Source organism: Pseudomonas sp. NPDC089752, assembly GCF_044748725.1.
Classification (GTDB): Bacteria; Pseudomonadota; Gammaproteobacteria; order Pseudomonadales; family Pseudomonadaceae; genus Aquipseudomonas.
In genome coordinates, this window is sequence record NZ_JBIVGP010000006.1 from 228282 (window position 1) to 285952 (window position 57671).

At 62.6% G+C, this 57671-nt stretch carries 49 protein-coding genes (2 of these 49 cut by a window edge); 32 read left to right on the top strand and 17 right to left on the bottom strand.

The genetic code is table 11. From position 1 onward, the window contains the following. On the top strand, window positions 1–146 hold the 3' end of the coding sequence (locus ACIPZF_RS12375) for a chemotaxis protein CheV (protein ID WP_400799364.1). The gene continues 790 nt to the left of window position 1, outside the view; only the last 146 of its 936 coding nucleotides appear in the window; its start codon lies off the left edge, out of view; its stop codon occupies window positions 144–146. A gap of 56 nt (window positions 147–202) precedes the next feature. Further along, window positions 203–1006, top strand: a complete 804-nt coding sequence (locus ACIPZF_RS12380) for an MOSC domain-containing protein (RefSeq protein WP_400799367.1) — start codon at window positions 203–205, stop codon at window positions 1004–1006. A gap of 117 nt (window positions 1007–1123) precedes the next feature. Here the strand turns inward: ACIPZF_RS12380 and ACIPZF_RS12385 are convergent, their stop codons facing one another. Beyond that, the gene (locus tag ACIPZF_RS12385) at window positions 1124–3052 is read right to left on the bottom strand and encodes a transglycosylase SLT domain-containing protein (RefSeq protein WP_400799369.1); all 1929 of its coding nucleotides are present in this window, start codon (window positions 3050–3052) and stop codon (window positions 1124–1126) included. A gap of 221 nt (window positions 3053–3273) precedes the next feature. Between ACIPZF_RS12385 and ACIPZF_RS12390 the strand changes: the two genes are divergently transcribed. Further along, window positions 3274–5202 (top strand): ATP-binding cassette domain-containing protein, encoded by a 1929-nt coding sequence (locus ACIPZF_RS12390; RefSeq protein ID WP_400799372.1) that lies wholly within the window; start codon window positions 3274–3276, stop codon window positions 5200–5202. 111 nt (window positions 5203–5313) lie between these two features. Here ACIPZF_RS12390 and ACIPZF_RS12395 read toward each other — a convergent pair whose 3' ends face one another. Next, a complete protein-coding gene (locus ACIPZF_RS12395; protein ID WP_400799375.1) occupies window positions 5314–5754 on the bottom strand; it encodes a universal stress protein in 441 nt (146 codons plus the stop codon). A 109-nt stretch (window positions 5755–5863) separates the two neighbouring features. On the opposite strand from ACIPZF_RS12395, the gene ACIPZF_RS12400 reads away from it, so the two are divergent. The 7 genes from ACIPZF_RS12400 to ACIPZF_RS12430 all read left to right on the top strand — a co-directional run bounded on the left by ACIPZF_RS12400 (window position 5864) and on the right by ACIPZF_RS12430 (window position 14171). Continuing rightward, a complete protein-coding gene (locus ACIPZF_RS12400; protein WP_400799378.1) occupies window positions 5864–6301 on the top strand; it encodes a hypothetical protein in 438 nt (145 codons plus the stop codon). Between the two features lie 485 nt (window positions 6302–6786). After that, window positions 6787–8934, top strand: coding sequence for a fatty acid oxidation complex subunit alpha FadB (gene fadB / locus ACIPZF_RS12405; RefSeq protein WP_400799380.1), 2148 nt, complete (start codon window positions 6787–6789; stop codon window positions 8932–8934). A 31-nt stretch (window positions 8935–8965) separates the two neighbouring features. After that, window positions 8966–10141: an acetyl-CoA C-acyltransferase FadA gene (fadA, locus tag ACIPZF_RS12410; protein ID WP_400799383.1), complete on the top strand. Its 1176-nt coding sequence runs from the start codon at window positions 8966–8968 to the stop codon at window positions 10139–10141. Window positions 10142–10220: 79 nt separating this feature from the next. After that, window positions 10221–10472, top strand: coding sequence for a DUF1653 domain-containing protein (locus ACIPZF_RS12415; protein WP_039601789.1), 252 nt, complete (start codon window positions 10221–10223; stop codon window positions 10470–10472). Window positions 10473–10572: 100 nt separating this feature from the next. Beyond that, window positions 10573–13182 (top strand): type I DNA topoisomerase, encoded by a 2610-nt coding sequence (gene topA, locus ACIPZF_RS12420; RefSeq protein WP_400799386.1) that lies wholly within the window; start codon window positions 10573–10575, stop codon window positions 13180–13182. 189 nt (window positions 13183–13371) lie between these two features. After that, window positions 13372–13887 carry a DUF6586 family protein gene (locus ACIPZF_RS12425; RefSeq protein WP_400799389.1) on the top strand — a complete coding sequence of 172 codons (516 nt, stop codon included), beginning with the start codon at window positions 13372–13374 and terminating at the stop codon, window positions 13885–13887. 50 nt (window positions 13888–13937) lie between these two features. After that, window positions 13938–14171, top strand: a complete 234-nt coding sequence (locus ACIPZF_RS12430) for a hypothetical protein (protein WP_003248777.1) — start codon at window positions 13938–13940, stop codon at window positions 14169–14171. A 37-nt stretch (window positions 14172–14208) separates the two neighbouring features. On the opposite strand, the gene sulA is transcribed toward ACIPZF_RS12430, so the two are convergent. After that, window positions 14209–14685 (bottom strand): SOS-induced cell division inhibitor SulA, encoded by a 477-nt coding sequence (gene sulA, locus ACIPZF_RS12435; RefSeq protein WP_400799391.1) that lies wholly within the window; start codon window positions 14683–14685, stop codon window positions 14209–14211. 13 nt (window positions 14686–14698) lie between these two features. Then, window positions 14699–15307: a transcriptional repressor LexA gene (gene lexA, locus ACIPZF_RS12440; RefSeq protein ID WP_400799394.1), complete on the bottom strand. Its 609-nt coding sequence runs from the start codon at window positions 15305–15307 to the stop codon at window positions 14699–14701. A gap of 226 nt (window positions 15308–15533) precedes the next feature. On the opposite strand from lexA, the gene ACIPZF_RS12445 reads away from it, so the two are divergent. Beyond that, on the top strand, window positions 15534–16241 hold the full coding sequence (locus ACIPZF_RS12445; RefSeq protein ID WP_400799397.1) for a TetR/AcrR family transcriptional regulator: 708 nt from the start codon (window positions 15534–15536) through the stop codon (window positions 16239–16241). Window positions 16242–16484: 243 nt separating this feature from the next. Beyond that, a complete protein-coding gene (nagZ, locus tag ACIPZF_RS12450; protein ID WP_400799716.1) occupies window positions 16485–17483 on the top strand; it encodes a beta-N-acetylhexosaminidase in 999 nt (332 codons plus the stop codon). Window positions 17484–17588: 105 nt separating this feature from the next. Here the strand turns inward: nagZ and ACIPZF_RS12455 are convergent, their stop codons facing one another. Genes ACIPZF_RS12455 through mfd form a run of 3 tightly spaced genes read right to left on the bottom strand, consistent with a single transcriptional unit; the run spans window position 17589 to window position 24948 of the window. After that, a complete protein-coding gene (locus ACIPZF_RS12455) occupies window positions 17589–20915 on the bottom strand; it encodes an SNF2-related protein (RefSeq protein ID WP_400799399.1) in 3327 nt (1108 codons plus the stop codon). 1 nt (window position 20916) lies between these two features. Beyond that, on the bottom strand, window positions 20917–21489 hold the full coding sequence (locus ACIPZF_RS12460) for a CsiV family protein (protein WP_400799402.1): 573 nt from the start codon (window positions 21487–21489) through the stop codon (window positions 20917–20919). A 9-nt stretch (window positions 21490–21498) separates the two neighbouring features. Next, window positions 21499–24948: a transcription-repair coupling factor gene (gene mfd, locus ACIPZF_RS12465; protein ID WP_400799404.1), complete on the bottom strand. Its 3450-nt coding sequence runs from the start codon at window positions 24946–24948 to the stop codon at window positions 21499–21501. Between the two features lie 168 nt (window positions 24949–25116). On the opposite strand from mfd, the gene ACIPZF_RS12470 reads away from it, so the two are divergent. From ACIPZF_RS12470 to sthA, 3 genes are all read left to right on the top strand, one after another. After that, entirely contained in the window at window positions 25117–26580 is a 1464-nt protein-coding gene (locus ACIPZF_RS12470) for a glyceraldehyde-3-phosphate dehydrogenase (RefSeq protein ID WP_400799406.1), read from the top strand. A gap of 178 nt (window positions 26581–26758) precedes the next feature. Then, window positions 26759–27757 (top strand): FAD:protein FMN transferase, encoded by a 999-nt coding sequence (locus tag ACIPZF_RS12475; RefSeq protein ID WP_400799408.1) that lies wholly within the window; start codon window positions 26759–26761, stop codon window positions 27755–27757. Between the two features lie 200 nt (window positions 27758–27957). Beyond that, window positions 27958–29352 (top strand): Si-specific NAD(P)(+) transhydrogenase, encoded by a 1395-nt coding sequence (gene sthA, locus ACIPZF_RS12480; protein WP_400799410.1) that lies wholly within the window; start codon window positions 27958–27960, stop codon window positions 29350–29352. Between the two features lie 48 nt (window positions 29353–29400). On the opposite strand, the gene ACIPZF_RS12485 is transcribed toward sthA, so the two are convergent. Both ACIPZF_RS12485 and ACIPZF_RS12490 read right to left on the bottom strand, forming a co-directional pair. Then, complete coding sequence (locus tag ACIPZF_RS12485; protein ID WP_400799413.1) at window positions 29401–30117, bottom strand: glycerophosphodiester phosphodiesterase; 717 nt, start codon at window positions 30115–30117, stop codon at window positions 29401–29403. Between the two features lie 30 nt (window positions 30118–30147). After that, window positions 30148–30732: a PilZ domain-containing protein gene (locus ACIPZF_RS12490; RefSeq protein WP_400799416.1), complete on the bottom strand. Its 585-nt coding sequence runs from the start codon at window positions 30730–30732 to the stop codon at window positions 30148–30150. 93 nt (window positions 30733–30825) lie between these two features. Between ACIPZF_RS12490 and ACIPZF_RS12495 the strand changes: the two genes are divergently transcribed. The 3 genes from ACIPZF_RS12495 to ACIPZF_RS12505 all read left to right on the top strand — a co-directional run bounded on the left by ACIPZF_RS12495 (window position 30826) and on the right by ACIPZF_RS12505 (window position 34070). Next, window positions 30826–32076: a lipoprotein-releasing ABC transporter permease subunit gene (locus ACIPZF_RS12495; protein WP_400799419.1), complete on the top strand. Its 1251-nt coding sequence runs from the start codon at window positions 30826–30828 to the stop codon at window positions 32074–32076. Between the two features lie 7 nt (window positions 32077–32083). Further along, on the top strand, window positions 32084–32767 hold the full coding sequence (lolD, locus tag ACIPZF_RS12500) for a lipoprotein-releasing ABC transporter ATP-binding protein LolD (protein ID WP_176514519.1): 684 nt from the start codon (window positions 32084–32086) through the stop codon (window positions 32765–32767). Window positions 32768–32828: 61 nt separating this feature from the next. Next, the gene (locus tag ACIPZF_RS12505; protein ID WP_400799422.1) at window positions 32829–34070 is read left to right on the top strand and encodes a lipoprotein-releasing ABC transporter permease subunit; all 1242 of its coding nucleotides are present in this window, start codon (window positions 32829–32831) and stop codon (window positions 34068–34070) included. Between the two features lie 39 nt (window positions 34071–34109). On the opposite strand, the gene ACIPZF_RS12510 is transcribed toward ACIPZF_RS12505, so the two are convergent. Both ACIPZF_RS12510 and cinR read right to left on the bottom strand, forming a co-directional pair. After that, entirely contained in the window at window positions 34110–35450 is a 1341-nt protein-coding gene (locus tag ACIPZF_RS12510) for a heavy metal sensor histidine kinase (protein WP_400799425.1), read from the bottom strand. Then, window positions 35447–36127, bottom strand: coding sequence for a two-component system response regulator CinR (gene cinR, locus ACIPZF_RS12515; protein ID WP_400799428.1), 681 nt, complete (start codon window positions 36125–36127; stop codon window positions 35447–35449). Before cinR ends, ACIPZF_RS12510 begins: the two co-directional genes overlap by 4 nt. Before the next feature lie 153 nt (window positions 36128–36280). Between cinR and ACIPZF_RS12520 the strand changes: the two genes are divergently transcribed. Both ACIPZF_RS12520 and queF read left to right on the top strand, forming a co-directional pair. Then, window positions 36281–36775, top strand: coding sequence for a plastocyanin/azurin family copper-binding protein (locus ACIPZF_RS12520; RefSeq protein ID WP_400799431.1), 495 nt, complete (start codon window positions 36281–36283; stop codon window positions 36773–36775). A 68-nt stretch (window positions 36776–36843) separates the two neighbouring features. Then, a complete protein-coding gene (queF, locus tag ACIPZF_RS12525) occupies window positions 36844–37674 on the top strand; it encodes an NADPH-dependent 7-cyano-7-deazaguanine reductase QueF (protein WP_400799434.1) in 831 nt (276 codons plus the stop codon). Between the two features lie 37 nt (window positions 37675–37711). Here the strand turns inward: queF and ACIPZF_RS12530 are convergent, their stop codons facing one another. Together ACIPZF_RS12530 and ACIPZF_RS12535 are read right to left on the bottom strand one after the other, a co-directional pair. Next, window positions 37712–37975 carry a DUF4404 family protein gene (locus ACIPZF_RS12530; RefSeq protein WP_008099220.1) on the bottom strand — a complete coding sequence of 88 codons (264 nt, stop codon included), beginning with the start codon at window positions 37973–37975 and terminating at the stop codon, window positions 37712–37714. Window positions 37976–38097: 122 nt separating this feature from the next. After that, a complete protein-coding gene (locus ACIPZF_RS12535) occupies window positions 38098–38661 on the bottom strand; it encodes a phosphonoacetaldehyde phosphonohydrolase-related protein (protein WP_400799437.1) in 564 nt (187 codons plus the stop codon). Between the two features lie 190 nt (window positions 38662–38851). Between ACIPZF_RS12535 and ACIPZF_RS12540 the strand changes: the two genes are divergently transcribed. The 3 genes from ACIPZF_RS12540 (at window position 38852) to rssC (ending at window position 41493) form a co-directional block, all read left to right on the top strand. After that, window positions 38852–39559, top strand: coding sequence for a VacJ family lipoprotein (locus ACIPZF_RS12540; RefSeq protein ID WP_400799440.1), 708 nt, complete (start codon window positions 38852–38854; stop codon window positions 39557–39559). A gap of 270 nt (window positions 39560–39829) precedes the next feature. Beyond that, a complete protein-coding gene (gene rssB, locus ACIPZF_RS12545; RefSeq protein WP_400799718.1) occupies window positions 39830–41014 on the top strand; it encodes a two-component system response regulator RssB in 1185 nt (394 codons plus the stop codon). Then, window positions 41011–41493: an anti-sigma factor antagonist RssC gene (gene rssC / locus ACIPZF_RS12550; protein WP_400799442.1), complete on the top strand. Its 483-nt coding sequence runs from the start codon at window positions 41011–41013 to the stop codon at window positions 41491–41493. The genes rssB and rssC overlap by 4 nt, the downstream gene beginning before the upstream one ends. Window positions 41494–41583: 90 nt before the next feature. Here the strand turns inward: rssC and ACIPZF_RS12555 are convergent, their stop codons facing one another. The 3 genes from ACIPZF_RS12555 to dusA all read right to left on the bottom strand — a co-directional run bounded on the left by ACIPZF_RS12555 (window position 41584) and on the right by dusA (window position 45889). Further along, window positions 41584–43446: an alkaline phosphatase D family protein gene (locus tag ACIPZF_RS12555; protein ID WP_400799445.1), complete on the bottom strand. Its 1863-nt coding sequence runs from the start codon at window positions 43444–43446 to the stop codon at window positions 41584–41586. A 187-nt stretch (window positions 43447–43633) separates the two neighbouring features. Beyond that, window positions 43634–44560: a transaldolase gene (gene tal, locus ACIPZF_RS12560; protein ID WP_400799447.1), complete on the bottom strand. Its 927-nt coding sequence runs from the start codon at window positions 44558–44560 to the stop codon at window positions 43634–43636. A 318-nt stretch (window positions 44561–44878) separates the two neighbouring features. Next, window positions 44879–45889 carry a tRNA dihydrouridine(20/20a) synthase DusA gene (dusA, locus tag ACIPZF_RS12565; protein WP_400799450.1) on the bottom strand — a complete coding sequence of 337 codons (1011 nt, stop codon included), beginning with the start codon at window positions 45887–45889 and terminating at the stop codon, window positions 44879–44881. Between the two features lie 150 nt (window positions 45890–46039). On the opposite strand from dusA, the gene ACIPZF_RS12570 reads away from it, so the two are divergent. Next, window positions 46040–46660, top strand: coding sequence for a LysE family translocator (locus tag ACIPZF_RS12570; RefSeq protein ID WP_400799453.1), 621 nt, complete (start codon window positions 46040–46042; stop codon window positions 46658–46660). 4 nt (window positions 46661–46664) lie between these two features. On the opposite strand, the gene ACIPZF_RS12575 is transcribed toward ACIPZF_RS12570, so the two are convergent. Next, window positions 46665–47687 (bottom strand): LacI family DNA-binding transcriptional regulator, encoded by a 1023-nt coding sequence (locus tag ACIPZF_RS12575; RefSeq protein WP_400799456.1) that lies wholly within the window; start codon window positions 47685–47687, stop codon window positions 46665–46667. Window positions 47688–47935: 248 nt separating this feature from the next. On the opposite strand from ACIPZF_RS12575, the gene ACIPZF_RS12580 reads away from it, so the two are divergent. The 8 genes from ACIPZF_RS12580 to fdhF form a co-directional block, all read left to right on the top strand. Beyond that, window positions 47936–49285, top strand: a complete 1350-nt coding sequence (locus ACIPZF_RS12580) for a uracil-xanthine permease family protein (RefSeq protein ID WP_400799458.1) — start codon at window positions 47936–47938, stop codon at window positions 49283–49285. A 22-nt stretch (window positions 49286–49307) separates the two neighbouring features. Beyond that, window positions 49308–50705 carry an amidohydrolase family protein gene (locus ACIPZF_RS12585; RefSeq protein WP_400799461.1) on the top strand — a complete coding sequence of 466 codons (1398 nt, stop codon included), beginning with the start codon at window positions 49308–49310 and terminating at the stop codon, window positions 50703–50705. Window positions 50706–50726: 21 nt separating this feature from the next. After that, window positions 50727–51440: a sulfite exporter TauE/SafE family protein gene (locus tag ACIPZF_RS12590; RefSeq protein ID WP_400799462.1), complete on the top strand. Its 714-nt coding sequence runs from the start codon at window positions 50727–50729 to the stop codon at window positions 51438–51440. Window positions 51441–51486: 46 nt separating this feature from the next. Then, window positions 51487–52743 (top strand): OprD family porin, encoded by a 1257-nt coding sequence (locus ACIPZF_RS12595; RefSeq protein WP_400799464.1) that lies wholly within the window; start codon window positions 51487–51489, stop codon window positions 52741–52743. A gap of 367 nt (window positions 52744–53110) precedes the next feature. After that, window positions 53111–53368 carry a hypothetical protein gene (locus ACIPZF_RS12600; RefSeq protein ID WP_400799467.1) on the top strand — a complete coding sequence of 86 codons (258 nt, stop codon included), beginning with the start codon at window positions 53111–53113 and terminating at the stop codon, window positions 53366–53368. A gap of 413 nt (window positions 53369–53781) precedes the next feature. Continuing rightward, window positions 53782–54264: a formate dehydrogenase subunit gamma gene (locus ACIPZF_RS12605; RefSeq protein WP_400799470.1), complete on the top strand. Its 483-nt coding sequence runs from the start codon at window positions 53782–53784 to the stop codon at window positions 54262–54264. Beyond that, complete coding sequence (locus tag ACIPZF_RS12610) at window positions 54258–55817, top strand: formate dehydrogenase beta subunit (RefSeq protein ID WP_400799473.1); 1560 nt, start codon at window positions 54258–54260, stop codon at window positions 55815–55817. Before ACIPZF_RS12605 ends, ACIPZF_RS12610 begins: the two co-directional genes overlap by 7 nt. Beyond that, window positions 55814–57671 carry the 5' portion of a formate dehydrogenase subunit alpha gene (gene fdhF, locus ACIPZF_RS12615; protein WP_400799476.1) on the top strand. The gene runs 1013 nt beyond the window's last position, so only the first 1858 of its 2871 coding nucleotides appear in the window; it begins with the start codon at window positions 55814–55816; its stop codon lies beyond the right edge, outside the window. Before ACIPZF_RS12610 ends, fdhF begins: the two co-directional genes overlap by 4 nt.

Consider the following 57671-nt stretch of genomic DNA (forward strand, 5'->3'; position numbering starts at 1 on the left):
TGGTGCTGCACACCTCGTTGTCGGGGAGCTTCAACGAGTCGATGGTCAAAAAGGTCGGTTGTGACAATTTCCTTTCCAAGTTCCAGCCTGATCGCTTGGTCGATGTGGTCAAGCAACGCCTGCTGCAGGATGCAACCACTGCGTGATCCATGCGCCTGCCGGGTATAAGCTGGGTTTTTGGCATGGCACGAGGCAGGCAGGGATGTTTCTGAGTGAGTTGTATCGGTATCCGGTGAAGTCGGCACAGGCGCAGCGTCTGCAGGTTTCGCCGGTGGGACATTTGGGATTGCTCGGTGACCGACGCTGGATGGTGGTCGAGGCAGAGAATGGCCGCTTTCTTACCCAGCGCGCCTGGCCGCTGCTTGGCCAGCTGAAGGCGAGCGATGGCCCGGATGGCGGGTTGCTGCTGGAGGCTCCGGGCCTGGACCCGCTGTATGTGGCAATGCCCTCTGCCGATGCTGATCTGCGCGGCGTGACCATCTGGCGTGACACGCTGCGCGTGCCCGATGGCGGTGATGAGGCTGCAGCCTGGTTGACGCAAATGCTCGGTAAGCCGATGCGCCTGGTCTACTGCCCGGAGCAGCGGGCGCGCTACTTGCCGAGTGGTTATGGCTTGAACAGTGATCGGGCGGCGTTCCCTGATGGGTTTCCATTACTGCTGATCGGCCAGGGCTCGCTCGATGAGCTGAATAGGCGGATTGGCCGCCCGATGGAGATGCTGCGATTTCGCCCGAATCTGGTGGTGCAGGGGGCTGAGCCGTTTGCCGAGGATGACTGGAAGCGGATTCGCATTGGCGAGCTGGAATTTCGTGTGCTCAAGCCCAGCGTGCGGTGCATTTTAACCACGCTTGATCCTGTAACGGGAGAACGCAGCCCGGACCGTGAGCCGCTGACCACCCTCAAGACCTTCCGGGAAAAGGAAGGGGATGTTCTGTTTGGGCAGAACCTGGCGGTGGATGGTAGTGGGCGGGTTGAGGTGGGGATGGACGTGGAAGTGCTGGAATAGTTGTTGTTGGTGCTGGCCTCTTCGCAGGGCAAGCCCGCTCCCACAGTTTGCCACTGAATCTGAAACTAGTGAGCACCTGTGGGAGCGGGCTTGCCCCGCGAAGGGGGCGGAACTGATTCACATATCGTCGAAATACCGCTCATGCCAATCCACCAACGGCTGCGGTGAATTGAGCTTCTGCCCGTAGATCACCGAATACGACAGCACGTTCTGCACATACTGGCGCGTCTCGTCGAACGGGATCGATTCCACCCACACGTCGAAGCTCAAGTGCTTGGCGCCTTTGAGCCACTGGCGCACACGGCCGGGGCCGGCGTTATAGGCTGCAGAGGCCAGCACTCGGTTGCCGTTGAACTGGCTGTGCACCTGGCTCAGGTAGGCCGCGCCCAACTGAATGTTCTTGTCCGGGTTGAACACCTGCTGCGGTGACGCCAGCGGAATGCTGAATTTGCGCGCGGTTTCCTTGGCGGTCGCCGGCATCAGCTGCATCAGCCCGCTGGCGCCCACGCTGGAACGGGCATCCTCCATGAAGGCGCTTTCCTGGCGGGTGATGGCGAACACCCAGCTCGAATGCAGCCCGCGCACTTTGGCCTCACGCACCAGGGTGTCGCGGTGGGCCATCGGGAAGCGGATGTCCAGGTCGTCCCAGTACTGCGCCTGGCTGATGGTGCGAATGGCCGGGAAATACCAGCGCAGGTCATAGGCCAGGCGCGCCTGGGCGACCATTTCGTCGCGGTTGAAGTGGCGGCTGACGTGGTACCACTCACGGCGGCCTTCGACGATCTGGCCGCGGGCGTGGAACTCCAGGGCGCGCTGGACGCCTGGGGTGTTGCGCACTTTTTTGACCAGTTGCGGGCTCAGTACCAGCGGCCGATTGTTCAGCTGATACGGTGTCTGCGTTCGGTCAGCGGCAAGGAAGCCATAGAAGTCACGCTCGCGCGCGACGGTCTTGTACAGCAGGGGGATCTGCGGGTTGTTCGGCTGTGCAAGTTCCAGGCTGCGCGCCTGCCAGTATTTCCAGCGGTTGCTGCTGGCGAGGTCCTGCGGCAGGCGCTTGGTCAGCTCGTAGGCGTCTTCCCAGCGGCCCAGGCGCAGCAGCAGACGCAGGCGCCACTCGCTGACGGTGTTGTCACGCAGCTCCGGGTCGTAGCGGGTCATCAGGTCGAGGGCGCGGGGGTCGTAGCGGCGCGCCAGGGTCAGGCCGATCTCGCGGGCAATGGCTACCTTTTCGTCGCGGGAGAAATGCATGCGCTGGGCGTAGTCGTCGAGCAGCGTCATGGCGCGCTCCGGGTCCTGGCGAGCCAGGCGGCGCAGACCCAGGCTGACCACGTCGGACATGGCTTCATTGACCGGAGTGAATCGCGATGGCTGGTTCAGCAGCTCGGGCTTTTGCGCCACATCGACCAGCAGGCGGCCCTGCGGTGCCAGGGTAGTGAGCGAGCTGACCAGGTTGTTGGCCAGGGCATAATTACGCGCCTGGGCAGCCAGCTTTGCACGGTTCCAGCGCTTGGCCTCCGTCAGCTGGCCTTCGGCGGCCCACATGCCGAACAAGGTGTCGCAGGCGGCCGGTTGCGACTTGCCCACGTTCCAGAGTTTTTCGGCGCTGCCGAAGCCTTCGGCACGTTTGCCATGACTCAGCTGGTACTGGCCGTTGAGGCAGTCCAGTTCGGTGAAATTGAGTTTGGGGTCGTAATATTTGACGAAGGTATTCCACTCGCCACGCTCGGCCAGCCAGCGCAACCAGCGCAGCTTCATCCAGTTGGCCTGGGGCAGGTCGCCGTGCTTGGCCAGGAAGCCTTCGATTTCCTCGTTGCTGGCGCTTTTCAGGCGCGCGGTGAGTTCGTCGTAGGCCAGGTAGGGGGTGAGCGGGTAGTCGCGTAGGGCCTGGGAGTAACGCAGGTAAGGACCCTTGTCGCCCTTGGCCAGCGCGCGCTTGGCCTCGTCGTAGTACTGACGTTGCTGTGAAAGTTCGATGGCCTGCGCCGCACTGGCGGTGGCGGCGGTAAGCAGCAGGCAGGAGGCAATCTGTAACAGGCGGCTGCGCATGATACGTCCGGGCAGTTGAACCATGGGAAAGTGACGGCGAAGCCAGCACTGTTGGAAGCTATTGCGTTAGCTTAGCCGTTTGCCGGCTACGGGTGAAAGCACTGCGCTTGTATCAAGGCATTAACGCCGACCGGATGTCGCAATGCCCTGGCAACGCAGTCAACTTAATGCCGGAATGGCCCAACTCAGGTAGAATGCGCGCCCGCTTTCTGGAGACGAACATGACCCTGCTCAAATTCAGCGATGTGTCGCTCGCATTCGGCGCGATGCCGCTGCTGGACAAAGTGTCCTGGCAGATCGCCCGTGGCGAGCGGGTGTGCATCATCGGCCGCAACGGCACCGGTAAATCGAGCATGCTGCGCCTGGTCAAGGGCGAGCAGAAAGGCGATGACGGTGAAATCTGGCGCGCCCCCGGCCTCAAGATCGGCGAATTGCCGCAGGAGCTGCCGGTCGCTGATGAGCGGACGGTGTTCGACGTGGTGGCCGCAGGCCTGGATGGCGTTGGCGAGTTGCTGGCGCAGTTCCACCACCTCAGCCAGAACATCCAGGGCGACGACGACCTGGACAAGCTCATGCATGTGCAACACGAGCTCGAAGCCCGTGATGGCTGGCGCTTGCAGCAAGTGGTGGAAAGCACCCTGAGCCGTCTGCAGCTGCCGGCCGACAAGACCCTGGCCGAGCTGTCCGGTGGCTGGCGCCGCCGCGTGCTGCTGGCCCAGGCGCTGGTCTCGGAGCCCGACCTGCTGCTGTTGGACGAGCCGACCAACCACCTGGACATCGGTGCCATCGCCTGGCTCGAAGAGGCCTTGCGCGGCTTCAACGGCGCGGTGCTGTTCATCACCCACGACCGTTCCTTCCTGCAGAACCTGGCCACGCGCATCCTCGAACTGGACCGTGGCGGGCTGATCGACTGGAACGGCGACTACGCCAGCTTCCTGGTGCACAAGGAAGCGGCCCTGGCGGCCGAAGAGACCGCCAACGCGCTGTTCGACAAGCGCCTGGCCCAGGAAGAGGTGTGGATTCGCCAGGGCATCAAGGCCCGTCGTACCCGCAACGAAGGCCGCGTGCGTGCGCTCAAGGCCTTGCGCGTGGAGCGCAGCGAGCGCCGCGATCGCCAGGGCAAGGCCAACATTCAGATCGAGGCGGCGGAGAAGTCCGGCAAGCAGGTCATGGTGCTGGAAAACGTCAGCTTCCACCACGCCGAAGGGCCGATGCTGGTCAAGGATTTCTCCATGGTCCTGCAGCGTCAGGACCGTATTGGCCTGCTGGGTGCCAACGGTACCGGTAAAACCACGTTGCTCAAACTGATGCTCGGCGACCTGGAACCCACCTCGGGCAAGGTCGAGCGCGGCACCAAACTGGAAGTGGCCTACTTCGACCAGATGCGTCATCAGCTCGATCTGGAAAAGACGGTCATCGACAACCTGGCCGAAGGCCGTGATTTCATCGAAATCGACGGCCAGAACCGCCACGTGCTCAGCTACCTCGGCGATTTCCTGTTCAGCCCGCAGCGCGCCCGCACGCCGGTCAAGGCGCTGTCGGGTGGCGAGCGTGCGCGTTTGCTGCTGGCCAAATTGTTCAGCAAACCGGCCAACTTGCTGGTGCTGGACGAACCCACCAACGACCTGGACGTTGAAACCCTCGAGCTGTTGGAAGAAGTACTGTCCAACTACAAGGGCACCGTGCTGATGGTCAGCCACGACCGGGCCTTCCTCGATAACGTCGTCACCAGCACCTTGGTGTTCGAAGGCGAGGGCAAGGTGCGCGAGTATGTCGGCGGCTATGAGGACTGGATCCGTCAGGGCGGTTCGCCGCGGCTGTTGGGCGTGACCGAAAGCAAGGGCGGCAAGTCCGAGCTCAATAGCGCGGTGGTGGAGAAGCAGGAAGTGCAAGCTGCACCGGCGCCAGTGGCTGCCGCGGCCGATGCCTCGAAGAAGAAGCTCAGCTACAAGTTGCAGCGTGAGCTGGAGATGTTGCCGGGGCAGATCGACGCGGTCGAACAGCGCATGGCAGCGGCTCAGGAAGAGGTTGCAGCACCGGGCTTCTATCAGCGGCCGATCGAGGAAACCGCAGCGGTGCTGGCGAAGCTGGAGCAGATGCAGGGCGAGCTGGATGCCTTGGTAGAGCGCTGGGCCGAGCTGGAAGGTTGATCAGCTTTTAGTCTGCACTGGCCTCTTCGCGGGGCAAGCCCGCTCCCACAGGGACTGCATGAGTACCTGTGGGAGCGGGCTTGCCCCGCGAAGAGGCCGGAACAGGCTAAGTCATTCCTTCTTCTGCAACCGCACCGCCAGCACATCGCACGGCGCACCATGCAGCACGTCATTGGCGGTAGATCCCAGCAACAATGCCAGACCGTGCCGGCCATGGCTGCCAACCACGATCAGATCGCAGTTCTGGTCCTTGGCCAGCTGGTGAATCTCCTGACGTGGCTGGCCATAAACCAGGTGCGAATCGCCGCGATTGATATCCGGGTATTTGTTGAACAGGCGCTCCATGCGCTCCTTCGCCTGGTCGAACTGCTGCTGTTGCAGTTGCGACAGGTCCATCGGCACGTCACCGCCAAAGGCCATGGCCATGGGCTCGACGATGTGGACCAGCGATACCTTCGCGCCGCTCGCCAGGGCAATCGCCTTGGCACGCTTGATCACCGGGTCGCATTCTTCGGTCAGGTCGACAGCGACCAGAAGATGTTCATAGGACATGTGCAGTACTCCTGACAATCGCGATAGTAGAAGTATGGTCGCTTTCGGGCGGATCTTCCGTGAAACCGAGTAACCCGCTCATTTGCAACGCTTTATGGGATCTACAGATATGACGGTATTGCTGGTGGTGTCAATCCTTGCGCTGATTCTCAGCCCGTTCGCCTGGTTGCGCCAGTCGCGCAAGCAGGGTGAGCAGATGAGCCTGCGCCTGGAGGCGCGGCGCATGGGGCTGGCCATGCAGCTGGCGCCGCAGCAGTGGCCACACTGGCTGGAAAAAGAGCCGCCGAGCCCATGCCCGCAGTACCACCGCGGGCGCAGCCGTGGGCGTGAGGACAGCTGGTGTTACTGGCAGGTAAGCCCAGGCGTGTGGTGGAACCAGTGGCGTGAAGTGTGTGAGGAGCCGCGTCTGAACGAGGTGTTCTCGCGGCTGCCGGCGACCGTCTACAAGGTCGAGGCCGATACGCGGATGCTCGCCCTGTACTGGAGCGAGCGTGGCGATAAATCTGTGTTGCAGGATATTGCCCACGCGTTCGAAACCCTCGCGTAACGCCTCCATCAACGACAAAGCGGCAACTTGGCAGCACCCGACGGGTAGGTGCCAAGTTGCCGCTTTGTCGTTTCTGCCGCGCAGAAAAGGCCAGGCAGGCCGGGAATTTCTACAAGCCAGTGCAGTGTAGCCAGCGTGCAGCGCCCTGCATGAGAAAAATGCAGCATTGGGGATTATTTGTGGTCAATCGCTGACATGAATGATCAGCGATCACTGTCATCATGATTTGCACCCGGACGATACAAAGTGACCGGAAAGTCGCGTTTTAACCGTGCTTGAGAGCATTTGACAACGCCGATCTTTTCGGAGAATGTGTGCGTACCCAAATCAAACGGGCGTATGAATTGAGCGTTTGTATGTCACAACACTCGTTCATAGTTCCGACTAGCGCGCTGACGGGTGTGCCTGGGCAAGGGCAGCGAACGGCTGCTTTCCACCAGCGATCGGCGTGTACAGTTCAGCTTCCATATCGTGGAGATCAGTTGATGATTTACGAAGGTAAAGCCATCACGGTTAAGGCTCTTGAAAGCGGCATCGTCGAACTGAAGTTCGACCTCAAGGGTGAGTCCGTCAACAAGTTCAACCGCCTGACCCTGGACGAGCTGCGCCAGGCCGTCGACGCCATCAAGGCCGACGCCTCGGTGAAGGGTGTGATCGTTAGCAGTGGCAAGGACGTGTTCATCGTCGGCGCCGACATCACCGAGTTCGTCGACAACTTCAAGCTGCCTGAGGCCGAGCTGGTTGCCGGCAACCTGGAAGCCAACCGCATCTTCAATGCCTTCGAAGACCTCGAAGTGCCGACCGTGGCCGCTATCAACGGGATTGCCCTGGGCGGTGGCCTGGAAATGTGCCTGGCGGCCGACTACCGGGTCATGTCCAGCACCGCCAAGATCGGCCTGCCGGAAGTCAAGCTGGGTATCTACCCAGGCTTCGGCGGTACCGTGCGCCTGCCGCGCCTGATCGGTTCGGACAACGCCATCGAGTGGATCGCCGCTGGCAAGGAAAACCGTGCCGAAGACGCCCTGAAAGTAGGTGCCGTCGACGCGGTGGTTGCCCCTGAGCTGTTGCAGGCAGGTGCCCTCGACCTGATCAAGCGCGCCATCAGCGGCGAGCTGGATTACAAGGCCAAGCGTCAACCGAAGCTGGAAAAACTCAAGCTCAACGCCATCGAGCAGATGATGGCCTTCGAGACTGCCAAGGGCTTCGTCGCTGGCCAAGCTGGCCCGAACTACCCGGCGCCGGTCGAAGCGATCAAGAGCATCCAGAAGGCCGCTAACTTTGGCCGAGACAAGGCCCTGGAAGTCGAAGCCGCCGGCTTTGCCAAACTGGCCAAGACCTCGGTCGCCGAGAGCCTGATCGGCCTGTTCCTCAACGACCAGGAGCTCAAGCGCAAGGCCAAGGCCCACGACGAAATCGCTCGCGACGTGAAGCAGGCTGCCGTGCTCGGCGCCGGCATCATGGGCGGCGGTATCGCCTACCAGTCGGCGGTCAAGGGCACGCCGATCCTGATGAAGGACATCCGCGAGGACGCCATCCAGCTGGGCCTGAACGAGGCCTCCAAGCTGCTCGGCAATCGCGTCGAAAAAGGCCGCCTGACCCCGGCGAAAATGGCCGAGGCACTCAATGCCATTCGCCCGACCCTGTCCTACGGTGATTTCGCCAACGTCGACATCGTCGTCGAAGCCGTGGTCGAAAACCCGAAAGTCAAGCAGGCCGTGCTGGCAGAAGTGGAAGCCCAGGTGAAAGAGGACGCGATCCTCGCCTCCAACACCTCGACCATCTCCATCAATCTGCTGGCCAAGGCGCTCAAGCGCCCGGAAAACTTCGTCGGCATGCACTTCTTCAACCCGGTGCACATGATGCCGCTGGTGGAAGTCATCCGTGGCGAGAAGTCCAGTGAAGTGGCGGTTGCCACCACCGTGGCCTACGCCAAGAAGATGGGCAAGAACCCGATCGTGGTCAACGATTGCCCGGGCTTCCTGGTAAACCGCGTACTGTTCCCGTACTTCGGCGGGTTCGCCAAGCTGGTCAGCGCCGGTGTCGACTTCGTGCGCATCGACAAGGTCATGGAGAAGTTCGGCTGGCCGATGGGCCCGGCCTACCTGATGGACGTGGTCGGCATCGACACCGGCCATCACGGCCGCGACGTGATGGCCGACGGCTTCCCGGACCGTATGAAGGACGACCGTCGCTCCGCCGTCGACGCCCTGTACGAGGCCAACCGCCTGGGCCAGAAGAACGGCAAGGGCTTCTACGCCTATGAGACCGACAAGCGTGGCAAGCCGAAGAAAGTCTTCGATGCCACCGTGCTCGATGTGCTCAAGCCGGTCGTCTTCGAGCAGCGTGATGTTACCGATGAAGACATCATCAACTGGATGATGGTCCCGCTGTGCCTGGAGACCGTGCGCTGCCTGGAAGATGGCATCGTCGAAACCGCTGCCGAAGCCGACATGGGCCTGGTCTACGGCATTGGTTTCCCTCCGTTCCGCGGCGGTGCGCTGCGCTACATCGACTCGATCGGTGTGGCTGAATTCGTTGCCCTGGCCGACCAGTACGCCGACCTTGGGCCGCTGTACCACCCGACCGCGAAGCTGCGTGAAATGGCCAAGAACGGCCAGCGCTTCTTCAACTGAGTGGTCAACGAGCTAGAGCGAGAAATTTGATATGAGCCTGAATCCAAGAGACGTGGTGATTGTCGACTTCGGTCGCACCCCGATGGGCCGCTCCAAGGGTGGCATGCACCGCAACACCCGCGCCGAAGACATGTCGGCGCACCTGATCAGCAAACTGCTGGAGCGCAACGGCAAGGTCGACCCGAAAGAAGTCGAGGACGTGATCTGGGGCTGCGTCAACCAGACCCTGGAGCAGGGCTGGAACATCGCCCGCATGGCCTCGCTGATGACCCAGATCCCGCACACTTCGGCTGCCCAGACCGTCAGCCGCCTGTGCGGCTCGTCGATGAGCGCGCTGCACACCGCCGCCCAGGCGATCATGACCGGCAACGGTGATGTGTTCGTGGTCGGTGGTGTCGAGCACATGGGCCACGTCAGCATGATGCATGGCGTCGACCCCAACCCGCACCTGTCCTTGCACGCCGCCAAGGCTTCCGGGATGATGGGCCTGACTGCCGAGATGCTCGGCAAGATGCACGGCATCACCCGCGAGCAGCAAGACCTGTTCGGCCTGCGTTCGCACCAGCTCGCTCACAAGGCGACGGTCGAGGGCAAGTTCAAGGATGAGATCATCCCGATGCAGGGCTACGACGAGAACGGCTTCCTGAAGGTCTTCGACTTCGACGAGACCATTCGCCCGGAAACCACCCTCGAAGGCCTGGCATCGCTCAAGCCTGCGTTCAACCCCAAGGGCGGTACGGTGACGGCTGGCACCTCGTCGCAGATCACTGACGGTGCTTCGTGCATGATCGTCATGTCCGGTCAGCGTGCGATGGACCTCAGCATCCAGCCATTGGCGGTGATTCGCTCCATGGCCGTCGCGGGTGTCGACCCGGCAATCATGGGCTACGGCCCGGTGCCGTCGACTCAAAAAGCCCTCAAGCGCGCCGGTCTGACCATGGCCGACATCGACTTCATCGAGCTCAACGAAGCCTTTGCCGCACAGGCCCTGCCAGTGCTCAAAGATCTGAAAGTGCTCGACAAGATGGATGAGAAGGTTAACCTGCACGGCGGCGCCATCGCTCTGGGCCATCCGTTCGGTTGCTCTGGTGCACGGATTTCCGGCACCCTGCTCAACGTCATGAAGCAGAATGGCGGTACCCTGGGTGTCGCCACCATGTGCGTCGGCCTCGGCCAGGGCATCACCACGGTCTTCGAACGCGTCTGATCGCGTTGCAAGGCAGCAGCCGGGGCCCTGTGCCCCGGTTTTTGTTTTTTACAGATTTTGTTTCAAGAGGGAAGGCGACATGCAGATACAACCAGGCGTATACCGGCATTACAAAGGGCCTGAGTACCGTGTCTTCAGTGTCGCACGGCACTCCGAGAGCGAAGAGTGGATGGTCTTCTACCAATGCCTGTATGGTGATTACAGCTTCTGGGTTCGGCCGCTGTCGATGTTCCAGGAGTCCGTCGAGGTTGACGGCGAGCAGGTGCCACGCTTTGCTTTGGTCAAGGCCGAAGAGGGCTTGCCGGAACTGCTTGGCAAGGCGCACGAATGATCGACCGCGCTTGACCTCACTGTTTCGCCACTATATATAGCGGTGCCGCGTCCGGCACCTGACGCGTTTTTCATCTTCAGATTCAGGAATACTCCGATCCATGGGCAAATCGCTGGTCATTGTGGAATCCCCGGCCAAGGCCAAGACCATCAACAAGTACCTGGGCAACCAGTACGTGGTGAAGTCGAGTATCGGCCACATCCGTGACCTCCCCACCAGCGGTTCGGCCAGCGCCAGCAAAGAGCCGGCTGCCAAGCGGGGCAAGGCTGCGGGTGAGGCTCCGGCCCTTTCGCCGAAAGAAAAGTCCCGTCGCCAGCTGGTGGCGCGCATGGGCGTCGACCCCGAGCATGGCTGGAAGGCCAAGTACGAGATCCTGCCTGGCAAGGAAAAGGTGATCGAAGAGCTGCGCCGCCTGGCCAAGGATGCCGACACCATCTATCTCGCAACCGACTTGGACCGCGAGGGGGAAGCCATCGCCTGGCACCTGCGCGAGGCCATCGGCGGCGACGACACCCGCTACAAGCGCGTGGTGTTTAACGAAATCACCAAAAAAGCCATTCAGGATGCGTTTTCGCAGCCGGGCGAGCTGGATATCCACCGCGTCAACGCCCAGCAGGCGCGGCGCTTCCTCGACCGCGTGGTGGGCTACATGGTCTCGCCGCTGCTGTGGGCCAAGATCGCCCGCGGCCTGTCGGCCGGGCGCGTGCAGTCGGTGGCGGTGAAGCTGGTGGTCGAGCGTGAGCGCGAGATCCGCGCCTTCATTCCGGAAGAATACTGGGAAGTGCACGCCGACCTCGGCACCGCCAAGAATGCCAAAGTGCGTTTCGAAGTGGCGCGTGAGAAGGGCGAAGCCTTCAAACCGCTCAACGAAGCCCAGGCCATGGCCGCGCTGGAGAAGCTCAAAGCCTCCAGCTACAGCGTGCTCAAGCGTGAAGACCGCCCGACCAGCAGCAAGCCTTCGGCACCGTTCATCACTTCCACCCTGCAGCAGGCGGCGAGCAATCGCCTGGGCTTCGGGGTGAAGAAGACCATGATGATGGCCCAGCGTCTGTACGAAGCGGGTTACATCACTTACATGCGTACCGATTCCACCAACCTGTCGGCCGACGCTGTGGACATGGCGCGCAGCTACATCGAGCGCGAGTTCGGCAAGCAGTACCTGCCCGAAGCGCCCGTGGTGTATGGCAGCAAGGCGGGTGCCCAGGAGGCGCACGAAGCGATTCGTCCGTCCGACGTCAATACCCACCCGACCAAGCTCAACGGCATGGAGCGTGACGCCGAGCGCCTGTATGAGCTGATCTGGCGCCAGTTCCTTGCCTGCCAGATGCCGCCGGCCCAGTACCTGTCCACCAGCGTCACCGTGGCCGCAGGCGACTTCGAGCTGCGCGCCAAAGGCCGCATCCTCAAATTCGACGGTTACACCCGCGTGCTGCCTCAACAAAGCAAGCCAGGCGAAGACGACGTACTGCCGGAAATGGTCCAGGGTGAAGCACTCAAGCTGATCCAGATCGACCCGAGCCAGCACTTCACCAAGCCTCCGGCGCGCTTCACCGAAGCCAGCCTGGTCAAGGAAATGGAAAAGCGCGGCATCGGCCGACCGTCGACCTACGCGGCGATCATTTCCACCATCCAGGACCGCGGCTACGTCACGCTGCACAACCGCCGTTTCTATTCCGAGAAGATGGGCGACATCGTTACCGAACGCCTTTCGGAAAGCTTCGCCAACCTGATGGACTACGGGTTCACCGCCGGCATGGAGGAAAACCTCGACGACGTCGCCCAGGGCGAGCGTGACTGGAAAAACGTGCTGGACGAGTTCTACGGCGACTTCAGCAAGAAGCTGCAGACCGCCGAATCGGCCGAAGGCGGCATGCGCGCCAACCAGCCGACCATGACCAACATTCCGTGCAAGGAATGTGGCCGGCCGATGATGATCCGTACCGCCTCCACCGGTGTGTTCCTCGGTTGCTCGGGTTACAGCCTGCCGCCGAAAGAGCGTTGCAAGGCTACCGTCAACCTGGTGCCCGGCGATGAAATCGCCGCGGACGACGAGGGTGAATCGGAGTCGCGCGTGCTGCTGGGCAAGCACCGCTGCCCGATCTGCGCCACCGCCATGGACGCGTACCTGCTCGACGAGAAGCACAAGCTGCATATCTGCGGTAACAACCCGGACTGCGTCGGCTACGAGATCGAAGAGGGCAGCTACCGCATCAAGGGTTACGAAGGGCCTAGCCTGGAGTGCGACAAGTGCGGCAGCGAGATGCAGCTCAAGACCGGCCGCTTCGGCAAGTTCTTCGGCTGCACCAACCCGACGTGCAAGAACACGCGCAAACTGCTCAAGAGCGGTGAAGCGGCGCCACCGAAGATGGACAAGGTGGACATGCCCGAGCTCAAGTGCGAGAAGGTCGACGATACCTACGTGCTGCGTGATGGTGCTTCGGGGCTGTTCCTGGCTGCCAGCCAGTTCCCCAAGAATCGCGAGACCCGTGCGCCCCTGGTGCTGGAGATCGTGCCGCACAAGCATGAGATCGATCCTAAGTACCATTTCCTGTGCGAGGCGCCGCAGAAGGATCCAGAGGGTCGTCCTGCGGTGATCCGCTACAGTCGCAAGACCAAGGAGCAGTACGTGCAGTCCGAGGTCGATGGCAAGCCTACTGGTTGGAAGGCCTTCTACGACGGTGGTTCTTGGAAGGTTGAAGACAAGCGCTGATTTTCATTGACTTGATTGGGGCCGCTTCGCGCCCCTTCGCGGGGCAAGCCCGCTCCCACAGATACTGCGCCGCTCTCGAGCATCGCATTCAACCTGTGGGAGCGGGCTTGCCCCGCGAAGGGGCGCAAAGCGGCCCTAATCATTTATGATGCAGGTATTCGCCTTGCAGCCTATCGGAGGGCACTCAAAATGGCCCAGGAACTCTACACCCGCACCAACCAGAAACTTTTCTTTGCAGGCCTCGCCCTGGAATCCATGGCCAAGGCGACTGACAGCCAAGCCATGAACGCCCAGGGCCTGGTTCAGGCCGAGCGTGAAGCGGCGCTGTTCCATCTGTACGGTGCGTTGCTGGGGTTGTGCCATGAGATTGGCGGCTTCTACCGCCTGCCGATTGCTGCCAGTGTCGAGCAAGCGCTAGCCGAGGATGCACTCAATGGCATTGCTATCCCCGAAGTTGCGGAGTTGCTGGAGTTGGCCAGGCAGCGGGAGACTTGGTTGGCGCAACTGCTCAGTGCTTATGCCGATTTGTTCCGACCACCGGTCGCGATAAAAACCGCAAAAGCCGATGTCACTCAGCCACTGATTCAGGCCGTCAATCTCGACGAAGTCGAGCATCCAGAGCTGTCGCGGCAAGCGCTGGAAAGCTGGCGGAGTAATCTCAAGGGCTTGGTGAGACGTTTCCGTGACGCGTTGAGTGAGTGCTGATAGCCGCCGTGGCTGGTACAATGCTGGCCTTTCGCGGAGAACAACCCTTTATGTCTACGTCTTTTCTGGAAATTGTCGAGTTGCCTGATGGCCGGATCGAACTGCGTCGCGCCGAGGATGAAGGCTCCCTGGTAACCCTGGATTTCTCGGAAGACGCCAAGGTGTTTCTGCAGGGCCAACATGTTGAAGTCGCCAAGGCCATGCTGAGCGTCGGCGTGCAGATGGCAGGTCGCCTCATGGATGGCGAACTGGAGCGCGACGAAGGGCCGCGCGTACTTCACTGATATCCAGTTCAATTCGCATGCAGGCAAAGCCTGAGCATCAGCCGAAGCGGATGTTCAGGCTTTGTGCGTTTCCGGCGCTGGCGGCGCGCAGGAGCTGTTGCCGGGCGGTGGCATTGACGCTACCGAGCCAGCTGACCACGGTATGGCTGCGGCCAAGGCGCAAGGCGTCGCAAGCCAGTTGCAGCGCGCTCTGGTTGCCGCGTGGTTGCAGCAGCAGGATACGCTCGCGGTTGAGGCCGGCCTCGCGCAGCCAGGCTTGAGTCAGGCTGGAGGGCGGGGCGATCAGCGTAAGCCAGCGCGCCTCCTGCTCTTCGCTCAGTTCGCGTAGAACCGGTGCCAGCAGGCTCTGGCAATGCTCGGGAGCGCCACGCAGGGATAATTCACTGAACAGGTCCGGTTGGCTGTGCTTGCGTGCCTGCTCGCTGGCCTTCAGGCCCGGCAGTACTGGTTGGGCAAGGAACGCTTCGAACAGCGGAAGCTGAATCTGCTGTTGTGCTTGGACGAGCTGCTGCATGACGACTCCTGGATCAGCGGCGTATGACGCCGACGCTCAAACCCTCGATCACCAGTTCCTGATCTTTCAGGTCGACTTCGATGGGGGCGAATTCGGGGTTTTCGGCGATCAGCCAGACCTTGCTGCCTTCGCGCTTGAAGCGCTTGACGGTGACTTCATCGCCAATACGGGCGACGACGATCTGGCCGTTGCGGGCTTCGCGGCAGGTGTGCACCGCCAGCAGATCGCCGTCGAAGATGCCGACGTCTTTCATGCTCATGCCGTGCACGCGCAGCAGGTAGTCGGCAGGTGGGTGGAAGAAGGTCGGGTTGATGTTGCAAGATTGCTCGATGTGCTGCTCGGCCAGGATCGGCGCACCGGCAGCGACTCGGCCGATGATCGGCAGGCCGCTTTCTTCGCCTTTGGCTTCGAGGCCTGGAATGCGGATGCCGCGTGAAGCGCCTGGGGTCATCTCGATGGCGCCTTTGCGTGCGAGGGCCTTGAGGTGCTCCTCGGCGGCGTTGGGCGATTTGAAGCCCAGCTCCTGAGCGATCTCGGCGCGTGTTGGCGGGAAGCCGTTGTCTTCGAGGCAGCGTTTGATGAAGGCCAGGATTTCGGCTTGGCGTGGCGTCAGTTTCAACATGGCGGGCGCTCTGTCTTTTTATACAGTGACTGGAATTATATACAGTACTGGATGAGCTGCAAGCTCCAAGAGCCAAGAAAAAGCGACGCTCCGCCTGTCATGCCGCTTGCAGCCTCAAACCGGGCGCTTTCTAATGGCGACCGTACGGTCACCGAGCCTTGACATCCAACGGGCTGAAACGTATGTTTCAAACACCTGTTTGTTTTGTCTGTCTCGCGGAGTGGTGATGGCCCAATCGGAAACCGTTGAACGCATTCTCGATGCTGCCGAGCAGCTGTTCGCAGAAAGGGGGTTCGCGGAAACCTCGTTGCGGCTGATCACCAGCAAGGCCGGGGTCAACCTGGCTGCGGTCAATTACCATTTCGGCTCCAAGAAAGCGCTGATCCAGGCGGTCTTCTCGCGGTTTCTCGGGCCGTTCTGCGCCAGCCTCGAGCGGGAGCTGGAGCGTCGCCAGGCCAAGCCTGAACACAAGCCAAGCCTCGAAGAACTGCTGGAGATGCTGGTAGAGCAAGCGTTGGTGGTGCAGCCGCGCAGCAACAATGACCTGTCGATCTTCATGCGTTTGCTGGGCCTTGCTTTCAGCCAGAGCCAAGGCCACCTGCGACGCTACCTGGAAGACATGTATGGCAAGGTATTCCGCCGCTACATGCTGCTGGTCAACGAAGCCGCGCCGCGTGTCCCACCGCTCGAGCTGTTCTGGCGCGTGCACTTCATGCTCGGTGCCGCAGCGTTCAGCATGTCCGGTATCAAGGCACTGCGAGCCATTGCCGAAACCGATTTCGGCATCAATACGTCTATTGAGCAGGTCATGCGCCTGATGGTGCCGTTCCTGGCCGCCGGCATGCGCGCCGACAGCGGCGTGACCGACGATGCCATGGCTACCGCCCAGTTGCGCCCGCGCAGTAAAGCGGGCACCACCACGGCCAAGGCCTGAAGGCTGGGCGGGGCAGGGCGCATCGGCTAAGCTGGCGCCCATGCCTGACCTCCATTTACTGCACATCTCTCTTGCCACCAGCGCGTCCATGGCTTTGCCCATGGCTGCAAACGCCTGCGCAGCACCGATCTGCTTTGTTTGTTCGAATGCCCCCGGCACGTTGCCTGGTGCAAATCGACGAGGCGGCATGCCCTAATTGGGCTTCTCTCAGTCTGAATTGAAGGATTACCTATGACCGTCAGCCTGCAAGGCTCCCTGATGGTGGATATCGCCGGTAAATGGCTGACCGCAGAAGATCGCCAGCTCCTGCGTCAACCGGAAGTAGCTGGCTTGATCATCTTCGCCCGTAACATCGAAAGCCCGCGCCAGGTGCGTGAGCTGTGCGCGTCGATCCGCGCCATCCGTCCCGAGCTGATTCTGGCCGTCGACCAGGAAGGTGGGCGAGTGCAGCGCCTGCGCCAGGGCTTCGTGCGCCTGCCGGCGATGCGCGCTATCGCCGATAACGCCAATGCCGAATACCTGGCCGAACAGTGCGGCTGGGTGATGGCCACCGAGGTCCTGGCGGTCGGCCTCGACCTGAGTTTCGCGCCGGTGCTCGACCTCGATCACCAGCGCAGTGCGGTGGTTGGCAGCCGTGCCTTCGAAGGCGACCCGCTGCGCGCCACGCAGTTGGCCGGCGCGTTCATCCGTGGCATGAATGCGGCGGGCATGGCGGCATGTGGCAAGCACTTCCCAGGGCACGGCTGGGCCGAGGCGGACTCGCACGTGGCGATTCCTACTGACGAGCGTAGCCTCGAGCAGCTGCGTCAGGCGGACCTGGTACCGTTCACCCGCTTGAGCGGCCAGTTGGCGGCGGTGATGCCGGCGCATGTCATCTATCCTCAAGTCGACAACCAGCCGGCCGGTTTCTCGCGCCGGTGGCTGCAGGACATCCTGCGCGGCGAGTTGGGCTTTGACGGGGTGATCTTCAGTGACGACCTGTCCATGGCCGGTGCGCACGTGGTCGGTGATGCGGCCAATCGCATCGAGGCGGCGCTGAGTGCCGGTTGTGACATGGGCCTGGTGTGCAATGATCGGGCGGCGGCTGAGCTGGCGTTGAGCGCGGCCCAGCGGATGAAGGTCAAACCGTCGCCGCGGATTGCGCGGATGCGCGGGCAGGGCTTTGCGTGTACCGATTATCGCCAGCAGCCACGATGGCTGGAGGCGCTGGGGGCGTTGCGCGAGGCGCAGTTGGTCGACTGATCACACCGGCCTCTTCGCGGGCAAGCCCGCTCCCACAGATACAACACCGTTCTCAATGGCGGCGTTGCACCTGTGGGAGCGGGCTTGCCCGCGAAGAGGCCGGTACTAACGAGTCCGCTTCCCAGGCAACGGCGCAAACAACGCCTCGATCTCCTCATCCCCCAGTCGCCATTGCCCAGCCTCCCCACCATCGAGCAAGCTCGCCGCGAGCGCCGCTTTTTCCTGCTGCAGCTGCTGAATCTTCTCCTCCACCGTACCCCGCGTGATCAGCTTGAACACGAACACCGGTTTGTCCTGGCCAATGCGATAGGCGCGGTCGGTCGCCTGGTTCTCGCTGGCCGGGTTCCACCACGGGTCGAAGTGAATCACCGTGTCGGCCGCCGTCAGGTTGAGCCCCACGCCGCCAGCCTTGAGGCTGATCAGGAACACTTCGCTTTCACCCTGCTGGAATTGCTGTACCGGCGTGCGTCGATCGCGAGTGTCACCGGTAAGCAGGCTGTAGCGGATCTTGCGCTTCTCCAACTCCTGCTCGATCAAGGCCAGCATCGAGGTGAACTGGGAAAACAGCAGCACGCGACGGCCTTCGCTGAGCAACTCTTCGAGCATTTCCAGCAGCGCACCTAGCTTGCCTTTGTCGGCCTGGTTGCCCTTGGTTTCTACCCCCTTTACCAGGCGCAGGTCACAGCACACCTGGCGCAGCTTGAGCAGGGCATCGAGGATCACGATCTGGCTGCGCGCTGCGCCGTTGCGGGCAATTTCGTCGCGCACCTTCTTGTCCATGGCTACGCGCACGGCCTCGTAGGTATCGCGTTGGGCATCGCTGAGCTCGACCCAGTGGACCATCTCGGTCTTGGGTGGTAGCTCGGTGGCCACTTGCTCCTTGGTCCGGCGCAGCAGGAACGGGCGAATGCGGGTCACCAGGTGGGCCAGGCGTTCGGCATCAGCATGGCGCTCGATCGGGGTGCGATAGTCCTGGTTGAAACGTTTGACGTCTCCCAGCCAGCCGGGCATGAGGAAGTGGAAGATCGACCACAGCTCGCCCAGGTTGTTTTCCATCGGTGTGCCAGTCAGGCACAGGCGCTGATTGGCCTCCAGCTCGCAGACGGCGAGGGCGGCCTTGCTGGTGCTGCTCTTGATGTTCTGCGCCTCGTCCAGCACCAGTACGCTCCACGGCTGCGCGCGCAGGTGGTCGAGATCGCGGGGCACCAGGGCGTAGGTGGTCAGAACCAGGTCGTACTCGTTCAGTTTGGCGAAATGCTTGCTGCGGCCCGGGCCGTGCAAGGCCAGCACACGCAGATCGGGGGCGAAGCGCTTGGCTTCGTCGAGCCAGTTGGGGATCAGGCTGGTCGGCATCACCGCCAGGGCAGGCTGGGCCAGCTTGCCGTTCTGTTTTTCCAACAGCAAGTGGGCCAGGGTTTGCAGCGTTTTGCCCAGGCCCATATCGTCGCCAAGAATGCCGCCAGTGCCCATTTCGCGTAACGCTTGCAGCCAGTTCAGGCCTTGCTGCTGATAGGGGCGCAGGGTGGCGTTGAGCGCCGCGGGCGGGTCTACTTGCAGGTCGCGGGCATCGCGCAGGCGTCGGCCGAGGTCGCGTAGTTGAGCGCCACCTTCCCAGAGCAGCGGCAAGTGCTCGATGTCGTTGAGGCGTGCTGCGTCCGCGCGGTCCATGCGCAGGGCAGGGCCGGCACTGTCTTCATGCAGGTACAGCTCACCGAGCGTGCCCATGACAGATTTGATCCGCCCGTAGGGCAGGGCGACGCGCAGCGCCGGGACGTCCGCGCGGCCGCGGTTGAGGTCGATCAGCAGGTGCTCGTCGTCGCTGCGCCGGGCCAGCTCGCTGGGGCGCAACAGTTCGGGGTTGCTGCGCAGCAGCTGCAGCACGATCGGCAGCAGGCTGTGGCGTTGGCCTTCGACGACGATGCCCAGCTCCAGGTCGAACCACTCGTGGCCCGGTGCTTCGTCGATGCTGGCGTACCAGTCGTCCACTTCCTGCAGGTTGAAAGCGAAGTCGCGGTGGATGTCGATATCCCAGCCGGCCTTGCGCAGGCGCGGCAGGCCATCGCGGGCGAAGCGCAGCCAGGCTTCATCGTCGGGCAGCTCAAGCATTTCGCCGGCGCTGTCGGGCAGGGCTTTGCTTTGCCGGGTGGCGGGCTTGAAGCCCAGATCGCGCAGCGTTTTACGCAGCGCCTGTTCGGCCTGGGGCTGGCGGCGGATACGTTGGCTGGTTGCATCGACCAGGCGGGTAAGCGGCTTGTCGTCGCTACCGTTGGCGCGCAGGCCGTCATAGTCGAAAGACAGGGCGGCGCGGTGCTGCATCTGGCGCTGCATGCGGCCAGTCTTGGGCATGTAGGCGCTGAATTCGAGGCTGCCCAGGGTCAGCCGGCCTTTTGGTGCAATGTTGTCGATCTGCTCGGTGCTCACGGCGGTCGGGGTGGGAACTTGGCGATTCAAGGCGTTCAGTCGATGGCTCAGGGGCACGACCAGGTGTTCCGGCACCACGGGGGCGCGTGCAAGCTGGCTGGCGATGAAGGGATCGAGGTCGTGGTTCAGGATGCCAGTCGTGTGCGACTGCTTGTCGAGATAATGCAGAGGTTCGAGGGGCAGCACCTGCAGTTGCAGATGATCATCGTGGTACCAGGCGCCCCGGTAGCTGCCGTTATCCAGCCTGACCCAGCGGAAGTCGGCATGCAGCTGTGGCCCGTAGGCAAGTGGCTCAGGGTCGTCTTCGATCAGAAGACGGCCAGTGGCCAACGCGTAGCTAAAGATTTCAGCGCCCTGTTTGCCCTCCAGTTGCACCACCGGTGTGATGGTCTGGCTGCGGGCATCGATCAGGCGCAGGAGCCGCGCATCGTCTTCTGTGACGTAGCGGGGGGTGTAATAGATCATCTCGGGCATCGAGGTGATGCGGCTGATCTTCAATGAGCCGTCGGCCTGCCGTGTGCCCTTGATCGGTTCGAGCCGATACTGCTCCTGGTCCTTGCGGATCTGGTAGTAGATCGCCGGGCCTTTGCGCACAGGTTCGTGGCTGGCCGCAAGCTGGGAAGGTGATTCCAGGGCCTGCACCCACTGATTCAGGTCCGGTGGCAGCGACAACGCAGCTTGCGCCTGGCTGATCGGGGCCTCACGCTCGCTGCCTTCGTTCTCCAGGTGCAACAGTGCGGCGACGCAGTGCTTGCAATTCACCCGTACCGGGCAGCTGCAACTGCCATGGACACGAAGCTCGCCCCGGTTGAGGAGCAGTTTGATTTCCTGGTTGTACGACTGGCCTGCCGATCCCTTGCACAGCGCTTCGACCTCTGTGCCTTGCTGCCACAGGATGCGAATGCGCCCCTGCGCCGCATATTTGCGACCCCGTGCCAACGCGCCGGCGTCGATGAAATCGACCCAGTCCGGATAAGCCCTCAACAACTGCTGGGCATCGCCCTTGCTCACATCACTGCTCCATCATCTCCGGGTCCATCACTGGCATCTTCGGGGTACCCGGTGGAGTGACTTTAAGCAGAAGTGCCAGATGCCCGCCGTCGAGGAAGGTCAGCTGGCCGCCTTTCATGTTGCTGTTGCTCTGCTTGAACTGCTCGCTTTGCACGACGCTGCCATTGCCATCGAGCTTGTTGACCCAGAAATTGGCTTCCACGGCGATGAAGCGGCCCGGCGTGATGCTCAAGTTGCCTTCGATAGGGAAGTGCCCGAACTGTTCTTCACCCGTGCCCAGCGCGATGCGGCTAGGCCCGTCGCCGACCGGCTGCTGCCAGGCTTTGTGCAGCAGCACGGTGTAGTCAGCGGTGGCTTGGAGTCGGGTGGCTTCATCTTCCAGCGCCAACGGCCGTTCGGCGCCTTTGTCCAGGCGTGGCGCGCCAGCGCTCCAGTCTTCCGGTGCGAACTGGCTGGTGATGGCCGGCACGCTGTTTTGCCGCACAAGCATCATTTCCACCTGATACTGGCCTTCGGCGAAGGCGGCCGGCGCGATCAGCGCAAGCAACAAGGTCAGGCAACGGATGGCATGCATGGATCTTCCTTAGGCTGTCTGTGGGGTCAGGCGCTCGAACAGCGCCTCCAGGGTGTTGAAGCGTTCGTCGGGGCGTTCCATCGGCACCAGGAAGCGGAACTGGGTGGCGCCCTCGAACTTGTAGCGTTTGGGCTGGCCCTGGATCAGCTTGATCAGGGTCAGTGGGTCGACCGGGGTTTCGGCCTCGAACTCCAGCTTGCCGCCGTTGGGGCCGGCGTCGACTTTCTTGATGCCGAGCTTTTCCGCCTGCAGCTTGAGCTGAGTCAGGCGCATCAGGTTCTTGGTCGGCTCGGGCAGCAGGCCGAAGCGGTCGATCATCTCCACCTGCAGGTCCTTGAGGCCTTCTTCGTCGGCCGCCGAGGCGATGCGCTTGTAGAGGATCAGCCGCGCGTGAACATCCGGCAGGTAGTCCTCGGGAATCAGCGCCGGCAGGCGCAGGTTGATCTCCGGGCCGCCGCCGAGCGGTTGCTCCAGGTTCGGCTGGGTGCCCTTGCGAATGGCCTTGACCGCCCGTTCGAGCATTTCCATGTACAGCGTGAAGCCCACGGCCTGGATCTGCCCGCTCTGGCCTTCGCCGAGCAGTTCACCGGCGCCGCGGATTTCCAGGTCGTTGGTGGCAAGCACGAAACCGGCGCCCAGGTCCTGGGTGTTGGCGATGGCTTCCAGGCGCTTTTCAGCGTCGGCGCTGACTTTCTGCCGTGCCGGGGTCAGCAGGTAGGCGTAGGCCTGGTGGTGGCTGCGGCCTACCCGGCCGCGCAGCTGGTGCAGCTGGGCCAGGCCGAACTTGTCGGCGCGCTCGATGACGATGGTGTTGGCGCTGGGCACGTCGATGCCGGTCTCGATGATGGTCGAGGCGATCAGCACGTTGAAGCGCTTGTGGTAGAAGTCGCTCATCACCTGTTCCAGCTCGCGCTCGCGCATCTGCCCGTGGCCGATGCCGATACGCGCTTCCGGGACCAGTTCGGCGAGGTCGGCGGCGCATTTCTCGATGGTCTTCACATCGTTGTGCAGGTAGTACACCTGGCCGCCGCGCAGCAGTTCACGCAGCAGGGCTTCTTTCACCGTGCTGTTGTTCTGCTCCATGACGAAGGTGCGCACCGACAGGCGCCGCGCCGGCGGCGTGGCGATGATCGACAGGTCGCGCATGCCGGCCACGGCCATGTTCAGGGTGCGTGGGATCGGCGTGGCGGTCAGGGTGAGGATGTCCACCTCGCTGCGCAGGGCCTTGAGCTGTTCCTTCTGGCGCACACCGAAGCGGTGTTCTTCGTCGATCACCACCAGGCCGAGGTCCTTGAAGCGAACATCGTCCTGCAGCAGCTTGTGGGTGCCGATAAGGATGTCGATCTTGCCTTCGGCGAGGTCGGCGGCGGCAGCGGCGACTTCCTTGGCCGACTTGAAACGGCTCATCACCTCGACGGTCACCGGCCAGTCGGCGAAGCGGTCGCGGAAGCTGTTGTAGTGCTGCTGGGCCAGCAGGGTGGTGGGTACCAGCACTGCGACCTGGCGGCCGCTGTGCACGGCGATGAAGGCCGCGCGCATGGCCACTTCGGTCTTGCCGAAGCCGACGTCGCCACAGACCAGGCGGTCCATCGGCTTGGCGGCGAGCATGTCGGCGCGCACTGCCTCGATGGCGTTCTGCTGGTCGGGGGTTTCTTCGAACGGGAAGCCGGCGCTGAAAGTGGCATAGTCGGCCGCCGGGTCGGCGAATGCATAACCTTTGCGCGCCGCACGGCGGGCATAGATGTCGAGCAGCTCGGCGGCAACGTCGCGCACCTGCTCGGCGGCTTTGCGCTTGGCCTTCTGCCAGGCTTCCGAGCCCAACCGGTGCAATGGCGCCAGGGCGTCGTCGCTGCCGGTGTAGCGAGCGATCAGGTGCAGGTTGGCCACGGGCACGTAGAGCTTGGCGTTCTCGGCGTATTCGAGGGTCAGGAACTCGGCGGCCTGGCCGTCGATTTCCAGCGTGGCCAGGCCCAGGTAACGGCCCACGCCGTGGTCGATGTGCACCACCGGCGCGCCTTCGCGCAGCTCGGTGAGGTTCTTGATGACCGCGTCGTTGGCCGCCTCGCCACGTTTGTCGCGGCGCCGGCGCTGCATCACGCGCTGGCCGAACAGCGGGCTTTCGGCGACCAGGGCGATGGCCGGGTCTTCCAGCAGCAGGCCATCGTCGAGCGGGGCGATGGTGATCGCCAGGCGCGTGCTGCCGGTGATGAAGTCGGCCCAGCCTTCGACCGTCTGCGGCCTCAGCTTGAGGCGTTCGAGCAGTTCCAGCAGCACCTCGCGACGGCCCGCCGATTCGGCGGTGAACAGCACGCGGCCGTCGAACTGGTCGAGAAACTCCGACAGTGCCGCCAGCGGCTGGTTGGCCTTGGCCTCGATGGCCAGGTTGGGCAGGGTGCGGGCCGGGAAGCGCTCGCGGCCGGCGCCGGCTTCGACGTCGTCGGCGCTGACCACCACCCGTGGCCACTGCTTGAGCTGAGCAAAACAGTCCTCCACCGGCAGGAACAGTTCGGCCGGCGGCAGCAGGGGGCGGGTCAGGTCGCCGCGGCGGTCTTCATAGCGCCCGCGTACATCGTTCCAGAAGTGTTCGGCAGCCTGCTCGACGCCGGGCAGGGAGAACACCTGGGTGTCGCTGGGCAGGTAGTCGAACAGGGTCGAGGTTTCATCGAAGAACAGCGGCAGGTAGTACTCGATACCGGCTGGGATGATGCCGCTGGCCAGGTCCTGGAAGATGGCGCTGCGGCGGAAGTCGACGTCGAAACGTTCGCGGAAGCGTGCCTTGAAGCGCGTCACTTCTTCCTTTTGCATGGGGAATTCGCGCGCCGGCAGCAGGCGGATCGAATCGACCTTGTCGATCGAGCGCTGGGTCTCCGGGTCGAAGGTGCGCAGGGTCTCGATCTCGTCATCGAACAGGTCGATGCGGTAGGGCAGCTTGCTGCCCATCGGGAACAGGTCGATCAGCGCGCCGCGCACGGCAAACTCGCCATGCTCATAGACCGTGTCGACGCAGCGATAGCCGCTGGCTTCAAGGCGCGTGCGCATCTGCTCGACGTCGATGGTCTGGCCCACGTCCAGCACCAGGCTGCTGCCGAGCAGGAAGCGCGTCGGCGCCAGGCGGTGCAGGGCGGTGGTGATCGGCACGACGAGGATGCCATGGCTCAGCTCCGGCAGCCGATAGAGGCTGGCGATACGCTGGGAGATGATGTCCTGGTGCGGCGAGAACAGGTCGTAGGGCAGGGTTTCCCAGTCCGGAAACGGCAGCACCGGCAAGTCCGGGGCGAAGAAACGCAGCTCCTGTTCCAGACGGTCGGCAGCCTGGCTGTCGGCGGTCAGCAGCAAGGTGAAGCGGCCAGCGCTGCTGGCGGCCTCGGCGATGGCAAGACTGAGGGCGGCACCTGGCAGGTTGCCCCAGGTTTGTTTGCCGGCCGTGGCCGACATTTGCGGAAGGCGCAGAACTGACACGGGAGATTGCACTCCAAGCGTTGCGGCAAAGAGATCGATTGTACCGGTGCCGGTGCGTGCTGTCAGGCTCGAAAGGGGCATGAACGCAGGCTTTGGCTGCCGCGACAGGCGCTCATTGCCGGTTACGCGTTGGGGCGTCATAATGTAGCCCCTTTTTTCTGTCCCTACATGTGGAAGGTTCCCGTGACTCAGAAGCCCGACCAGTGTCTTGGTGAGTGGATCGATCGTGAAGCGCTTGCTGAAGCTATGATCCCGCTTATCGGTCAGCTCTACCGCAACAACAACGTGGTGAGCTCGATCTATGGCCGCAGCCTGATCAACCGTTCGGTTATCTCGATCCTCAAAGCCCACCGCTTTGCGCGTCACCGTCAAACTGACGAAACCGAACTGTCCGTCCACGAGACATTCCCCCTGCTCAAGGCCATGAGCGAGCTGAAACTGGGCGCCGCTTCGGTCGACCTGGGCAAGCTGGCCAACAAGTTCAAGCAGGAAGGCAACGGCCGCAGCGCCGAGCAGTTCGTCCGTGAAGAGCTGGCCGACGTGGTTGGCCAGCAGAACGCTTCGGCGCGCAAGGGCACCGACGTCGTTCTGTACGGCTTTGGCCGCATCGGCCGCCTGCTGGCACGTATCCTGATCGAGAAGACCGGTGGTGGCGATGGCCTGCGCCTGCGCGCCATCGTCGTGCGCAAGGGCGCTGAAAACGACCTGGTCAAGCGCGCCAGCCTGCTGCGTCGCGACTCGGTGCACGGCCCGTTCGATGGCACCATCACCATCGATGAAGCCAACAACACCCTGACCGCCAACGGCAACCTGATCCAGATCATCTACGCCAAGAGCCCGAGCGAAGTCGACTACACCCAGTACGGTATCGAGAACGCGCTGATCGTCGACAACACCGGTGTATGGCGTGATGCCGACGGCCTGGGCCAGCACCTGGCCTGCCCGGGCGCTGCCCGCGTGATCCTCACCGCGCCTGGCAAGGGCGCGCTGAAGAACATCGTGCACGGCATCAACCACGGCGACATCGCTGCCGATGACAAGATCATCTCGGCCGCTTCCTGCACCACCAACGCCATCGTGCCAGTGTTGAAGGCTGTCAACGACAAGTACGGCATCGTCAACGGCCACGTCGAAACCGTTCACTCGTTCACCAACGACCAGAACCTGATCGACAACTTCCACAAGGGCAGCCGCCGTGGCCGTGCCGCGCCGCTGAACATGGTCATCACCGAGACCGGCGCCGCCACCGCAGCCGCCAAGGCACTGCCAGTGCTCAAGGGCAAGCTGACCGGCAACGCCATTCGCGTACCGACGCCGAACGTCTCGATGGCCATTCTCAACCTGAACCTCGAGAAGGCCACCAGCCGCGACGAAATCAACGAGTACCTGCGCCAGACCGCCATGCACTCGGAGCTGCACAAGCAGATCGACTACGTCAGCTCGCAGGAAGTGGTCTCCACCGACTTCGTCGGCTCGCGCCACGCCGGTGTGGTTGATGCTGAAGCGACCATCGCTAACGATAACCGTGTTGTGCTGTACGTCTGGTACGACAACGAGTTCGGTTACAGCTGCCAGGTGGTGCGTGTGATGGAAGACATGGCCGGTGTGAACCCGCCAGCGTTTCCACGCTGATCCGCTTGTAAAGTGTTAAAGAAACGGGAACCTTCGGGTTCCCGTTTTTTTATCCAGATTTTGTGTTGCCTGTACTGGCCTCATCGCGGATGAATCCGCTCCTACAGAAGGTGGTGATATTCCTGTAGGAGCGGATTCATCCGCGATGAGGCCAGCAAAGACAACCGAGAACCCAATATTGCGCACAGCACTCCTGTTCACCCTAATGCTCCTGACCGCCTGCAACCAGGGCCCGACCCTGGAGCGCCTGGGCGGCCCGACCATGGGCAGCAGCTATAGCATCCAGTACGTGCGCGAACCCGGCGGCCCTGCGCCGGCCCAAGTGCAGGCAGCCGTGGAAACCATCCTCCAGGACATCGACCAGCACTACTCGACCTACCGCGGCGATTCCACCGTCACCCAGTTCAACCAGCTCCCCGCCAACCAGTGCCTGGCCCTGCCGCCCGACATGCTCGATCTGGTCGCCCTCGGCCAGCACCTGGCCGAACAGAGCGCTGGCGCCTTCGACCTCACCGTCGAGCCACTGCTGAACCTCTGGGGCTTCGGCCCTCAGGCCCGCCACGAACAGGTGCCCGACCCACTGGCCCTGGCCCAGGCCCGCCAGCGCGTGGGTTACCGTCACCTGCGCATCGAGGGCCAGGCCTTGTGCAAAGATGCCCCGGTGCAGTTGGACTTCAACAGCATCGCCGCCGGCCACGCCGTGGACCTGATCGCCGCCCGGCTGCGCGCCATGGGTATTGGCAGTTTCATCGCCGAAGCCACCGGCGAGCTCAAGGCTGTCGGCCGCAAACCCGATGGCAGCCCATGGCGCATCGCATTGGAACTGCCCCGCGAAGACCGCCAGATCGCCCGCCAGGTGGTCCCGATCGATGGCTTGGGCGTGTCGACCTCAGGTGACTATCGGCACTATTTCGAGCAGAATGGCCGGCGCTATTCGCACGCCTTCGACGCCCGCCTCGGGCGCCCGGTCGATCACGACCTGGCTGCCGTCACCGTGCTCGATGCCTCGGCGCTGCAGGCCGACGGCTTCTCGACGTTGTTGCTGATCCTGGGTCCTGAGCAGGGCTGGGACTTCGCCATCGCCCACGACCTGGCGGCGGTATTGGTGACTCGGGCCGAGGGTGGCTTCGTCTCCCGTGCTACGCCCGCGTTCGAACGGGCGCTGAAAGGCGAGTGAAAGCGCAAGCAAGGATGATCGCCAGGGACCGGTGGATGCACATGTAGTGCAGGCAAAATTGGCCTACGACGCGACCAAGGGTTAATGTGCGCGGCGTTCACGCTTGATTAGACTGCACCCGAATTTTCTCATGGCGCCGCGGCGGCATGATCGAGTCCCGCGGCGACCGTGGCCAGCGGGCCAGTTCTGAAGGAGTACGCATGGCTGTCTACAACTACGACGTAGTGGTGTTGGGTTCCGGCCCGGCCGGAGAAGGTGCGGCGATGAACGCCGCCAAAGCAGGGCGCAAGGTGGCGATGGTCGACAGCCGTCGCCAGGTCGGTGGCAACTGCACCCACCTGGGAACCATCCCGTCCAAGGCACTGCGTCACTCGGTGCGGCAGATCATGCAGTTCAACACCAACCCGATGTTCCGGGCCATCGGTGAGCCGCGCTGGTTCTCCTTCCCGGACGTGCTCAAGAGCGCCGAGAAGGTGATCTCCAAGCAGGTCGCTTCGCGCACCGGCTACTACGCCCGTAACCGCGTCGACCTGTTCTTCGGCACCGGCAGCTTCGCCGACGAGCAGACCGTCGAAGTGGTCTGCCCCAACGGTGTGGTGGAAAAGCTCAATGCCAAGCACATCATCATCGCCACCGGCTCGCGCCCTTATCGCCCAGCCGATATCGACTTCCACCACCCGCGCGTCTACGACAGCGACACCATCCTCAGCCTCAGCCACACCCCGCGCAAGCTGATCGTCTATGGCGCGGGTGTGATCGGTTGTGAATACGCCTCGATCTTCAGCGGCCTGGGTGTGCTGGTCGAGCTGGTCGACAACCGTGGTCAGTTGCTGAGCTTCCTTGACTCGGAAATTTCCCAGGCGCTGAGCTACCACTTCAGCAACAACAACATCACCGTACGCCACAACGAAGAGTACGAGCGGGTCGAAGGCCTGGACAACGGCGTGGTCCTGCACCTGAAGTCGGGCAAGAAGATCAAGGCCGACGCCTTGCTGTGGTGCAACGGCCGTACCGGCAACACCGACAAGCTGGGCCTGGAAAACATCGGCATCAAGGTCAACAGCCGTGGCCAGATCGAAGTCGACGAGGCCTACCGCACCAGCGTGCCGAACATCTACGGCGCCGGTGACGTGATCGGCTGGCCGAGCCTGGCCAGTGCTGCCCACGACCAGGGCCGCTCGGCGGCAGGCAGCATCGTCGACAACGGCAGCTGGCGCTTCGTCAACGACGTGCCGACCGGCATCTACACCATTCCGGAAATCAGCTCGATCGGCAAGAACGAGCAGGAGCTGACCCAGGCCAAGGTGCCGTACGAAGTGGGCAAGGCGTTCTTCAAGAGCATGGCGCGTGCGCAGATCGCCGGCGAGCCGCAAGGCATGCTGAAGATTCTGTTCCACCGCGAAACCCTGGAAATCCTCGGCGTGCACTGCTTCGGCTACCAGGCTTCGGAAATTGTCCACATCGGCCAGGCGATCATGAACCAGCCGGGCGAGCTGAATAACCTGAAGTACTTCGTCAACACCACGTTCAACTACCCGACCATGGCCGAAGCCTATCGGGTAGCTGCCTACGACGGCCTGAACCGGCTTTTTTAAGCGGCTCCGGCCGGTGGCCTGAGCCGGTCGGGGAGACCGATTTCAGCCCTACCCGAGGGTGGTCTTGGCCAAACCGGGAAAGTCTGTAATCAGGCTGTCCACGCCAAAGTCAGCGAGCCGGCGCATCAGTGCCGGTTCGTTGACCGTCCACACCGACACATGCAGACCCTGGCCCTGGGCTTTGAGCAGGCGCTCGGGGGTGCACAGTGTCCAGTTCAGTGCCAGCATCTCGCAGTTGTAGTTCTGCGCGACCTTCAGCGGGTCGAGCCAGGCGTACTCGGCGACCAGGCCGCGCTTCACGTCCGGCACCAGCTCCAGCGCGGCACCCAATACTTCCCGTGAACTCGAGGTGATGGTTACCTTGTCCAGCAGGCCGTATTGCTGCGCCAGTTCGCGGATGGCCAGCACCGTGGTGGCGGCGCGGGTGCGCGAAGCGCTCTTGACCTCCAGCTGCCAATGCTCGAAGGCGCACTTTTCGAACAGTTCTTCAAGGCGTGGGATAGGGCAGGGCTGGACATGGCCCGGGCCGCCCTTGCGCGCGTCGATGGTGACCAGGTCGGCCGCCGGGTGTTCGACCACCTTGCCGCGCCGGCCGGTGGTGCGTTTGAGGGTAGGGTCGTGGATGACCATCAGCTCGTTGTCTGCCGACAGGTGCAGGTCCAGTTCGCAGCGGTTCACGCCGTGGGACAGGCACTGACGGAAGCTGTGCAGGGTATTCTCGGGCGCTTCGCCCTTGGCGCCGCGGTGGCCGTAGATCAGGGTCACGTTCGTTCCTTCAAATCAGAGAAATGGGGCTCAGGAGGCGGGGCCGTCTTGTTCCAGTTGCTGACGCCGTTGTTGCTGTTGGCGTTGCAGGATGTAGCGGGCCAGCAGTTGCCGTTGGGCATCGGTCATGTCGATGAATTCCGTGCCGACCTCGAAATCGCCCTCCGGGCGCGGGTCGCAGTGGGTGACCTTGCCACGCAGCAGCAGGCCGTGGGCGCGGGGCATCAGCACCATCTTCACCTTGACCCGGGTGCCGGGAGCGATCTGCTGGTGTTGCGCGAATTCGATGCCGCCTTCGGAGATGATCACCCGCTGCGGCTGGCCGATTTCGCCAAGCAGCGTTTGCGCGACCACCGCGCTGAGCAGGTCCAGGCGTTTGTTCTGGGCGCGCAGGAAGGCAGCGAGGGTGCGGTCTTTTTCGCTCAGTTGGCGCAGCAGATGCTGCGATTCGAAATCTGACAGGTGCAACTCGCTGAGCAGATTGAACAGCGGAGAATCATCCTGCAACAGTTCTGGCTCAAGGGCTTCGGCCGCGCTCAACGGGCTGATTTCCAGTGCGATCCGATCTTCGATGCGGTAGTATTCGCGGCGATCTTCTTCGTCTAATGTCGTCATGGCGAACCCATGGTAGCGGCGGTGGTCCGAGTGTAAAGCCGCCACAGGCGCCTCGCCACAAGGACGTTCCCTTTCCTCCGAACAAGCCCCGACATGTTCAGACCTCTTTTCGCATTCATTGGTACGCGCTACACCCGTGCCAAGCGCCGTAACCACTTCGTCTCGTTCATTTCCCTGACCTCGATGATCGGCCTCGCCCTGGGCGTGGTGGTGATGATCGTGGTGCTCTCGGTGATGAACGGTTTCGACCACGAGATGCGTACCCGCGTGTTGGGCATGGTCCCTCACGCCACGCTCGAGAGCGGCCAGCCGATCAATGACTGGCCTGCCCTTGCCCAACAAGTAAAGCAGAATCCGCAGGTGCTGGCGGTTGCGCCCTACACCCAGATGCAGGGCCTGCTGACACACGACGGCAAGGTGCAGAAGGTGCTGCTCAACGGCATCGACCCGGCCCGCGAGCGTGAGGTGTCGATCATCGACAACTTCATCCAGCAAGGCCGCCTCGACCAACTAGCGCCGGGCGAGTGGGGCATCATGATCGGCGACAAGGCCGCCGCCAAACTGGGCGTGGCCATCGGCGACAAGCTGACCTTCGTCGCCCCGGAAGTCAGCGTTACCCCGGCCGGCATGTTCCCGCGCATGAAGCGCTTCACCGTGGTCGGTACTTTCCACGTCGGTGCTGGCGAAATCGACGGCTACCTGGGCCTGACCAACATCGCCGACCTGTCCCGCCTGCACCGCTGGAAGCCCGATCAGGTACAGGGCCTGCGCCTGAAGTTCGACGACCTGTTCCAGGCGCCGCGCGTGGCCTGGAGCATCGCCCAGCAGCTGGGTGACCAGGAGTACTACAGCCGCGACTGGACCCGTACCCACGGCAACCTGTACCAGGCGATCCGCATGGAGAAGGCGATGATCGGCCTGCTGCTGTTGCTGATCGTCGCGGTGGCGGCGTTCAACATCATTTCCACCCTGGTGATGGTGGTCAACGACAAGCGCGGTGATATCGCCATCCTGCGTACCCTGGGCGCCACGCCCGGGCAGATCATGGCCATCTTCATGGTCCAGGGCACGGTGATCGGGGTGATCGGTACCCTGATCGGCGCCGTGGTCGGGATCCTCGCGGCGCTCAATGTCAGCGCGGCGATCGCCGGCATCGAGACGCTGATCGGGCACAAGTTCCTCAATGCCGACGTGTATTTCATCGATTACCTGCCGTCGCAGATCCAGGCCCAGGACGTGTACATGGTCTGCGGTGCGGCGCTGGTCCTGAGTTTCTTCGCCACCCTGTACCCGGCCTGGCGCGCGGCGCGCACCCAGCCTGCAGAGGCGCTACGTTATGAGTGAGTCGCGCATGAGTGATAAAGCCGTTCTGAGTTGCCGCAACCTGGGCAAGTCCTACGACGAAGGCCCGGAGTCGGTACAGGTGTTGTCCGGCCTCAACCTGGAGCTGCACGCCGGTGAGCGGGTGGCCATCGTCGGCAGTTCCGGTTCGGGCAAGAGTACCTTGCTCAACCTCTTGGGCGGCCTCGACCGGCCGACCCAAGGCAGCGTCTGGCTGGCCGGTGAAGAGCTGTCAGCACTGGGCGAGCGCGCACGCGGCCTGCTGCGCAACCGCGAGCTGGGCTTCGTTTACCAGTTCCACCACCTGCTGCCGGAGTTCACCGCGATGGAGAACGTGTGCATGCCGCTGTTGATCGGCCGCACCGCGATCCCCGAGGCCCGCGAGCGCGCCGAGGCACTGCTCAAGCGCGTCGGCCTGGGCCACCGCCTGCACCACAAACCAGCAGAGCTGTCTGGCGGTGAGCGCCAGCGCGTGGCCATTGCCCGGGCACTGGTCAACCGCCCAGGCCTGGTGATGCTCGACGAGCCGACCGGCAACCTCGACCATCACACCGCCCAGGGCATCCAGGAATTGATGCAGGAACTGTCCAGTTCTTCGCGCACCGCGTTCCTGGTGGTGACCCACGACCTCAACCTGGCGCGCCAGATGGATCGCGTGCTGAAGCTCGACGACGGTCACCTGGTGGCGATCTGAGCCGCTTGCACGGGGTGGCTTGAGCCGCCCCGTTTTTCAGTTTTCATTGGGTGTTTCAAACATGTTCAGACCCTTGCCCATCTTCATCGGCGCGCGCTACACCCGGGCCAAGCGCCGCAACCACTTCATCTCGTTCATCTCGATGACCTCGATGATCGGCCTGTCGCTGGGCGTGCTGGCGATGATCGTGGTGCTGTCGGTGATGAACGGCTTCCAGCGTGAAATGAGCTCGCGCATCCTCGGTTTAGTGCCGCACGCCAGCATCCTCGGCGTGCAGCCGCTGGACGACTGGCGCAAGGCCGCCGATGCCGCGTTGCAGAACCCGGCAGTGATGGCTGCGGCGCCGATCACCGAGATGGAGGGCATGCTCTCCTACAAAGGTGCGATGCAGCCAATCCAGGTCAGCGGTATCGACCCGGCCGAGGAAGGCAAGGTCTCGATCGTCGGCCAGCACATCGTTCAGGGCCGCCTGCAGGACCTGCAGCCGGGTGAGTACGGCGTGGTGATCGGCGAACTGAGCGCACGGCGGTTCCGCCTCAACACCGGTGACAAGCTGACCCTGATCGTGCCGGAAATCAGCAAGGAGCCGGGCGGCATCACCCCGCGCATGCAGCGCCTGACCGTGGTCGGCATCTTCAAGGTGGGCGCCGAGCTGGACGGCTCGCAGGCCTACATACATGTTGCCGACGCGGGCGAGATGCAGCGCTGGGCGCCGGGCCAGGTCCAGGGTGTGCGCCTCAAGCTGCACGACCTGTATGCCGCGCCGCAGGTGTCCAAGGCCATCGCCGCTGGCCTGGGCGATGCCTACCGCGCGGATGACTGGTCGCACACCCAGGGCAGCCTGTTCAGCGCCATGAAGATGGAAAAGACCATGATCGGCCTGTTGCTGCTGATGATCATTGCCGTAGCGGCGTTCAACATCATCGCCACGCTGGTGATGGTGGTGAACGACAAAGGCCCGGACATCGCCATCCTGCGCACGCTGGGGGCCACGCCGGCACAGATCATGGGCACCTTCATGGTCCAGGGCAGCTTGATCGGTATCGTCGGGACCATGATCGGTGGTGTGCTCGGGGTGATTGCAGCATTCAATGTCAGCCAGATCGTTGGCTGGCTGGAACGGGTGAGCGGGCAGCACATCTTCACCTCGGATGTGTACTTCATCAGCAGCTTGCCATCCGAGTTGCAATGGGGCGATGTGGCGATGATCTGCGCGGCGGGATTGGTGATGAGCTTCCTGGCGACTATCTATCCGGCGTACCGGGCTTCGCAGGTGCAGCCGGCGATTGGCTTGGCGGTCTGAGCTTCTTTGGAAATCCTGGGGTGTGGAGTGCTCCAGGATTCAACGGATGTCGCTGAACTCGATCACGAACCGGGTCCAGCCATCCTCACACTCCGCTCTGATGCACCCGCCGTGGGCCTGGACGATCGACCGGGTAATCGCCAGCCCCAGCCCCGCATGTTCGCTGCTGCCTTCCCGACGCGCCGGGTCCACCCGATAGAATCGATCGAACAGCCGAGGCAATACCGCTGGCTCGATCGGCATGCCGGTATTGGCCACGCAGAGGCTTGAGCCAGGCTTCAGCGTCACGCGTATTTCTCCACCCGCCGGGGTAAAGCGCAAGGCATTGTCGAGCAGGTTGGACAAGGCCCGGCGCAGCATATGTCGATCGCCTACCAGCGTCGCCTCGCCCTCACGCACCAGTGTTACGTCGCCATCCTCGGCCAGCGGGGCGTAATACTCCAGCAGCGCATCCACTTCGTCGTGCAGCGCCAGCATTGTCTGGCCTGGCACCAGCAAACCATGGTCGGCTTTAGCCAGAAACAGCATGTCGTTGATCATCTGCGCCATCCACTGCAGCTCCTCCAGGTTGCCATGCAGCGCTTCGCGGTACTCCTCCAGGCTGCGCGGACGGGTGAGGGTGACCTGGGTGTGGGTCAGCAGGTTGGACAGCGGCGTACGCAGTTCGTGGGCGATGTCGGCGGAGAACGCCGACAGGCGCTGAAAGGCATCGTCCAGGCGCTGCAGCATGGCATTTACGGTGTCGGCCAGCTCCGCCAGCTCTTCCGGCATCTGCGCCACAGGAAGGCGAGTGGTCAGTGAACGCGCTGACACGCTGGCTGCCACCTGGCCCATTTGCCGTAACGGCCTTAACCCGCGGCGCGCGGCCCAGGCGCCGAGCAGCGCCGTGGCCAGCGCCGAGAGGCCGACGGTCAGCCAGATCAGCCGCTGCATGCCTTGAAGAAAATGCTGGTGGTGGGTGATATCAAGGTACAACGTCAGCCGCGAGTGTTCGTTCAGTGGCACGGCGAGGCTGCGGTAGTCGATGCCGTCGGTATGCATCGTTGCCACGCCCGAGGCGGTGGGGGCATCGGGCAATGGGCTGCGGCTGCTGAACCAGAGGCTGCCATCGCTGCCGGTGATGCGCAGGGCCAGGTCGGCCTGATGGCTGAGTTCGTTGCGCAGGGCGGGCAGTCGGGCATTCAGGTCGGCAGGGCTTTGCAGGCCGGAAAGCTGGGCGCGCAAGAGCGATAGGCGCGATTCGAGCAATTGTTGATCCAGCTCTACAAAATGCTGCTCGCTGGCCCGGTTGAACAGCAGACCGGCGCCCAGCGAAACCGTGGCAGTGCACGCGGCGAACAGCAACGCCAGACGACCGCCCAGGGAAATTCTGCGCATCAATCGGGGCGCTCTTCGAGTACATAACCCATGCCACGCACCGTGTGAATCAGCTTGTTGGCGTGAGGATCATCGATCTTCAGGCGCAGACGGCGGATGGCCACTTCGATGACGTTGGTGTCGCTGTCGAAATTCATGTCCCACACCTGCGAGGCGATCAACGATTTAGGCAGCACTTCGCCTTGGCGGCGCAGCAACAATTCAAGCAGGGCGAATTCCTTGGCGGTCAGGTCGATGCGCTGGCCCGCGCGCTCGGCACGGCGGCGGATCAGGTCCAGGCGCAGGTCGGCCAGCGTCAGCAGGGTGTCCTGGCTGGGGCTGGCGCCGCGGCGCAGCAGGCTGCGCACCCTGGCCAACAGTTCGGAGAAGGCGAAGGGCTTGACCAGGTAGTCGTCGGCGCCCAGTTCCAGGCCATAAACCCGGTCCTCGATGGCATCACGAGCGGTAAGAAACAGCACTGGAGTATCAAGGCCGGCCTGGCGCACCGCCTGGAGGATCTGCCAGCCGTCGCGGCCTGGCAGCATCACGTCGAGAATCAGCAGGTCGTGATCGCCGCTCAAGGCCAGGTGCTGACCGGTTTCACCGTCGGCGGCCAGTTCGGTGGCAAAACCGGCTTCACTCAAGCCCTGGCTCAGATACTGGCCGGTGCGGGCCTGGTCTTCGACGATCAGCAGTTTCATGCAGTGTCCAATGGGAAACGGTTTGATGGCTGAAATGATACGTGACTATCCCGGCCGCCAGCGAAGCTGACAAAGTTGTAATCTTGCCGTCAGGTAGTTGCCAGACAGCCCTTTCTAAAGTGGCGTTATTCCGTTGTAGGTTTTGGAGTCATCATGAAACACCTGTTCTTCAGCGCCGCCGTTGCCCTCGTAAGCCTGCCAACCTTGGCCGATGGCGGCAAAAACTTCGCCTTCGGCGAGCCCGCCCTGGCAGCCAACGCCAATCGCACGGTCGAGGTAGTGCTCAAAGACATCGCTTTCGAACCGAAGAGCCTGCACGTCAAGGCTGGCGAAACCGTGCGCTTTGTGCTGATCAACGAAGGTCAGCTGCCCCACGAGTTCAACCTGGGCGACAAGGCCATGCATGTCGAGCACCAGAAAGAAATGATTGCCATGCAAGGTAAGCTGTTTACCGCAGGCATGAATCACGAGGGCATGGACCACGGGCACATGGGCCATGGCCATGACGCCGGCAACACTGTGCTGGTCCAGCCGGGCCAGCGTGCCGAGCTGACCTGGACCTTCCGCCAGTCGGCCCCCATCGAATTCGCCTGCAACGTGCCGGGGCATTACCAGGCTGGCATGGTCGGCGCGCTGACCATCGAGTGACGGGCGCTGCAAGGCGGGCTGCAAAACCGGTAGACTACGGGTATTTCCGAACCTTCAGGTCAGTTTCCATGCATCCCGCCGCCGAACATTCCCCGCTGGGCAAGTCCAGCGAATACATCGCCACCTACACGCCTTCGCTGCTGTTCCCGATCCCGCGCACGGCCAAGTGGGCAGAGCTGGGCGTAACCGCCCAGACCCTGCCGTGGCAAGGCGTGGATTACTGGAATTGCTTCGAGCTTTCCTGGTTGCTGCCGTCGGGCAAGCCGGTGGTGGCGATCGGTGAGTTCGCCATTCCCGCCGACTCGCCGAACATCATCGAATCGAAGTCGTTCAAGCTCTACCTCAACTCGTTGAACCAGACGGTGTTCGCTTCGATCGGCGAATTGCAGGCGTGCCTGCAGAATGACCTGTCGGCTGCCGCTGGCAAACCTGTCAGCGTGCAGGTCCGCACGCTGGATGAAGTCGAGGCACAGGGAGTGGTCGCGTTGCCGGGGCAGTGCATCGACGGGCTGGATATCGCCATCAGCAACTATGAGCAGCCGCAGCCGGAGCTGCTGCGCTGCAACCCGGACCAGGTTGTGGAGGAGACCCTGCATAGCCATCTGCTCAAGTCCAACTGCCCGGTGACCGGCCAGCCAGATTGGGGCAGCGTGGTTGTCGAGTACAAGGGCAGGGCGCTGGATCACGCCAGCTTGCTGACCTACCTGATCAGCTTTCGCCAGCATGCCGACTTCCACGAGCAGTGCGTGGAGCGGATCTACCTCGACCTGAAGAACCTGCTGCAGCCGGAGCACCTGACGGTGTATGCGCGCTATGTGCGCCGGGGTGGGCTGGATATCAACCCGTATCGCAGCACCGGGGCGATCAGCCCAAAGAACTTGCGACTGGTTCGTCAGTAACATGTCATTGGGGCCGCTTCGCGGCCCCTTTGCTATCTCAAATACCCATGCTGTGCAGCGAATTGGCAATGCTGCGCAGGGTGGCAGTCAGGTCCGGATGGTCGGCCTCGAAGCGCTCTATGGCCAAATTCACACCATCCACCAGGTTATTGTCCGGGGTGGCCTCTTCAAGTTTCAGTTGCGCCTCGATCTGTCTGGCTTCCTCATGCAGCGCGGCCAGCTCTTCATCCGTAAGCGGTACGTTCCGATCCAGTTGCTCGCGCAAGCTGTTCAGGCGCTCTTGCAATTCGCGGGCAGGCATTGGTTGTTCTCCATCAATGGCTTGGCAAGGCATGGACCTCAGCGAAGCGGCAAAGGTTCGCACCTGTCTCAAGCGTAATCCACTCGCAGCGGGTTTGCATGATCCGCATCAACGGTGCTGTGTCAGGGTTTTTCACCCTTGCGCCGGCGCATGGCGATGTCGGTCAGGCAGGTGTCCAATGCTTCGAGGTGGTCGATCACCGAATGCACGCCAAGGCGGAACAGTTCCAGCGTCGCCTTGCCACGGGCCAGCTCCTGCTCCTGCGGGTTCATGGCTTGCCACTGCTGTGAGCCGAGATCGCAGGACGGGCTGCAGGCAGCCAGACCAATGGTCCACAGGCCGGCGTTGAGGCCTGACTGCAGCAGCTGAGGCTCGCCGCTGACCAGCACACAGCCGTCCAGGCGCTGGCTGTCGAGTGCCATCAACGCTTGCCAGCAGGCGTTCGGTGCTGGCCAGCGCACACCATTGGCCACGTGCCCAGGCAGCCAGTCAGGCAGTACGCTGGCCAGGCGTTTGCCTTGCGTGCTGTTCAGGTCATCGAGCCAGATGCACGGCACTTGCTGGCGGCGCAGGCCAGCCAGCGTATCGAGGGCGCCGGGGGCGGGCAGGGGGCTACCGCTGGCAGCCTGGACCAGGCAACCACGCAGGCCGAACAGCACAGCGGTGAAGGCGGGCGCATCGTGCATGGCAACTTCCCTGAAATATTCCGCAGGCTAATCGGCAATTGTGACGCTGGCATGACGCGCAACAGATGTTCACAAATTAATGAGCAAAAATGTGTAAAGCTGTTTATCAGCCCGCAAGCCTCTATACTGCCGCCTTACCTGCGGCGCGCCCGTTGCGCTTGCGGCCGAGAAATTCGATGGAGAAACATCTATGCGTAGGATCGGTGCCGGTGTGATCGAGCGAGTCACCCAGGCCTGTGTCTGTGCCAGCTTGCTGCTGGCACCCGTGGCGGCGACCCAGGCGGCCACTGAAGAGGATCCCTGGGAGGTGGTCAACCGGCCGATCTTCCGTTTCAACGACGTCCTCGACACCTATGCCCTCAAGCCATTGGCCCAGGGTTATCAGGCCGTCACTCCCCAGTTTCTCGAAGATGGCATTCACAACATCTTCCGCAACCTGGGTGATGTCACCAACCTGGCCAACAACGTGTTGCAGTTCAAGCCGCATGCGGCAGGCGTGGACACCGCACGGCTGATCGTCAACACCACATTCGGTCTTGGCGGCTTCTTCGACGTAGGCACCAGGATGGGCCTGCAGCGCAGCGACGAAGATTTCGGCCAGACGCTCGGCTACTGGGGCGTGCCAAGCGGTCCTTACGTGGTCATACCGCTGCTCGGCCCAAGCACCGTGCGTGACGGCCTGGCCAAATATCCGGACGGCTACACCAAGCCGTACCGCTACATTGACCATGTCCCGACCCGCAACTCGATCTTCGCTCTGGACGTGGTCGATACCCGCGCCAGCCTGCTGTCGGCAGAAAAGCTGATTCAGGGCGACAAGTACATTTTCATTCGCAACGCCTACCTGCAGAACCGCGAGTTCAAGGTCAAGGACGGCGAAGTCGAAGACGATTTTTGAGTCTTAAATGCATAAAGGCGACCTCAGGGTCGCCTTTTTTATAACTCCCAGTCATTTAGCAAACAAAGAGCATTGAACTCGACCGACGTATGCTTGAAACGCCTGACGGATGGGAGTACCGTCTGCGCCTTACAAGGTACCTCTGCCGGTTGCCTGGGCCGCCTTCTTGGCCTACAACTCAAGTAGAGTGTTACCACAGAGAATTCCAGCAGCCGGATGTCAGCCTTGCAGACGCCCCTGCACCAACCCCAATCGGCGCCGTTCGCCCACATGCAGAAAATCAGTGCAACGCTGCTGATCATCGATGATGACGACGTGGTCCGTGCGAGCCTCGCCGCCTATCTGGAAGACAGTGGCTTTAGCGTGCTCCAGGCCGGTAATGGCCAGCAGGGGCTCCAGGTCTTCGAAGAACACCAGCCCGACCTCGTGATCTGCGATCTGCGCATGCCGCAGATGGGCGGCCTCGAACTGATCCGTCAGGTCAGCGAGCGCGCACCGCAGTTGCCGGTGATCGTGGTGTCAGGTGCCGGCGTGATGAGCGACGCAGTCGAGGCCTTGCGCCTGGGCGCCGCCGACTACCTGATCAAGCCGTTGGAAGACCTTGCAGTGCTCGAGCACTCGGTGCGCCGTGCGCTTGACCGTTCGCGGCTGGTAGTGGAAAACCAGCGTTACCGCGACAAGCTCGAAGCAGCCAACCGTGAATTGGAAGCCAGCCTGCACTTGTTGCAGGAGGATCAGACCGCCGGTCGGCAGGTGCAGATGAACATGCTGCCGGAGAGCCCCTGGGTTGCCGGGGAGTTCGCCTTCGAGCATCAGATCATTCCGTCGCTTTACCTGTCGGGCGATTTTGCCGACTATTTCCGTGTGGATGACCGGCGCATCGCCTTCTATCTGGCTGATGTGTCTGGGCACGGTGCCTCGTCTGCCTTCGTCACCGTGCTGTTGAAGTTCATGACCACTCGGCTGATGTTCGAATTCAAGCGCAACAGCAAATTGCGCGAGTTCAAGCCCTCGGAAGTGCTCAGCCATATCAACCGTGGCCTGATCAACTGCAAGCTGGGCAAGCATGTGACCATGGTCGGCGGGGTTATCGATGAAGACACCGGCCTGCTGACCTATGCCGTAGGCGGTCACCTGCCGTTGCCGGTGCTGTATACCCCAGGCCAGGCTCGCTACCTGGAAGGCCGCGGCCTGCCAGTCGGCTTGTTCGATGAAGCCACCTATCAGGACCTGGTCATGGAACTGCCGCCGCAGTTCAGCCTGAGCCTGATGTCCGATGGCATCCTGGACCTTTTGCCTGGGGACACGCTCAAAGATAAAGAAGCCGCCTTGCCGGAAATCGTCAAGGCAGCGGGGGGTAGCCTGGATGGGCTGCGCCAACGATTTGGATTGGCTACGCTTGGGGAGATGCCGGATGATATCGCCCTATTGGTGTTGAGCAGGAACCTTCAATGAGTACCGGTAGAATTCGGTTTGCCGAGCAGAGTGGCACCTTCGTACTGAAGTTCGTCGGTGAAGTGCGTCTGACCCTGTGTTCGGCGCTGGATGCAACGATCGAGAAAATCTTCACTGCGCTGAATTTCTCGGCGATCGTCATCGATCTGACGGAAACCGAAAGCATCGACAGCACCACGCTGGGCCTGCTGGCCAAGCTGTCGATCCTGTCGCGGCAGAAGGTTGGCCTGCTGCCGACTGTGGTCACCACCAACCCGGACATCTCGCGCCTGTTGCAGTCCATGGGCTTCGATCAGGTATTCAACATTGTCGACCGGCCAGTGCCGTGCACGGAGTGCCTGACCGACTTGCCATCGCAGGATCAGAACGAAGATGTGGTGCGCTCCAAGGTGCTGGAAGCGCACAAGATTCTCATGGGGTTGAATGACTCCAACCGTGAAGCCTTCCATGACCTGGTGAGCGCGCTCGAGCGGACCTGATTTTCATCATTGAGGGCTACGCTGGACCTGTGGGAGCGGGCTCGCCCCGCGAAGACGCCAGCCAAGCCAGCATAAGATGCACCTGACCAATCATTCCTGCCGCGCAAACTCCGTTGCCTTAGCGCCATCGGCATTCAGCTGAAACACCCGTGCCGGCCGCCCTTGCTCATCAAAAAATACCTGCCCTAGCCCCGCACTGTTCCACAGCCGTTCCCCGGCCTTGCTGTCGCTGGGCGTGCGCGGCACTACCTGCATCTCCCTGCGTCGGGTGAACCAGTTGAGCGGCGAGCGCGGCGAGTACAGCCAGCGGTTGAGCCGGTCCAGCACATCCAGCAGACGGCGGGGAAACTCATTCTTGATACCGCTGCTGGTGACCTGCCACAGGTGCGGGCTGCGCTGGCGATGGCGAATCAGCACCTCATAGACGAACGAGTAGTGCACATCTCCGGATAGCACCACGTAATGCCCCGGTGTCCGCGAATGGCGGAAGATATTCAGGATCACCTGCGCCGCGCCGCGGTGCGCCATCCAATTCTCGGCATCCACCAGCAGCGGGTAGCCCAGCCAACTGAACAGCTTCTGCACTGTCTCGATCAGCTTGACGCCGAAGATCGGCGCCGGTGACACGATGATCGCCGAAGGATGATCCAGCAATGCCTGTTGCAGCTCACAGAGCGCTTCCCAATCAAGCAGGCCGGAGGGCTTGGCCAGATCGCTTTCGCTGCGCCAGCGGCGCGTACGGGTGTCCAGCACCAGCAGCGGCGGGTTGCTGGGCAGGCTGAACTGCCAGCCCTGGAAGCGCAGCAGATCGTCGATTAGTTGATCCTGTTCCTGGCTGTCCAGTCGCGGGCTGGAAAGCGCCTGGCATTGCCCAACCATGGCCTCGCAGCCGTCCGGGTCGTTGCCCCAGGCCTGGCACAGCAGATAGCCGAGCAGGGCGTTGCCGATGATCCGCCGCGAGAAGGCGTGGCCGTAGGCGGTTTCTTCCCACTGTGCCGAGAGGTTCCAATCGTCGGTGATGTCGTGGTCGTCGAAGATCATCAGGCAGGGCAGGTGGGCCATCACCCGCGCCACTTGGCCCAGGTTGGCGGCAAATGCCTCGATACGAGGCAGCTCTTCGCGGTAGCGCGCCTGATGTTGATCGGCCAGGCCCGTGGGCATGTCGAGCTGCACCAACTGCCACGGGACCGGTGACCAGACCAGCAGGTACATGGCCATGACTTCGGCGAATGTCACCAGGTGGTTGTCGGCATTGCTGGACGTGAAGATCGGCTTGCGCTTGCCGCCGAAGAAGCGTTCGCGCAGGGTTTCGTTGCCCTCATGGGCGGGCAGCAGGTCGGCACGGTGGTAATAGCTGGCCGGGTGCTGGTAGAGCGCCTGGCTGTCGGCGACGACCGCGCCTTCCAACTGTTCGTCGAACAGGCCAAGGCGCTCGATCAGCGAATGAATGGCCCGTAACATCGGGCCGGCGACGTCGTCGGCGTAGACCTGGTCGCCGGTCATCAGCAGCACGGCCGGACGTTCTTCTGGTCGCTGGCACGCCGCAAGCAGGCGGTCGGCGCAGAGCAAGCCGTCGGCAGCGGGGTGATGCGGCTTGCGGCAAGAACCGTGCAGCAGCTGGTCCAGGCGCTCGCGCAGCACCAGGCTCGGCCGCTGCTGGCCAGGGTAGAGCAGGTGTGGCGCCCAGTCGGCGATGCCTTGGCCGTTGATCAGCAGGTCGTATTCGACGGCGCAGTTAACAGGCAAGGGTTGGCTGAAGTGAATATCCAGCAGGTGGATGAAAGCGTGCTCGCCGATCGGGATGACCTGGCAATTCGCCTGGGCCGTGCCGTGCCCGATGAACTCGGGTTGCAAGCGTTGACTAGCGACCAGCCAGATGGCCAAGCGTTGAGGCTCGAGACGGCGCAGAACCGGGCCGGCTAGAACGAGGGGCAGTGAAGTGGGGGCGGTCATCAACAGCTCTGGTGGCTAATAGGCCCATTCGCGGGCAAGCCCGCTCCCACCGGTATTGTGAAGATCCCTGTGGGAGCGGGCTTGCCCGCGAATGGGCCCTAGAATTCAAAACCCATTTTTACGGGATAAAGCAAAACGGGCGGAAAATGCTGATCATTTACCGCCCGTCTGGCAAACCGGATATGTATCAGGCTTTGTCAGCCATCAGCTTTTCCAGTTTCTCCTGGTCCCGCGCGAACTGGCGAATGCCTTCGGCCAGCTTCTCGGTGCCCATGGCATCTTCGTTCATCGCCCAGCGGAATTGGCTCTCGGTGAGTACCTGCTTGGCCTCACCGGCATTGCCCGGCTTGAGGATACGCGGCAGCTCACCCTGGTCTTCGCTGAGCTTTTCCAGCAGGTCCGGGCTGATGGTCAGGCGGTCGCAGCCGGCCAGCTGTTCGATCTGGCCGATATTACGGAAGCTGGCGCCCATGACCACGGTGTCGTAGCCATTGGCCTTGTAGTAGTTGTAAATGCGCGTGACCGACTGCACGCCCGGGTCTTCGGCACCGACATAGTCCTGGCCGGTGCTTTTCTTGTACCAGTCGTAGATGCGGCCCACGAACGGCGAAATCAGGAACACCCCGGCATCGGCACAAGCCTGGGCCTGGGCGAAGGAGAACAGTAAGGTCAGGTTGGTCTGGATGCCTTCCTTTTCCAATTTCTCGGCAGCGCGGATGCCTTCCCAGGTGGAGGCCAGCTTGATCAGCACGCGGTCCTTGGAAACACCGGCGGCTTCGTACAGCTCGATCAGCTGACGGGCCTTTTTCAGCAATGCCGGTTCGTCGAACGACAGGCGAGCATCCACTTCGGTAGAGATGCGCCCAGGAATCGCCTTCAGGATGCCGGCACCCACGGCCACGGCAAACTTGTCGCAGGCCAGGTCGACATTGCCCTTGGCGTCGCTTTTCACCTGCTTGAGCAGGTCGGCATAGCCAGGGATGGCGGCAGCCTTGAGCAGCAACGACGGGTTGGTGGTGGCATCGACCGGCTTGAGGCGGGTGATGGCGTCCAGGTCCCCGGTGTCGGCGACCACGGTGGTGAACTGCTTGAGTTGTTCCAGCTTGGAGGTCATGGCGTGCTCTGTCCTGTGCGATGTCTCGACATTACCCGAGCCCCGACGGCCGCTCAAGGGGCCAATGGGGCGGTGGCGAATTGTCGAAGGTGATGATTCGAGTCATCGGCCGTCAGGAGGTTCCCAGGCTTTTGGGATAAGCACGGTCAAGGTCTGCAAGGGCACAGGTTAGCTATCTTCTCATTAGCTACTTCGATCCCAGTGGGAGCGGCTTCAGCCGCGAACACCGGCAAAGCCGGTGCCATCCACCGCGTCACTTTCTTCGCGGCTAAAGCCGCTCCCACAAGGTGGGGTGCCAAAAGGGCCAAATGTCCTCGATCAGCGCCCTTGCAGCAGCTCAGCGGCCTGGTCGAACACTACCAACGGCTCCGGCGCCTTGTGAATATCCGCCGACAGCAGCTGTCGGAAGCGCCGCGCGCCCTTGAACCCCTGGCCGAGGCCGAGGATATGCCGGGTGATGTGATGCATCGCGCCTCCGCTCTCGATGTGCGCAACAATGTAAGGCCGCAACTGCGCCATCGCCTCGCTGCGGCTGACCACCGGCGCATCACTGCCAAACAGCTGCTGATCCACCTCAGCCAGTACATAGGGATTGTGGTACGCCTCGCGCCCAAGCATCACCCCATCGAAGGTCTGCAGATGCCCCTGGCATTCCTCCAAGGTCTTGATGCCCCCGTTGAGCACAATCTCCAGATCCGGGAAATCAGCCTTCAACTGCGCGGCCACGTCGTAACGCAGCGGCGGAATCTCGCGGTTCTCCTTCGGCGACAGCCCTTCGAGGATCGCAATCCGCGCATGCACGGTAAAGCTGCGGCAGCCAGCATCGCGCACCTGGCCGACGAAATCGCACAGCTCGGCGTAGCTGTCACGGCCATTGATGCCGATGCGGTGCTTCACCGTCACCGGCGTCGACACCGCATCACGCATGGCCTTGACGCAATCGGCTACCAGCGCCGGGTGGGCCATCAGGCAGGCGCCGATCATGTTGTTCTGCACCCGGTCGCTAGGGCAGCCGACGTTGAGGTTGACCTCGTCGTAACCTGCGTCTTCGGCCAGACGCGCGCAGGCTGCCAGGTCGGCCGGCACGCTGCCGCCCAACTGCAGGGCCAGCGGGTGCTCGGAAACGTCGTGGCGCAGGAAACGGTGGGCGTCGTTGTGGAGGAGGGCGCCGGTGGTGACCATTTCGGTGTAGAGCAGGGTTTGCTTGGAGAGCAGGCGCAGGAAGAAGCGGCAGTGGCGGTCTGTCCAGTCCATCATCGGCGCAACGCTGAAGCGGCGGGAAGGCTCAGGGCGCTGGGCTACTGCTTGTGCAACGGATTCTTGAGGCATGTGGGTGTGTATATTCAATCGAGTTCGGGAGGGCGGGCATGCAATGGCCATAGTCTACCAAGTGAGCAGCGCCCGCGTCCGCGCCGCTGATGTCTGGCGCTGCAAGCCCATGCTAACCTCCCTGCACCTCATCTGCAGGCCCCGACGCCCATGTCCATCGCCGACAACCTGATCGCCTTCACCTTCGCTGCCACGTTGCTCACCATCACCCCTGGCCTCGATACCGCGCTGATCCTGCGAACGTCCACCGTCGAAGGCCGCAAGCAAGGCATCCAAGCGGCCCTGGGCATCAACGCCGGTTGCCTGCTATGGGGGGCGGCAGTTGCGTTCGGCCTTGGCGCACTGATTGCCGTCTCGGAGCTGGCCTATGACATCCTCAAGTACTGCGGCGCTGGCTACCTCGCGTGGCTCGGTGTAAACATGCTGCTGCGTCCAAGGCAGTCGCTGGGAGCAGTACAGACGGACGCTCGACCACAGGCCAACTGGTTCGTGAAGGGCATGCTGGGCAACCTGCTTAATCCAAAGGTCGGGATTTTCTACGTCTCTTTCCTGCCGCAGTTCATCCCGCAAGGCCAGCCCCTGGTAGCCTGGACCTTCGGCTTGGTCGGCATCCACGTGGCACTGGGCCTGGTTTGGTCGATGATCCTGATTGGCGCAACCCAGTCCTTGGCGGGCGTGTTGCGTCGTGAAAAGGTCATTCAGTGGATGGATCGGGCAACTGGCCTGGTCTTCGTACTGTTCGCCGCACGCCTGGCCCTGAGCCGACGCTAACCGTTCAGCGGCAGGTCGAACTGCGCTGAACGAGCGTGGGCAGGGGGGCATCGATGCATTCGCGCTGCCCGCTGCCATTGATGTGTTCGAACAAAAGCTCGATGGCAAGTGCGGTCACGTCCTCAAGGTGCATGTCCAGCGATGTCAGCGGTGGTGAGCACTCTCGTGCACGCAAGCCGTCGTAGCGAGTGACGACTTTCACATCCTCGGGAACCCTCCGCGCGCTGTCCTGCAGTGCCCGCACAGCACCTGTCGCGAAAGCATCCACCGGTACACACAAGCCGTCGAGGTCAGGATGAGCCTGCAGCAACTGCAGGCAGGCTGCTGCGCCCGCCGTTTCGCCACCGCCTTCGCTTGCCTTGACGATCGCTGGAGCCTGCTGGTTGCGTGTGCAATATGTCCGGTAAGCCCGTTCCATATCCAGGTAGGAGTGTCTGGGCTGTTCCCCGATGATCAGGCCGATGCGCCGTGCGCCCTGTTCATGCAGGTGCTCCAGTAGCAGCGTGCCGGTCTGCTCGCCATGCATGTCGATGTAGGGAAGCGGCTCATGCGCCTCGGGTTGGCGCCCAATAGTCACCATCTTCACCCCGCGTTTTTGCAGGCAGGCCACGTTCGGATCGTCAGCCACGGGTTCGATGATCACCGCGCCATCGATGTCCAGCGTGTGCAGCAGCGCTTGCGCTTCATCCATCGGTGGCACCAGCACCAGGGCCACGCCCTGTCGCATTGCGGCCTCTGTCGCGGTGGCGGCGATCTCCATCAGGAATCCCAGGCGTGACGAGCCGCCAGCAACCGCGAATGGCATCGAAGAGAGCAGGGCGATGGCGTTGGCGCGGCCGGTGCGCAGGCGCTGGGCACGCAGGTTGGGGCTGTAGCCCAGGCGCTCGGCCACCGCTTTCACCAAGGCCCGCGTCTCGGGATCGACCTGGCCGCGGTCGTTCAATGCATGGGACACGGTGGTGCGCGAAACGCCCGCAGCGTTGGCGACATCGGCGATGGTAAGGCGGCGGGGGGGGCTGCTGGGCATGGATGGGCTGGCTCTGTAAGCGATGGCCGCAGTTATACGCTGCCTGAAAGTGTGCGGCTACTCGACCGCCTTCGGTGAAAGATTCATTGACACTTCTCCAGCACGGGTCTAATTTTCACCCAAATCGATTTGGGTAGTGAATAAATCGATTTGGTCTGGAATATATCTGCATTTTCCAGGCGGCTCCGTCCGGCTCCAAATAACAATAATCAAGGGATCGCCACGCGCGGCCCGGCTCGAGGTGGGATATGCCGAATCATGAAAATACCGTTGTCGGTCCTGTGGATGAGCGCCTGCCCTGGCGCCAGTTGTTGATGTTTGGTGCCCAGCATGTGCTGGTAATGGCGGCGTCGCCCATTGCTTCGGTGTTCCTCATGGCCACCGCGTTGGGTTTTGGCAGTGAACTGACGCTGCAGTTGCTCAGCGCCACGTTTCTGGTCTGTGGGCTGGGGACGCTTGTGCAGTCGCTGGGTTTACGAGGCTGTGGCGCACGGTTGCCGTTCATCATGCTGCCGGGCGGCGCCCCGATCATGCTGTTCATTCTGATCGCTCAGCAAAACGGGGTTGCCACAGCCTCGGGGGCGGTCATCCTCACAGGCGCGTTCTACTTTCTGGTGTTGCCGATTTTTCGGCGCCTGTTGCGATTCTTTCCGTCGGTGGTGGTGGGCACCATGTTGCTGTTGGTGGCCGTCAACCTGGTCAAGCTCTCGGGCCAGTTGATCGTCGGCCAACCCGGTAGCAGCCAGTTCGCCGCGCCAGAGCAATTGCTGTTGGCCTTTGCCACCATCGCCATCACCGTCGTCTGTGCACGGCTGTTACGCGGCATGCTGGCACAATTATCGATTCTGCTTGGCTTGTTAGGTGGCAGCTTGCTGGCGGTGACCCTAGGGGCTTTCGATCAGCCAGCCGGCGGTGCTTACCCCCTGTTCAGCCTGCCTGCCTTCATGCCCTTTGGCGTACCGCATTTCGATCTGTTCGCCTCCATTCCGCTGATGCTGTTTTGCCTGGTTTCGATGGTGGAAGCCACCGGGCAGACCGTGGCCATCAGTGAGGCGGTGGATAAGCCGCTGGATATCGACCGCGATGTGGTGCGCACCATTCGCGGGGATGCGTTGACCTCCATTCTGGGCGGTTTCATGGGTACGTCGCTGATCATCACCAGTGGGGAAAACATCGGTGTCATCCGGGCCACGCAGGTGCGTTCGCGGTATGTGACGGCAGTCTCCGGGGTGTTGCTGTTGCTGTTCGCCGTACTGGCGCCATTAGCGCGCCTGATCGAAGGCGTGCCCGAAGCCGTGGTCGGCGGTACCAGCCTGATCGTGTTCGCGATCGTCGGCACCATGGGCATCGACATGCTGCGCAAGGTGGACATGCGCAGCCACGGCAACTTGTACGTGGTGTCGGTCGCCCTGGCCGTGGGCCTGCTGCCGATTCTCGTGCCTGGCGTCTACAGCCAATTCCCCCAAGGCCTGGCCGGCCTGCTTGGCAACGGCGTTGCCATGGGCGCGCTCACTGCGGCCGTCATGAACTTCATCTTCCACTGCACTGGCAGGCACTGCGCCCCGGCGAAAGCCAAAGCGAAGCTGATCAATCCCTGACTCACAACCACAAGGCGTGACTATGAACTGCACTGTTTCCAATCACTTGGCGATTGCGCCTGAACAACTGGTGGCCGCGGGTCAACTGTTGGCCCCTGACTGGCTGCTGCTGCCCGAAGGGCCGCGCCGCGATCAGGCGGTGCTGGTGGTCGATGGCCTGTTCGCCGACGTCGGACCACTGGCACTGTTGCAGCGTCGCTACCCGGCCCATTCGGTGCGGCGTCTGGAACATCAATTGCTGATGCCTGGCTTCATCGATACCCATCACCATCTCAGCCAGAGCTTCGGCAAAGGCCTGGTGTTTGGCGAGCCGTCAGAGATTTTCCGGCGTGTGTGGATTCCGCTCGAGGGTTCTCTCGACACCGACTTGCTGTACCTGACCAGCAAACTGGCAGCGTTCGAATCGCTGCGCGGAGGCTTTACCACAGTTTGCGATGCGGGCACCCGTTCGAAAGAGGGTGTCGAGGCCATTGCCCAGGCGGTGCATGAAGTGGGGATGCGTTGCGTGCTGGCTAAAACCTGCAACGATCTGGAGGGCGAGCGGGTACTGGATGCCAGCCGGGTGCTTTCATTGGCCGAGGATCACCTCTCGGCATGGGGCAATGATTCTTTGATTACACCGTCCTTGTCAGTCCCCATTCCCGAGATCGCTACCGATCCGACATTGGCTTCGGTCTATCGCCTCTGCCAAGAAGCGGGCAGGGTGTTCCAGAGCCACGTCAACGAACATCTGGTCGCCGTCGAGCGTTCGCTCGAACGGTACGGCGTACGCCCGTTGGAGCACCTTCACCGCGCGGGCGCGCTGGGTCCGGGAGCGCTGCTGGCCCACGCGACGCTGCTCACTTCGAATGAAATCTGCCTGCTGCGCGATAGCGGCGCCGCTGTCAGCTACAACCCTGTGGCCAGCGCTTGGAAAGGCAACGCCGTGGCCCAGGCGCACCTGATGCATTGCCTGAACATTCCGGTCGCGCTGGGCACCGACGGTACTCGGGGCGATGGCTTCCGCTTGATGGATTACGCCGAGGCGGCGCAGCGCTTCGCCCATGGCTTGCCGGTGGGGGATTCGGTGTGCGGCGGTGGCCAGTTATGGCTCGACATGGGCACCTGCCATGCCGCCGATACCCTTGGTCTGGGCCAGGTGACAGGGCGAATCGCTGTCGGCAAGGCGGCGGATTTTCTGCTTGTGGACTTGGCAGTGCCGGAGTTGCTGCCGTCGTGGAACCTCAGCTGGGACCTGGTCCGGCTCGCCAATCGCGACCAGATTCAGGCCGTGGTGGTGCAGGGCAAGGTGCGCCTGTGGCAGGGATGGCCTACCGACTGGGACGCGCGGGCGCTGATGCGCCAGGTGGATGAACTGGCCAGAAGCGCCGTGCACCAGTCGCCGATCCATAAAGTTCACCCCTTGCCGACTGTGGCGTGACGAAACGGGAACGCATTAACGATGAATCTGCCTTTCGACCCGCTTTACCTCATCGCTGTTGCCGTTACCTGCGGTGCGCTCATACAGGGGGCAACGGGGATGGGCTTCGCGCTCATCGTCGCACCGGTGATGGGCTTGCTGGCACCCGAAACCTTGCCCGTCAGTTTATTGATCCTGATGTTGCCTTTGAACGCTGCAGTGGCCTGGCGGGAACGCGATGCCATCGATTTCAGGGGCAGCTCCTGGATCACCCTGGGGCGCTTCGCCGGCACCTTCGGTGGCGTGTGGATCTTGCTCTGGCTGCCGCTGTCGCAACTCAACGTGTTCATTGGCTTGTCGACCATCGCGGCATGCCTGGTGACCTGGATGGCGCCGTCGTTCGTGCCTGGCCGGCGGGCGTTGATTTCCACCGGAGTGATCACGGGCATCACCGAAACCGCCACCGGCGTGGGTGGCCCGCCGCTCGCGCTGGTGTATCAGCACTCGCCAGTGGCCACCTTGAGAGGGTCGGTTGCGCTTTGCTTCCTGGTTGGGGAGGTGATCTCACTGGTGGTTCTGGCGATTGGCGGGCATTTGCACACCGAGCAGGTTTCGCCCGTGCTGGCGCTGTGCTTGCCCTTGGCGCTAGGTGTAATCGCCAGCAATTGGGTGCGCAATTACCTCGATGAGACGCGCTTGCGCCGTTTCGTCCTCATCTTCGCCTTCGTTTCCGGGGCGCTGTTGCTGGTGCAGTAAGGCACCCCCGCCGTATTCCACAACAAGTACAACAAAGGAATTCGCCATGTTGACGCTGAAACTGCCCACAGGCTGGGCGGGCATGCTGTGCCTGTCAGTCGCTACGCTGGATGCCGATGCGGGCGTCCTGGATGACGGCAAGGCAACACTGTTGCTGCGTAATTATTACTTTGATCGTGACTACAGCGATGCGGGCGCCGTGCAAAGCCAGCGCCAGGAGTGGGCCCAGGGTTTCATTTTCAAGGCCGCTTCAGGTTATACCCCAGGTTTTGTGGGGGCAGGGGTGGATGTACTGGGGCTGTTCGGCATGAAGCTGGACAGCAGCCCGGACCGCACTGGTACGGAGTTGTTGCCTTATGACCATGACGATGGCCGGGCGCCCAGTAATTATGGGCGATTGGGTCTGACGGCCAAGGTGCGTGTTTCGCGTACTGAATTACGCCTGGGTGAACTGATCCCAGACCTGCCGATCCTGCGCTTCAACGACGGTCGCCTGCTGCCGCAGACCTTTCAGGGCGCAATGCTGACGTCGACCGACATCGATCGCCTGAAACTGCATGCCGGGCGCATTCACGCGTTCAGCCCGCGAAGCGCGGCGGACAGCGAAGCCCTTTATCCATCGGTAGGTGGTCGAACCATCGCCACCGCAACCTCGGACCGTTTCACCTATTTCGGCGGTGAGTACAACCTCGCATCTGAAACGGTTCTGGGGGGCTGGACGGCCGAACTGCAAGACATCTACCGGCAGAACTACTACAGCATTTCCCATGCTCAGCGTTTGGGTGACTGGACACTGAGCGGCGTGCTGGGTGCTTTCGATACGCGGGATACAGGGCGTGCCGAAGCTGGGAGCCTGGATAACCAAGCGGCTTCCTTGCTCGTGTCCGCTGCGTACGGTGGCCATCGGTTCTACCTGGGGTTGCAGCGCATGTACGGGGAGGATGGCTGGGTGACCATCGATCGCACGCTGGGCAGCACCCTGGCCAACGACATGTTCGCCAATACCTTCGTGTATGCCAACGAACGGTCCTGGCAACTGCGGTACGACTACAACTTTGCGGCGTTGGGGATTCCAGGGTTGACGCTGTTGGCGCGCTATACCCATGGCGACCATATCGACAATGCCGACACGGCGGATGGGCGGGAATGGGAGCGGGATGTGGCGCTGACCTACACCTTTCAGTTTCGCCGGCTCCAGGGGCTTAGCGTGCGCTGGATCAATGCGAAGGTAGGGCGTGATTTTGGTGCGAATGATTTCACCGAGAATCGATTGATTGTCAGTTTGCCCGTTGAGCTTTTCTAGTTTCCGTACGAAAAGATGGTCACCCACAAGATCATCAGTCTGTTTTCAACGGTTTCCTACATATTTAGAATCAGATTTACCCTCTAGTTTGTAGTCCCTTTCTGAATCACCCTTTGGGCCATTGCGGTGGAAAACCGAGCGTCCTAGTCTCGCAGGGTCGCTGGCATCAGCGGCCGGGTCTGCAAGCCCGAACTTGGTTTGGCTTCAGCTTCCATTGGCTTTGCTCAATGGTGGCTGCGTGCGGGTGGTCTTCGGGCCAACCGGATGTATGGCCTCCAAGTCCGGTCTTGCAGGCCCGCACGTAGCCGCCACCCAATCATCTGCAAGTGATATGGCGACGGCCCCACTCATTGTGTTTGGAGTTGCCATGATCAAAATCGTCCCGGATCCACCTTATTCCCCAGATGCCTCCCATTACCTCGAAGACACCCTGATCGAAGCCACCGAATGCGTGCTCTGCGGCCTTGCCGTGGCCCATCAGGCCATCACCACGTTACCCAAGTCTCCCGCCACGATCATGACAATGACCGTGATGCACGAGATGGAGGCGGTGCGTATGTTGCTGGAGTCGGCGATTGCGCAGGTACAGTCGAAGAGCCAGCGACAGCTGCGCACGATGCATTGAGGTTTTGACGGTCTATGCGCTGCTCTTCGCGGTGTGGCCGCGAAGAGGGTCGCATAGCCCCAACAGGTCAGGAGGATTGAAAATGGATAAGGAACGCCCCGAAGACACCGGCAGGATGGGCTTCACCGTAGGCTCCGCTGTCTGCATGGCTAGCGGGGTCGAAGGCAAGCATAGTTCCCACCGACTCGCTGGTCGGTTTCAGGATGCGCTGGGTCGCTCGCATACATCCCTTCTGCTGCATAAGTGCCATGCTTGTGAGATGCCCGTGAGCCCAGTGCGCGAAGACGCACGGCCATCGGCAAGGAGGCTGCCGACAACCACGCAACCGTGACGTGGGCGGTGTGCCGCAGCAGAACACGCCGGCCACCTGCCCACACAACAACAGGCGGGGCCGTGATGCCGAGGTCCGCTGTATGCCTGATGAACTGCTATACCTGCCCCTGATTCATAGCATCCTGAGCCGCCACCAGGACACCCCCGGCGCGCTGTTGCCGATCCTTCATGCCATCCAGGAAAACATCGGTTACGTCCCCGATGGCGCCGTCGACGACATCGCCCATGCCCTCAACCTCAGCCTGGCCGAGGTGCGCGGGGTAATCAGCTTCTACCACGATTTCCGCACTTCACCGCCTGCACGCCACACCCTGCGCCTGTGCCGCGCCGAATCGTGCCAGAGCCGCGGCAGTGAAGCCCTGGCTGCGCAGCTGCGTGAACAGCTAGCGTTGGACGACCACGGCACAAGCGCCGACGGTGCCATCAGCCTGCGCCCGGTTTACTGCCTGGGCGCCTGCGCCTGTTCGCCGGCCCTTGAACTGGATGGCCAGGTGCATGCGCGCCTGACACCGGAGCGGTTGCGTTCGCTGGTAAACGGTTGCCTGGAGGACCCAGCATGCTGAAGCTGTTCATTCCCTGCGATTCGGTGGCCCGCGCCGTGGGTGCCGATCAGGTCGCCGAGGCCTTGCAGCGCGAGGCCGAACGTCGTCAGTTGCCACTGGACATTCAGCGCACCAGTTCACGCGGTTTGTACTGGCTGGAGCCGTTGTTGGAGTGTGAAAGCGCAGACGGCCGCTTGGGTTTCGGCCCGGTCACGCCTGAAGATGTACCTTCGTTGCTGGATGCTCTGGCGGGCCAGCCCGGTGGCCACTCGCTGGCGCTGGGGCCCTTAGAGCAAATCCCTTATCTGAAGACCCAGCAACGCCTGCTGTTCGCCCGTGCCGGTATTACCCGGCCACTGTCGCTGGATGACTACCGCGCCCACGGCGGTTTCAAAGGCCTTGAACGTGCGATCGCGCTGGGCGGTGCCGACGTGGTCGCCGCCGTGCTCGATTCCGGCCTGCGCGGCCGTGGCGGCGCGGCGTTTCCGGCGGGTATCAAGTGGCGCACTGTGCGCGACGCCGGGGCAGGGCAGAAGTACGTGGTGTGCAACGCCGACGAAGGCGACTCGGGCACCTTCGCCGACCGCATGCTGATGGAGGGCGATCCCTACCTGCTGATCGAAGGCATGATCATCGCCGGTCTGGCCGTCGGGGCCGACAAAGGCTACATCTATGTGCGTTCGGAGTATCCAGACGCCATCCGCGTGCTCAACCAGGCGTTCGTTATTGCCCGTGACGCCGGGTACCTCGGCAGCGACGTGATTGGCAGCGGCGTGGCCTTCGACCTGGAAGTCCGCGTCGGCGCTGGCGCTTACATCTGCGGCGAAGAAACCGCGCTGCTCGAATCCATCGAAGGCAAGCGTGGCATCGTTCGCGCCAAGCCGCCATTACCCGCGCTCGAAGGGCTGTTCGGCCTGCCGACGCTGGTGCACAACGTGCTCACCCTGGCGTCGGTGCCGACCATCCTGGCCAAGGGCGCGGCGTTCTACCGCGACTTCGGCATGGGCCGTTCGCTGGGCACCATGCCGTTTCAACTGGCCGGCAACATTCGCCACGGCGGCCTGGTGGAGCGCGCTTTCGGCCTGACCCTGCGCGAGCTGGTGGAAGGCTATGGGGGCGGCACCGCCAGCGGTCGGTCACTCAAGGCCGCGCAGGTCGGCGGCCCGCTCGGCGCCTGGGTGCCGCCCAGTCATTTCGATACACCACTGGACTACGAGGCCTTCGCCGCCATGGGCGCGATGCTGGGCCACGGCGGCGTGGTGGTGGCCGACGACACCTTGAACATGGCCAGCATGGCGCGCTTCGCCCTGCAGTTCTGCGCCGAGGAGTCCTGCGGCAAGTGCACACCCTGCCGCATCGGTTCGACCCGCGGCATGGAGGTGGTCGACCGGCTGATCGCGACCAGCGATTTCACCGAGCGTCACGACCAAGCCCTGCTGCTGCGCGACTTGTGCGACACCATGCAATACGGCTCGCTGTGCGCCATGGGCGGCATGACCGCCTACCCGGTGGCCAGCGCCCTCAAGTACTTCCCGGCCGATTTCGGGCTGACCACCACGGAGGCCGCGCAGTGATCAATTACTTCGACCCCGAGACCGACCTGGGCACGCCCGCTCGCGATAGTGACGTGCAGATCAGCCTGAACATCGACGGCCGCAGCATCAGCGTGCCGGCAGGCACTTCGGTGATGCGCGCCGCCGCCATGCTCGGCACCAGCATCCCCAAGCTCTGCGCCACCGACAGCCTGGAAGCCTTCGGTTCGTGCCGGATGTGCATGGTCGAGATCGACGGCATGCGCGGTTACCCGGCGTCGTGCACCACGCCGGTCAGCGAAGGCATGGTGGTGCGCACGCAAACGCCACGCCTGGCCGGCCTGCGCCGCAACGTGATGGAGCTGTACATTTCCGACCATCCGCTCGATTGCCTGACCTGCTCGGCCAACGGCAACTGCGAACTGCAGACGGTGGCCGGCCAGGTCGGCCTGCGCGAGGTGCGCTACGGCTATGACGGGGCCAACCACCTGGCTGAGAAAAAAGACGTTTCCAACCCGTACTTCGACTACGAACCTAGCAAGTGCATCGTCTGCAGCCGCTGCGTGCGCGCCTGCGAGGACATCCAGGGCACCTTCGCCCTCACCATCACCGGGCGCGGTTTCGAGTCACGGGTGGCTGCAGCCGGTGGTGACGACTTCCTCAGCTCCGAATGCGTGTCGTGCGGCGCCTGCGTGCAGGCCTGCCCGACCGCGACCCTGACTGAAAAAAGCCTGGTGCAGATCGGCCAGCCCGAGCGCGCGGTGATCACCACCTGTGCCTACTGCGGTGTCGGTTGCTCGTTCCGCGCCGAGATGAAAGGCGACCAGCTGGTGCGCATGGTCCCGGACAAGAACGGCGGCGCCAATCACGGCCACGCCTGCGTCAAGGGCCGCTTCGCCTGGGGCTATGCCACTCACCCGGATCGCATCACCAAACCGATGATCCGCAAGCGTCTGGAAGACCCGTGGCAGGAAGTCAGCTGGGACGAGGCCGTCAGCTACGCGGCCAGCGAGTTTCGGCGCATTCAGCTCAAATACGGGCGCGACTCGATTGGCGGCATTACCTCCAGCCGCTGCACCAACGAAGAAGCCTACCTGGTGCAAAAGCTGGTGCGCACGGCGTTCGGCAACAACAACGTCGATACCTGTGCGCGGGTTTGCCATTCGCCGACCGGCTATGGCCTGAAGCAGACGCTGGGCGAGTCCGCCGGCACCCAGAGCTTCGATTCGGTGATGCAGGCCGATGTGGTCCTGGTGATCGGCGCCAACCCCACCGACGCCCACCCGGTGTTCGGTTCGCAGCTCAAGCGCCGCCTGCGCCAGGGCGCGCGGCTGATCGTCATCGACCCACGGCGCATCGACCTGGTCGACTCGCCGCACGCCCGCGCCGACCTGCACCTGCAGCTGCGCCCCGGCACCAACGTGGCCATGCTCAATGCCCTGGCCCATGTGATCGTCAGCGAAGGGCTGCTGGCCCAGCGCTTCATCGATGCCCGCTGCGAAACCGAGGACTTCGCCCGCTGGCGCAATTTCGTCAGCCTGCCTGAAAACGCCCCAGAAGTGCTTGGCCCGGTGTGCGGCGTGCCCGCCGAGCAAATACGCGCCGCCGCCCGGTTGTATGCCACCGGTGGCAATGCGGCGATCTACTATGGCCTGGGCGTGACCGAACACAGCCAGGGCAGCACGGCCGTAATGGGTATCGCCAACCTGGCCATGGCCACTGGCAACATCGGCCGTGAAGGGGTGGGGGTGAACCCGCTGCGTGGGCAGAACAACGTGCAGGGCTCGTGCGACATGGGCTCGTTCCCGCACGAGCTGCCGGGCTACCGGCACATCTCCAACGAGGGCGTGCGCGCCGAGTTCGAGCAAGCCTGGGGCGTGACCCTGCAGCCCGACC

Coding starts and splice junctions, on each gene's coding strand:
- ACIPZF_RS12380 (WP_400799367.1), top strand. CDS start 203: ATGTTTCTGAGTGAGTTGTATCGGTATCCGGTGAAGTCGGCACAGGCG.
- ACIPZF_RS12385 (WP_400799369.1), bottom strand. CDS start 3,052: ATGCGCAGCCGCCTGTTACAGATTGCCTCCTGCCTGCTGCTTACCGCC.
- ACIPZF_RS12390 (WP_400799372.1), top strand. CDS start 3,274: ATGACCCTGCTCAAATTCAGCGATGTGTCGCTCGCATTCGGCGCGATG.
- ACIPZF_RS12395 (WP_400799375.1), bottom strand. CDS start 5,754: ATGTCCTATGAACATCTTCTGGTCGCTGTCGACCTGACCGAAGAATGC.
- ACIPZF_RS12400 (WP_400799378.1), top strand. CDS start 5,864: ATGACGGTATTGCTGGTGGTGTCAATCCTTGCGCTGATTCTCAGCCCG.
- fadB (WP_400799380.1), top strand. CDS start 6,787: ATGATTTACGAAGGTAAAGCCATCACGGTTAAGGCTCTTGAAAGCGGC.
- fadA (WP_400799383.1), top strand. CDS start 8,966: ATGAGCCTGAATCCAAGAGACGTGGTGATTGTCGACTTCGGTCGCACC.
- ACIPZF_RS12415 (WP_039601789.1), top strand. CDS start 10,221: ATGCAGATACAACCAGGCGTATACCGGCATTACAAAGGGCCTGAGTAC.
- topA (WP_400799386.1), top strand. CDS start 10,573: ATGGGCAAATCGCTGGTCATTGTGGAATCCCCGGCCAAGGCCAAGACC.
- ACIPZF_RS12425 (WP_400799389.1), top strand. CDS start 13,372: ATGGCCCAGGAACTCTACACCCGCACCAACCAGAAACTTTTCTTTGCA.
- ACIPZF_RS12430 (WP_003248777.1), top strand. CDS start 13,938: ATGTCTACGTCTTTTCTGGAAATTGTCGAGTTGCCTGATGGCCGGATC.
- sulA (WP_400799391.1), bottom strand. CDS start 14,685: ATGCAGCAGCTCGTCCAAGCACAACAGCAGATTCAGCTTCCGCTGTTC.
- lexA (WP_400799394.1), bottom strand. CDS start 15,307: ATGTTGAAACTGACGCCACGCCAAGCCGAAATCCTGGCCTTCATCAAA.
- ACIPZF_RS12445 (WP_400799397.1), top strand. CDS start 15,534: ATGGCCCAATCGGAAACCGTTGAACGCATTCTCGATGCTGCCGAGCAG.
- ACIPZF_RS12460 (WP_400799402.1), bottom strand. CDS start 21,489: ATGCATGCCATCCGTTGCCTGACCTTGTTGCTTGCGCTGATCGCGCCG.
- ACIPZF_RS12470 (WP_400799406.1), top strand. CDS start 25,117: ATGTGGAAGGTTCCCGTGACTCAGAAGCCCGACCAGTGTCTTGGTGAG.
- sthA (WP_400799410.1), top strand. CDS start 27,958: ATGGCTGTCTACAACTACGACGTAGTGGTGTTGGGTTCCGGCCCGGCC.
- ACIPZF_RS12490 (WP_400799416.1), bottom strand. CDS start 30,732: ATGACGACATTAGACGAAGAAGATCGCCGCGAATACTACCGCATCGAA.
- ACIPZF_RS12495 (WP_400799419.1), top strand. CDS start 30,826: ATGTTCAGACCTCTTTTCGCATTCATTGGTACGCGCTACACCCGTGCC.
- lolD (WP_176514519.1), top strand. CDS start 32,084: ATGAGTGATAAAGCCGTTCTGAGTTGCCGCAACCTGGGCAAGTCCTAC.
- ACIPZF_RS12505 (WP_400799422.1), top strand. CDS start 32,829: ATGTTCAGACCCTTGCCCATCTTCATCGGCGCGCGCTACACCCGGGCC.
- cinR (WP_400799428.1), bottom strand. CDS start 36,127: ATGAAACTGCTGATCGTCGAAGACCAGGCCCGCACCGGCCAGTATCTG.
- ACIPZF_RS12520 (WP_400799431.1), top strand. CDS start 36,281: ATGAAACACCTGTTCTTCAGCGCCGCCGTTGCCCTCGTAAGCCTGCCA.
- queF (WP_400799434.1), top strand. CDS start 36,844: ATGCATCCCGCCGCCGAACATTCCCCGCTGGGCAAGTCCAGCGAATAC.
- ACIPZF_RS12530 (WP_008099220.1), bottom strand. CDS start 37,975: ATGCCTGCCCGCGAATTGCAAGAGCGCCTGAACAGCTTGCGCGAGCAA.
- ACIPZF_RS12535 (WP_400799437.1), bottom strand. CDS start 38,661: ATGCACGATGCGCCCGCCTTCACCGCTGTGCTGTTCGGCCTGCGTGGT.
- ACIPZF_RS12540 (WP_400799440.1), top strand. CDS start 38,852: ATGCGTAGGATCGGTGCCGGTGTGATCGAGCGAGTCACCCAGGCCTGT.
- rssB (WP_400799718.1), top strand. CDS start 39,830: ATGCAGAAAATCAGTGCAACGCTGCTGATCATCGATGATGACGACGTG.
- rssC (WP_400799442.1), top strand. CDS start 41,011: ATGAGTACCGGTAGAATTCGGTTTGCCGAGCAGAGTGGCACCTTCGTA.
- ACIPZF_RS12555 (WP_400799445.1), bottom strand. CDS start 43,446: ATGACCGCCCCCACTTCACTGCCCCTCGTTCTAGCCGGCCCGGTTCTG.
- tal (WP_400799447.1), bottom strand. CDS start 44,560: ATGACCTCCAAGCTGGAACAACTCAAGCAGTTCACCACCGTGGTCGCC.
- dusA (WP_400799450.1), bottom strand. CDS start 45,889: ATGCCTCAAGAATCCGTTGCACAAGCAGTAGCCCAGCGCCCTGAGCCT.
- ACIPZF_RS12570 (WP_400799453.1), top strand. CDS start 46,040: ATGTCCATCGCCGACAACCTGATCGCCTTCACCTTCGCTGCCACGTTG.
- ACIPZF_RS12575 (WP_400799456.1), bottom strand. CDS start 47,687: ATGCCCAGCAGCCCCCCCCGCCGCCTTACCATCGCCGATGTCGCCAAC.
- ACIPZF_RS12580 (WP_400799458.1), top strand. CDS start 47,936: ATGCCGAATCATGAAAATACCGTTGTCGGTCCTGTGGATGAGCGCCTG.
- ACIPZF_RS12585 (WP_400799461.1), top strand. CDS start 49,308: ATGAACTGCACTGTTTCCAATCACTTGGCGATTGCGCCTGAACAACTG.
- ACIPZF_RS12590 (WP_400799462.1), top strand. CDS start 50,727: ATGAATCTGCCTTTCGACCCGCTTTACCTCATCGCTGTTGCCGTTACC.
- ACIPZF_RS12595 (WP_400799464.1), top strand. CDS start 51,487: ATGTTGACGCTGAAACTGCCCACAGGCTGGGCGGGCATGCTGTGCCTG.
- ACIPZF_RS12600 (WP_400799467.1), top strand. CDS start 53,111: ATGATCAAAATCGTCCCGGATCCACCTTATTCCCCAGATGCCTCCCAT.
- ACIPZF_RS12605 (WP_400799470.1), top strand. CDS start 53,782: ATGCCTGATGAACTGCTATACCTGCCCCTGATTCATAGCATCCTGAGC.
- ACIPZF_RS12610 (WP_400799473.1), top strand. CDS start 54,258: ATGCTGAAGCTGTTCATTCCCTGCGATTCGGTGGCCCGCGCCGTGGGT.